A 56,018-nucleotide genomic window follows, 5' to 3' on the forward strand; every position below is an offset into this window, starting at 1 on the left:
CTACGGCGTGGCTGGCGGTGCAGGCGCCGCTGGTGCGGGCGCGGGTGCCGGCGCGGGAGCACCACCGCCTCCGCCGAGGGTGCCGAGGATCGCGATCGCGGCGCGGGCCTGCGGCGAAATGTTGGGTCCCGGTCCGGCGGAGTCCGGTGCCGCGTCGGTGACGTGCCAGGACCGGCAGCCGCTGGTCTTGAACGCCTTGTCGGTCTCATCGATGAGCACGACCTGGGGCTTGGCGGTCATGGCGCTGTCGATGACGTTGTTCTTTGCGTGCGGGTCCACGTTGTTCATCCGGCGCCAGTAGCAGCGCTTGTCGCCGACCGGTCCGGCGGTGGCATAGGTGCCGGGCGCGATGTCCTTGCCGACGATGAACAGTCCGTCACCGTCGATGCTGGTCTTCAGGCCTCCGGCGGGCGCCGCGGGCCCGGGCGGTGCGGGCGTGGGGTCGGCCACGGCAACCGCCGCCGATGCGCCCCAGCTCACCACGGCCAGTGCCGCGGCAGCGGCGATCGACGTCTTTGAGCTCATGAGGTCAAAGTTTAGCTCTTCTAGCTATGTGCGTGGGGCGCATAGTGGCCGAGAAAACAGCGCAGGGCGCGGGCCGTTGCGGCCCACGCCCTGACGATGTGTTGCGCGAAATCAGTGCTGCGGTGCGAAGACGCCGCCGACCAGGCCGACGAGCTGCTGGGTGGTGTACGTGCCGAGCTGACCGGCGCCCTGGTTGTAGTAGGTGCCCGCCGTGCCGGCGGCCTGGTTGTACCACGTGCCGGCCTGGCCCAGGGCCTGCTCGTTCTGGGTGCCGAACGTGCCGATGGCCTGGTTGAGCTGGGTGCCGAACTGGCCGATCTGCTGGATCGGGTTGGTCGGGGTGTTGGTGTCGGCCGATGCCGCGCCCGCGCCGGCGAGCGCGATGACCGCGGCGCCGCCAGCGAGAGCAATCGATCCTGCGATGCGAGTGGTGATGTTAGCCATGATTGGTGTCCCTCCTGGAGCGAAACTCGCTTACAGCAAACATTTGTAGTCCACATTCGGGCATTGCGCAACCAATTGAGCGAACTTTGCTGAAATGTTGATGTAACAGATTTGGATTTGCTGACTGAAAGTACGAGTCGGCCCGCCTGTTGCCTGATGGGGCTGGTGTGGCACGGGGCGGATTCACTCGGCCGATCGCGGAGATTTGGGCGGCAAGTGATGTGAACTGCGCTGATGCCGGTGTCGTTACGTCAATTGAGTAGGCGGCCCGCCGACCGGTGCGCGCGGCTGCGCAGGTGTCCGCGGTGAATTAGCTGGCGGATCCGTCAACATCGGCCGATGGCTATTGGTAGCACCGTCCTGAGCTAGTTCATCGAAGGTCGGCAGTAAATCGTTACGCACCGGCTGAGGTAAATCCTTCAGCGTTCACTGTGACAGCGCCTTCGGGGCGTTGAGTGGTGGTGGGATGCCCTGGCGGAGAGGGCTGCAAACACGTAGGCTATGACTGTCTGACCAAAGGAGTCATAGCTATGGCGGTGGCGTTCACGTCCGACGAGAAGGCGCGCATTGCGGGCACCCTGGTCGATACGGCCGAGCAGCTCTTCGCCGCCCAAGGGCTGAAGAAGACGTCGCTGGATGAACTCGTCCGGCCGGCGGGGATCGCCAAGGGCAGTTTCTACGCGTTCTTCGACTCGAAGGAGTCGCTCTATCTCGAGGTGATGCTGCGGCGGGCGCCCCGGATGGGAGCTCGGCTCAGAGAGGTGCTGGGTCGGTCGGTCGACGAGGAGAACCTCGTCTGCCTCATGCGTGCCATCACTGATGTGCTCGTCGACGATCCGTTCTATCGGAGGCTGCTGACGCATGCCGACGAGCTGACGGCGGTCAGCCGCCGCGTCGGGCCCGAGCAACTCGCGCGCGTCATGCCGCAGATCGTCAGCCCGGTGCTCGATTACCTCGCGGCCGGCCAGCGGGATGGCGTCTTGGTCGACGACATCGCCCCGGACACCCTGCTGGGCGTCATCCGGACCGTCGGTCTGCTGGTGATGAACCGTGACCGGTTCGGCGCCGGCTACGACGACGTGCTCGAGGCGACCATCCGAACTCTGGCGAGGGGAATGCTGCGATGAAGCTCTTGGACAAGTACGCCCGCGCCGCGGGCATGAGCGACGAGGCCTGGCGGCGCCACGCCAACCCATGGAGCGTGTGGACGCGATTCGCCGCCATCCCGCTGATGATGCTCGCGATCTGGAGTCGCGTCTGGATCGGCTGGTGGGCCCTGGTGCCCGTCGGCGTGGTCATCGCGTGGTTGTGGTGGAACCCGCACGCGTTCGCGCCCGTCGACAAGCCGGTCGCCTGGTCCTCCCGCGGCATCTACGGCGAGCGGCTGTGGATGCAGGACCGGTCGCAGATGCCGGCGGGATTCGCTGTCGTCCAAAGAATTTGGGTCGCCGGCGCGGTGACCGGTGCCGTGTTGCTGACGTGGGGGCTCGGCGCGCTGCTCATCTGGCCGACCGTGTTCGGCGCCGTCCTGGTGGTGTACGGGCAGCTCTGGCGGATCGACCGGCTGGGCATCTTCTACGACGAGGTGGCCGCCGGTCGGTGACCGGACTCTGTTATCTCGTTTCGGCATCGTGTGGGGGAGCGCTGCGCGAGAATATGTCGATGCGCGAGTTCAGCGAAGAGCGAGCGATCGACGACGTCGTGGCACGCCTGGCGGCGCGCTATCCGGCCCTTGATCCCGCGCAGATTGCCACCGCGGTTCGGCGTGCGCATGAAGGCTTTGCGTCCTGCACGGTGCGGGACTTTGTGCCACTTCTTGTCGAGCGGCACGTCCGTGAAGAACTGGATGAAGGCCTGCGGGCCGCCGCGGTCTGAGCCCGCGGCGGCGGGCTCCGCTCAGCCCTCGCAGGCGATGCCGTCGTTGTCGCGGTCCTGGGACGCCTTGTAGTCGGGATCGCCCTGCGGAATGTTGTACCGACCGTCGGCATGAGCTGCCGAACAGTTCTTGTATCCGGATGCCTGCGCGACGGGGGCGATGGCCACGCCGGCAGAGGTGATCAGGGCAGCAACGATCAACGCACGCAACATTTCGACCTCGGAGAGTTAGCTCGGTTCGGCAATATGCCGATATTGCGAGCTGGACGTTACAGCCATCATCACTGGCCTGTACGTGGATTCGAGGAAAAACAGCGCGATGGTACGAATATATTGCGGGTTGCTGGGTGCGGGTAAAAGAAAGGCCCGATTCGAAAACCGGGCCTGTCGTGAAACTCTGGTGCGCGATACTGGGATTGAACCAGTGACCTCTTCCGTGTCAGGGAAGCGCTCTCCCGCTGAGCTAATCGCGCCGGGTTGAAACTCTTGGAGGTGGAGACGGGAATCGAACCCGTGTGCACGGCTTTGCAGGCCGTTGCCTCACCACTCGGCCACTCCACCACTGGGGCTGATGCCATTCGCACCTTCGAGCGGATGACGGGATTCGAACCCGCGACCCTCACCTTGGCAAGGTGATGCGCTACCAACTGCGCTACATCCGCGTTTCGCTCCGGTTGAACTTTGTTCGTCCGTTGCGATGCAAGACATTAGTGCACGAATGCGAGCAGATACAAATCGCGTGAAAACCGCTGGTAAACGGCCTGGTTCGCAGAGGTGACGGCGTCTTGGCCGGTGTTTCGGGCGTTGTGTCCCGTGACTCCTGAGGCGGCGTGGTGGTGGGTTCGGTCGGTCCCGGCGGGCGTGGTCCGGCGTCGGCGGGACGCGATTCCCGTTCGGGTCGCGGGACGTGTTAGTGTCTGTCGTCGCACCGATCCGGTCGGTGAGATTCCCCGGTCTCGTAGCTCAGGGGGAGAGCGTCCGCCTCACACGCGGAAGGTCACTGGTTCGATCCCAGTCGGGACCACCACACAATCCCACCGTCACGCATCGTCGGGCATGACGGTTTCCCATTGCCCGAACTGCTGCAGATTCACACTGACGGCCAGCTTGATCGAGGCGGCATTGTCCAGCCGGCATCGGTATTGCGGCTCGAATCCCTGCGTGAGCGCGTAGCGAAACATCTCACGTACCAACGTGTTTGCGTGTCCTCGGCCTCGTGCGGAGTCCAGAGTCAGTACTCCGATGTCGGCCAGCGGAACCACGTCGTCCCACGGGTACATGCTGCCGATGCTGGCGAGGCGCCCGTGTCCGTCGAATGCGCCGAACACGGCCCAGTGGTCGAGCTCGACGTACGCCTCGTCCCAGTCCCGTTCCGGCACAGCCGCTTTGAACGACGCAAAGATGTCGGCGTCGCGATCGGTCAGTGGGCGGACGTTTGCTGATCCGGTGTCGCGGAGAATGTCGTCGGCCGCCGATTCTGAGAGATAAAACACATTGTCGGCGCCGTTCAGCATGACGCCCCGGGTGGCCAGTGTGGCTCTGATGTCGGCCTCGGTCGGATTGCCGAGTGCGGCAATGTCATTGGTCAGCGCGTCGGCGACAGCGGGGCTCACGGCGATCGACACCAGGTCGTCGTCGGCCGTCCGCAGGATCGCGGCGCGATCGTCGTGGGCGCGGTCGGGGTTGACGGTGATCGTCAGATGTTCGTTGGTGTGCAACGTTTTTCCGCTGAATGCGGCGGCCCAGTAGTCGGTGATGACCGGCGAGAAGTCGGACACGGCTGAACTCCCGGGGGCGCTGGCGGGTTGACCTGGACAAGTCGCATCTTTCAGAGCCTTCGCTCGATCGGCAACGCATTTTCTCGGACTGCGGCACCCGCCTGCTAGCCTTAATGAATATAGTTTTCATTATCGTTAACGGGGCGGGGGATGCGTGATGGCAATGCCGGTGTGGATGGCGTCGCCGCCGGAGGTGCATTCGGCACTGCTCAGCAGCGGTCCGGGTCCGGGTCCATTGCTCGCGGCCGCCGCCGAATGGTCCTCGCTCGGCGCGACCTACACGGCAGTCGCCGAGGAGCTTCGGGCCGTCCTCGCGGCTACGCACGCGGGAGCGTGGCAGGGGCCGACCGTCGAGAGATATGTGGCCGCACACGTTCCGTATCTGGAGTGGCTGACCCAGAGCGGCCTGGAAAGCCACGCCCGCGCAGCCCGACATGAGGCCGTCGCCGGCGCCTACAGCGCCGCGTTGGCCACGATGCCCACACTCGCCGAACTGGCCGCCAACCACGCCACGCAGGCAGCACTGGTGGCCACAAACTTCTTTGGTATCAACACGATTCCCATCGCGGTCACCGAAGCCGACTACGTCCGCATGTGGGTACAGGCCGCGACCGCGATGGCGACGTACGAAGCCGTTTCTGAGGTGGCAACGACATCCGCGCCGCACTCCACGCCCGCACCGCAGATCGTGGCGCACGACGACCACGATCACGACCACGACCATGACCATGACCACGACCATGGCCACGGCGATCTGGACCCGACCGATCTGGAATGGTGGTTCGACGTCGGCGCCGAGATGGGCGAGCACCTCGAACTGTTGTGGAACAACTTGCTGACCGACCCCGCCGCGCTGCTGACCAATCTGCCGATGGTGTTGGCGGACGTGACTTTCCATGCCTCTCAACTGGCTTCGGTGCTGGGCCAGTTCGCGCCGGCGTTGATTCAGCCGGCACTTGGCCTGGCGATCGCCAACCTCGGTTGGGTGGCCGGTTTCGCGGGGCTGGCGGGCATCCAGGTGCCCCCGACGGCGATCGGTGCGGAGCCGCTGCCCGCGGCGCAGGAAACGCCCATGCCCGCCATCGCCACGGCCCCGACGCCGAGTCCGGTGTCAACGGCCGCCCCCGCGTCCGGCCCGGCAAGTGCCTCTGCACCGGCGCCGACCGGCACGGTGTCGTCGCCCGCCACACCGGCACCCAGTGCACCGCCGCCAGTGGGCGACCCCGGCTTCCCGTATGCGGTCGGTGACGGTTCGGGAATCGGCGCGAGCGCGTGGCTTCAGCGTCAGACGCGTGTCGACGCCGCCGCGTCGGCGCGGGAGTCCGCGACGGCCCGAGAAGCCTCGGCTGCTGCGGCGGCGGCCCGGCAGGCGCGCCGACGCCAACAAGAAGGTGACGCTGTCGAATATATGGACCTCGACGTCGCCCCGGAATGGGCATCCGGCGCATCGGACAGCGGCGCCGGCCCTATGGGGTTCACCGGAGCCGTATCGAGGGCGGGAACGACCCCGGCCGGATTGACGGCGGTGCCCGGCGACCAGTTCGGCGACGGCGCGCGTGCGCCGATGCTGCCGAGCACCTGGAGTCCCGATCACGCCGACTGACGGTCAGGCTGACACCCAGCCGCCCCACTCCTCACCGCGGAACACCCGACCATCGTCAATATCGAAGTGCCGCAGGAAGATTTGCAGGGCCGGCTGCATCTGGAAATGCAGGTCCGTCATGGCTTGCGCGATCTCGGGCGTCATCGGATCGTGGTCGGGCGGCTTCTGCGCCGGGATCAGGCCCAGCGTCAGCGCCATTTCGATCTGGTAGAAGGTGAAGTCGCCGTACGGCCGTTTGGGGTCGGCGCCGGGGATGTCCTCGTCGTCGTAGGGATCCGACAGCTCCCAGCTCATTCGCGCGAGTAGGGCGCGGTGTCGGTCGGTGAAGTCGAAGTCCGCTTCGTCGGTCAGCTGCGCGACAAACGGCGAATATCCGATATCGGCCGGGGGTCGCCGATATCGATACGTGCCGGTCGCGCACCCGCCGTGGGCAGCTGCAATCCGCAGCAGGTGCAGATCGTCGGGCTCAGGTTCCCAGCCCGGCGGGAAGCACGGCGCACCGGCCTCGGTGCCGTCCCAGCCGACCACAACGCGGCGAAGCCGTTCCGTATGGTCTGTGTTCCAACGGATCTCCATGCGCGTCTAGGCGGATTCGTTCTTCTCGACCTTGTCGGCTGCGGCCAATGCGTTCAGCTGGTTCTGCAGCAGCTGCATCGAGGTGCGCGCGTAGATCATCTGGCTGGTGATCGCCATCTGCGCGCGCCCGCGGCCCAGGAAGGTGACGAACCAGGTGAACAGTGTCGTCACGCGGTTCTTGTATCCCACCAGATAGACCAGGTGCAGCACCAGCCACGACAGCCACGCGAACGGTCCGGCGAATTCCAGCTTCTTCTTGGTCAACGGCACCGGCACTTGGGCGACCGCGTCGAACCGCGACACGGTCGCCATGCTGCCCTTGTCCCAGTACTTGAAGGGCTCGCGGTTGGCCGGGTCGTCCTGGCCGGCCAGGGACCGCTTGATGATGTCGGCGGCGTAGGTGGCGCCCTGGATCGCACCCTGCGCCATGCCCGGCACGCCTGGGACGGCCATGAGATCGCCGATGACGAAGACGTTCGGGTGCCCCTTGACCGTGAGGTCGGGTTCGACCACGACGCGCCCGGCCCGGTCGGTCTCGGTGCCGTCGGACTGCTCGGCGATGAGCTTGCCCAGCGGGCTCGCCTGCACACCGGCCGACCAGACCTTGCAGGCGCAGTCGATGCGGCGCTCGGTGCCGTCCTTGTCCTTGACGGTGATGCCCTTGTAGTCGACGTCGCTGACCATCGCGTTGAGCTGGATCTCGACGCCGAGCTTCTCCAGGCGTTTCTGCGCCTTGGCGCCGAGCTTGGGACCCATCGGGGGCAGTACCGCGGGCGCGGCGTCCAGCAGGATCACGCGGCAGTCCTGCGGCTTGATGCTGCGGAACGCTCCGGCCAGGGTGCGCTCCGCCAACTCGGCGATCTGCCCGGCCAGTTCGACGCCGGTCGGCCCGGCGCCCACGACGACGAACGTCAGCCGGCGGTCGCGTTCCGCCGGGTCGGTGACCACCTCGGCGGCCTCGAACGCCCCCAGGATGCGACCGCGCAGTTCGAGGGCGTCGTCGATGGTCTTCATACCGGGCGCGAACGTCGCGAAGTGGTCGTTGCCGAAGTAGGACTGCTGGGCGCCGGCCGCGACGATAAGGCTGTCGTACGGCGTGACCGTCACTTGCGACATGAGCTTGGAGGTGACGGTCTGTGCCTTCAGGTCGATGTGCTCGACCTCGCCGAGGCGGACCGTGACGTTCTTCTGCTTGCGCAGGACCAGTCGCGTCGTGGGCGCAATCTCGCCTTCGGACAGGATGCCGGTGGCGACCTGGTACAGCAACGGCTGGAAGAGGTGGGTCGTCGTGCGTGAGATCAAGGTGATGTCGACGTCGGCACGTTTGAGGGCCTTGGCGGCCTGCAGGCCACCGAATCCCGATCCGATGACGACGACGCGATGACGCTGGGACGCGATGGTCATGTGGCTCCTTCGGGCACAACGTAGGACCGAACGACAGGGCCAACATACTGGGAGTTGACGAACTATGGGCGGCAACGGGTTGACCTGCGGTGGAACGCCATTGGCCGGAACACGTTTGCGGGCGGGCTGAGCGGGAATCGCAATAACGATGAACCATTGGCACTACGGCAATTACGCCCCACCGCACCCGATCCCGCCGGCACTGCCGAGAGCGGACCGGGGCGACTTCACGGTGGCCGGGCATTGGCTCCTTGCCAGACTCGGGAAACGGGTATTGCGGCCCGGCGGCATGCATTTGACGCGCGCGTTGCTGGACGATGTGGACGTCAGCAATGCCGATGTCGTCGAATTCGCGCCCGGCATGGGGCGTACCGCGGCCGAGATTCTGGCCCGTGCCCCGCGTTCGTACCTGGGTGTGGAACAGGACCGTGATGCCGCCGACACCGCCGCTCTGGTGGCGGGGCAAGACAATGTGCGGGTCGGCGATGCCGCACATACGGGCTTGCCCGACGGCAGCGCGGATGTGGTGATCGGCGAGTGGCTGCTCACCCTGCACGACGCGGACGCCAAAGAGGCGATCGTCGCGGAAGCCGCGCGGTTGCTGCGCCCGGGTGGTCGCTATGCGGTGCACGAATTGGCGATGGCGCCCGACACCCACGCCGAGGCTGCCGACATCGCGGGTCAGTTGGCCGGCGCCGCGCTGACCAAGATCCGGCCGCTGACGGTGGCAGGGTGGGAGCAACTGCTGGCGGATGCGGGGCTGACGGTCGAGCGGGTGCGGATCGCGCGCGCCTCACCGCTGGCGCTGCGACGCCAGATCGCCGACGAAGGTGTCTGGGGCGCAATCCGTTTCGTCGCGAAGCTCGCGGGGCATCCGGAAGCCCGTCGCCGGGTCAGGCAGTTGCGGGTGTCCTATGCACGACATCGCGCGCATCTGGCGGCCGTTGGGCTGGTTGCCTACAAACCGGCCGGCTAGCGGGCAGCCGGCAGCTCGATGCCCATCTGCTGCAAGGCTTTTCGCATGGAGCTGTCGCCGCGGTCCAGGTAGCCGCTCAGCTGGTCGAGCGACGCGTCCGCCGTGCCCGGCGTCATCATCGTGCAGACGCGGGCGAACGACCGGAAGTTGTCGATGCTGTCCTGCAACGACGAGTTGACGTCCGCGTCGGGAGTCGGCAGATTCTTGCTGAGATCGTCCAACGTGCCTTGCAGTTTCGTGCAATCCCGCGACATGGCGACGAAGTCGTGCGCGGTCATGGCTTCCCCGACCGTGCCGAGCGTGCCGCCCAGGCTGGAAACCGAATCGGTGATGGGGCGTTGCCACTTGAGGTCACCTGGCGCGCCGGCCTGTCCCGGCACGGTCTGCGTGCAGGCACTGAGCAGTACGCCTGCCACTGCGAGTGCCGCGATTCGACGCATATAGCCAGCGTAGGCGAGTTGGTGGTCGCATGAGAGTCTGGCTGCATGAGACGCACAGTGTTCGCGGCGGCGTCGGTGCTGGTCGTGGCGGTGGTGGCAGCATGCAGCTCGCCGCAGGAGAAATCCACGCCGAAGGCGCTGACGGTGTGCAGCACCGGCGATTATCGCCCGTTCACCTACCGTGACGCCGCCGGCGAGTGGAGCGGCATGGACATCGATCTGGTCCGGGATTTCGCCCGAGAATCCGGTGTGGACCTGCATCTGGTGCCCACCACCTGGCCGACGCTCATGGCCGACCTGGGGCAGAAATGTGAACTGGCGGTCGGAGGCATCAGCGTCACCGCAGACCGGGCCGCCAAGGCGCTGTTCTCCGACCCGTATCTACGCGACGGTAAAGCTGCGATAGTGCGGTGCGCCGATGCCGCGAAGTACCGCTCGCTATCCGACATCGACCGTGGGGGAGTGCGAGTGGTCGCAAATCCCGGCGGTACCAATGAACAATTCGACCGCGCCAATCTGCAACACGCCACCATCATCGAATATCCGGACAACAACACCATTTTCGATCAGGTCATCGAGGGCAAGGCCGACGTCATGATCACCGACGGCAGCGAAATCCGCTGGCAGGTCACGCAACATCCGCAATTGTGCGGAGTGTCGACAGACCAGCCGTTCACCGTCGCGCAGAAGGCCTACCTGATGCCCAAGGATGCCGTGTCGCTGCAACAGCGAATCAACAAGTGGCTCAGCACTATTCAAGGTGATGGCAGCTACGCGGCGGTCAGCCGCAGGTGGCTGGGTGCGGACATCGGGCCGAAGTAGCCGGCCTAGCGCAGCGCGCCGTTGATGACCGGTTTGTCGATGATGCCCATCTCCACACCCCATTTGGTGGCGATCTCCCGGTATTCACCGGTCTGCATCAGATGTTTGAGCGCCGCCTGCAACGCGGCAGCGAGCGACGAGCCCTTGGCCACCGGCCACCCGTAGGGCTGCGCATCGACGATGCCGCCGGCCGCTTCCAGCTTGCCGCCGCTCAGTTTGATGGCGTAGCCGGTGACGGGCGAGTCGGCGGCCATGGCGTCGACGGTGCCGGCGAGCAGTGCAGCGGTGACGCCGTCCTGGCCGGCGATCGGGACGATCTCGATGGGTGCCACGCCGGCCGCCACGCATGCCGCGCTGCGGGCCGGCAGGTGGTCGGTCTCCTCGACCGAGCCGAGGTGCACGCCCACCCGTAATCCGCACGCCGCGTTGGGATCCACACTCGATCCGGCCCGCCTGGCCCACAGCACGCCGGCCTTGAAGTACGTCACGAAGTCGGCTGACTTCTCCCGCTGTTTGGTGTCGGTGGTCGAGGACGCCCCGACCGAAATGATGCCGTCATGCACCGAAGCGACGATCTTGGAGATGCCGATCTCCCGGAACTCCGGCTCGAGCCCGAGGACCCGGCTCACCGCCGTCATCAGGTCGACGTCGAAGCCCGTGAACTTGCCGTCGGGCGCCTTGAATTCATTTGGCGCATAAGGAATGTTGACTCCGACGACCAGTCGGCCCGAATCCTTGAGATCGGCAGGTAGCTTGGCGGCGATCGACGGCACCGAACCCGACGGCCCGACCTGGTGTTGCCGGGACCAGTAGAGCCATGCCGTTCCCGCGCCGGCGGCCAGCACGATCACCGCGCCGACCGCGACGACGATCTGCCGGGTGCGGCGCTTCGGTTCGTCGGTCTGCACCGCATGGCGTCCCGAGCCCGTGCGCGTGCCGGTGCGGCCCGATACGCGGACCTGCGCGCTCAGTGCGGCGCGGGCGTCCGCGGCGAGTTCACCGGCGTGCTGGTAGCGCTTGCCGGGTTTCTTGGCCATGCCTTTGGCGATCACGTCGTCGAATGCCGCGAGCCGCCGGTCGACGTCAGAGGGCTTCGGCGCGGGCGCGCTGACGTGCCCGGCGATCTGGTGCTCGAGACTGTCGGCCGGGTACGGCCGCCGGCCGGTGAGGCATTCGTACAGCACGCAGGTCAGTGCGTAGATGTCCGAGCGGGGGTCGGCCTGGCCGCCCTCGAACCGCTCGGGCGCCATGTACGCCAAGGTGCCGAGAGTGCTTCCGGCCGTGGTCAATCCGTGCTCACCGGCGGTGCGGGCGAGGCCGAAGTCGATCAGGTAGGCGAAGTCGTGATCGGTCACCAGGATGTTGGAGGGCTTGATGTCCCGGTGGATCAACCCGGTTCCGTGCGCGGCATCCAAGGCTGCGGCGATCTGCTCGATGATTCGGACGGAGAATTCGGGGCTCGGGCGATGCTCGGTGTCGGCCAGGATCTCGGCGAGGGTGCGGCCTTCGATGAGCCGCATGTCCAGATAGAGCTGGCTGTCGATCTCGCCGTAACCATGAATGGGGACGACGTGCGGCTCGTTGAGGCCCGCGGCGGCCTGCGACTCGCGCTTGAACCGCTCCTGGAACACGGGGTCCTTGGCGAGGTGCGGCGGCAGCACCTTGAGCGCGACGGTGCGCTGGGTATTCGTGTCGTAAGCGACGTAGACCTCGCCCATGCCGCCGCGGCCTATCAGTTCGCGCAGCTCGTACTGCCCGAATCGCGTCGGCTCCACCCAGCACTCCTTGGCGTGTCAGTTTCGTGTGAAAGCTACAACACGTGGTCAGCAGTGGCTGGGTGAATCACAGTCAGGTCGTCTGGCAGGGGGTGTGCGGGCTGATCGGCCGGAGGTGTCGCGTTGGCCCCTCTTCGGTCCCGCCGACGCGCGCCATTGCAACAGTGCCTCCGCTGCCTGTCAGAAGTTTGAATCAGTAGAAGCATTGTGATTCGAACATGTGTTCGATACAATTGGGCATGGGAATCGCACCGGATCTCAGCACCAGCCTCGACGCCCTCCGTGGCGTGCAGGTCCCCGACGAGATGTGCCGCGACGATGCCGTCGCGGTTATGCGGGTGCTGCTGCTCATCCGGGGTGTGGTCGATTATCTGGCGGCGACGGTGACCGGGGTGTTGGATCGCCGCGGGGCGGCCGCCGCGCAGGGCCGGACACCGCGGGAGCTGTTGATGGCGTTGGGGTGTGCCCCGTCGGTCGCGCAGCGGCTGGTCCGGGTCGGCGCCGCGTTACCGGCATTACCCACATTGGCGGCCCACGCCGCCGACGGCGCGATCTCCGGGGAACATGTCGATGCGATCGTCAAGGGCATCAACCACATACGCGCCCGCGCACCCGGACCGGTCGACGACGCCGCCCGCTTCGCGCAGGTGACCGATCTGCTGGGGCAGTTCTTCTCCGGCGCCACCCCCGCCGACATCGACAAACGCGCCCGCCGGTTGGGCAACCGGGTCGCCGCCGCCGGAGGCGGGCTGCCGGCTGCCGAGGACCGGTCGATCAACACCGCCGACCACCGCATCACCAGCGACGGGCGCGTGCAGATCCGCGCGGACCTGGATGCCGAAGTCGGGGCCAAGTACATCGCGGCGATCGAACAAGGGTCGGCGCCGCGGCCCGAATCCGACGGCACCCCCGACATCCGCACGGCGGGCAGGCGGCGGGCTGATGCCCTGGAGGCGGTGTTGGACATCGCGGCCCGCGGCGGGGACGTCGCTTCCGCGCCGCGCACGCAGCTACTGGTGACCGTCCCGGCGGACGCCCCGGATTTGGCCACGTTGGAATTCATCGGGTCGATCAGCACCATGACCCTGGAACGAATCTGCTGCGACACCACCGTCACCACGATCATCGTCGACGGCGAACACGTACCCCTCGATATGGGGCGCGAGAAGCGGTTGTTCCCGGCGCACCTGCGCAAAGCGCTGTATCTGCGGGATCAGTGCTGCATCAAATGCGGCGCCCCACCCGGACGCACCCACGCCCACCACATCATCCACTGGACCCACCACGGTGAGACATCACTAGCCAACGGGTGTCTGCTGTGCCCGGCCTGCCACGCCAACGTTCACCACGACGGCTGGGATGTGGTCATGGGACTGGACAAACACCCCTGGCTCATCCCACCCGCGGCCGTCGACCCACACCGAAAACCCATCCCCGCCTACAACCGCCGCACCATGCACCTCGACCACGCAGCTGCCTAGCACGCAAAGCATTGCGCACCTTGACAACTCAACAGTGACAACACATCGCGGGCCTGCCGCTTCAGCGGCGGAGCGGCAGGCCCGCGCACCGGCCGAGCCGCCCGATCGCTCAAACGGCGCGCAGGTAGCGCTGCGCGATCACCCGCTGGGCGACCCGTGAGACCGGAGCTCCAAGCCGGCTCCACCAGAGCGCCGGCCGCGAGAACGCTGTCGCTTCGGCGAAGACTGCGTCGGTGGCCGGGTCGTAGCGCACGCTGAACAGTTCCTCGCCGGATTCCGGGTGACCTGGCAGTGTCCCGTACGCGAATCCGCGCCGGTCGGGTTCGTCGACGACGTACACCACGCGGCATGGGACCTGCACGGGTCCGAGACGGCCCAGCATGTCGGTGCCCGCCGCGGCGGTGACGGTGGTCGCCTCCACCCGCATGCCGACACCCCGCTGCATACCCCACCGCAGGACCGCGCCGGCCGCCTCGTCGAATCGTGCTCGACCCGAACCGATCCGGGCCTCCGCGTGCACGTGGTGGTAGCCCTCCGGCAGTTCGCCGGCGGTCGCCCCGACGTCGGGGTAGGTGAATGCCAGCCCGGCCAGGTCGCTCAGTCGCATAGGGCCACCTTGCCACCGTGATAAGAGAAACAGGTGGATAAGCATGCCGGTGGAGGATTCAACCCGCCCAAACCGACCACCCAGGGCGGCCCGGACTACGGCAGGTTCGTCGAATCCGTCCGCATGGCCGGCGACCACGCGCGCGGCGCTGATGCACCGGACGACGTCATCACCGAGGCCGCGAACCTCATCGAACAAGCCAACGCCCTGCTGGCGCCGTACCGCGCCGACGAGTGGCACTCACCTTCGGGCCGTCGGCTCGACCTGCCCAACCGCGGCAACGTCCTGAACGTGCCGTCGGATCTCAAGGTCACCGATGACGGCCGGATCGCCGGTCCCGTCCGCTTCCGGCGCTTCCACCTCGGCCGCAACGGTGCCGCGCACGGCGGGTCCATCGGGCTGCTGTTCGACTCGGTGCTGGGGCATGCCGCCTACCGCCTGACCGACAGCCCGTTCCAGCGCACCGCCTACCTGCACATCAACTATCGGCAGATCGTCCCGGTCGAAAAAGACCTGCACGCCACCGCGACGCTGGAGCGCGTCGAGGGCCGCAAGATCTTCATCACCGGCGCGCTGCTGGACGGCGACACGGTGCTCGCCGACGCCGAGGCCCTCTTCGTCAGGCTCAAGCCGGGTCAGCCTTGAGGCGGCGCTGGCCCGCGAAGCGATGACCGGTGCCGATAGCATGGTCGCGATCGTCACCTAACCAGTAGGAGTGTCTCGATGACCGCCGTCGCCAGCCCCGCACCAGCAGCCCCGATCCGGGTCGCTGCCGGGACTACCGCCGGCGCCGCGGTCCGCGAGGCCGGGCTACCGCAGCGCGGCGAGGTCGACGCCATCGTCGTCGTCAAGGACGCCGACGGCCGCCTGCGCGACCTGTCCTGGACCCCGGACGTCGACGTGGAGGTCATCCCGGTCGCCGCGAACACCGAGGACGGCCGCAGCGTCATCCGCCACTCGTGCGCCCACGTGCTGGCCCAGGCCGTGCAGGACCTGTTCCCGGAGGCCAAGCTCGGCATCGGCCCGCCGATCACCGACGGCTTCTACTACGACTTCGACGTCGCCGAGCCGTTCACGCCGGAGGATCTGGCCAAGCTCGAGAAGCGCATGCAGAAGATCATCAAGGATGGTCAGCTGTTCGACCGCCGCGTGTACGAGTCCAAGGAGCAGGCCCGCGAAGAGCTGGCCAAGGAGCCGTACAAGCTCGAACTGGTCGACGACAAGTCCGGCGACGCCGACATCATGGAGGTCGGCGGCGACGAGCTGACGGCCTACGACAACCTCAATCCCCGTACCCGCGAACGGGTTTGGGGCGACCTGTGCCGTGGCCCGCACATCCCCACCACCAAGCACATCCCGGCGTTCAAGCTCACCCGCAGCAGCGCCGCGTACTGGCGCGGCGACCAGAAGAACGCCAGCCTGCAGCGCGTCTACGGCACCGCCTGGGAGTCGCAGGAGGCACTCGACAAGCACCTCGAACTCATCGAGGAGGCGCTGCGCCGCGACCACCGCAAACTGGGCGTGGAGCTGGACCTGTTCAGCTTCCCCGACGAGCTGGGCTCGGGCCTGCCGGTGTTCCACCCGAAGGGCGGCATCGTGCGCCGCGAGCTGGAGGACTACTCGCGCCGCAAGCACCAGGAAGCCGGCTACGAGTTCGTCAACACCCCGCACATCACCAAAGAGCAGCTGTACATCACCTCGGGTCACCTGGAGTGGTACGCCGACGGCATGTACCCGCCGATGCACATCGACGCGGAGTTCAACGAAGACGGCACGCTGCGCAAGCCGGGGCAGAACTACTACCTCAAGCCCATGAACTGCCCCATGCACCACCTGATCTTCCGGTCGCGGGGGCGGTCGTACCGCGAGCTGCCACTGCGGCTCTTCGAGTTCGGCAGCGTGTACCGGTACGAGAAGTCGGGCGTCGTCCACGGCCTGACCCGCGTGCGCGGCATGACGCAGGACGACGCGCACATCTACGTCACCCGTGACCAGATGCGCGACGAGCTGACCACGCTGCTGCAGTTCGTGCTGGATCTGCTGAGCGACTACGGCCTGGATGACTACTACCTGGAGCTGTCCACCAAGGACCCGGACAAGTACGTCGGCTCCGACGAGCTGTGGGACGAGGCCACCGAGACCCTGCGCGAGGTCGCCGAGGCCTCCGGACTGGACCTGGTGCCCGACCCGGGCGGCGCGGCGTTCTACGGCCCCAAGATCTCCGTGCAGGTCAAGGACGCGCTGGGCCGCAGCTGGCAGATGTCGACCATCCAGCTGGACTTCAACATGCCCGACCGGTTCGAGCTGGAGTACACCGCGGCCGACGGCAGCCGGCAGCGTCCGGTGCTCATCCACCGCGCGCTGTTCGGGTCCATCGAGCGGTTCTTCGGCGTGCTCACCGAGCACTACGCCGGCGCGTTCCCGGCCTGGCTGGCACCGGTGCAGGTCGTCGGCATCCCGGTCGCCGACGCGCACCTCGACTACCTGTACGACGTTGCGGCGCAACTGAAGTCGCGCGGCATTCGCGTCGAGGTCGACGGCAGCGACGACCGGATGGCGAAGAAGATCGTGAACCACACCAATCAGAAGGTGCCGTTCATGCTGCTCGCCGGTGACAAGGACATCGAATCGGGTGCCGTCTCCTTCCGGTTCGGTGACCGCACCCAGGTCAACGGCGTCCCGGTGGCCGAGGCCGTCGATCTCATCGCCGGGTGGATCGCGCGTCGCGAAAACGCTTTCCCGACGGCAGATTTGGTGAACGAGGCGCGGGGCGCACAGGCGTGACCGAGGATCGGAGCATCGTGGACCCCGGCGTCGGAGACGCCATTGTGGACCGGGGTGTCGGTGACGTCGACTACCTGCAGCGGCTGTGGACGCCGCACCGGATGAGCTACATCGTCGACGCTCCGATGAAGGGCGGCGAGGGCACGTCCGCGGGCTCGAAGCAGCCCTTCATCGACATTCCCACGATGTCCGACGAGGAAGGCCTGATCGTCGCGCGCGGCGAGCAGGTGTACGCGGTGCTCAACCTGTACCCGTACAACCCGGGACACCTCATGGTCGTGCCCTACCGCAAGGTGTCGGAGCTCGAGGACCTGACCGAGGCCGAGAGCAGCGAGCTGATGGCGTTCACCCAGAAGGCAATTCGCGTGATGAAGGCCATCTCGAACCCGCACGCGTTCAACGTCGGGCTCAACCTGGGCACCTCGGCCGGCGGCTCGCTGGCCGACCACCTGCATATGCACGTGGTGCCGCGCTGGGGCGGCGACGCCAACTTCATCACCGTCATCGGCGGTACCAAGGTGATCCCGCAGCTGCTGCGCGACACCCGCAAGCTGCTGGCCGACGAGTGGGCGGCGCAGGACGGGGCAGGGGCGAGCGGAGCGACGGGAAGGACTGAGGACGCCCCGTGAGCGACTTCTACCTCCTGACCCGCGCGGCCTACACCAAGTTGAGCCGCCCGCTGGCCCGGGGAGCGCTGCGCATCGGCCTGACGCCGGACAGCGTCACCGTCCTGGGCACCACCGCGTCGGTCGTCGGCGCGCTGACGCTGTTCCCGACGGGGCACCTCTGGTACGGCGCCCTGGTGGTCTGGTTCTTCGTGCTCGCCGACATGCTCGACGGCGCCATGGCCCGCGAACGCGGCTACGGCACGCGACTCGGTGCGGTGCTCGACGCGACCTGTGACCGCATCGGTGACGGCGCCGTGTTCTGCGGCCTGCTGTGGTGGATCGCGTTCGAGATGCACGACAAGCCGCTGGCCGTCGCCACGTTGATCTGCCTGGTCACCTCGCAGGTCATCTCGTACATCAAGGCCCGTGCCGAAGCCAGCGGACTGAACGCCGACGGCGGCTTCATCGAACGCCCCGAACGGCTGATCATCGTCCTGGTGGGCGCCGGCTTCTCGGACCTGCCGATCCATCCGCTGCCGCTGGCGCTGCCCATCGCGATGTGGCTGCTGGCGGTGGCCAGCATCATCACGCTGGGCCAGCGGGTCGCCTCGGTGCGCCGTTCGCCGGGCGCCGACCAGCCGCTGCCGTCGAGTGCGCCGTCGAAGGAGCAGCCATGAGCGTCCCCACCGGCGGTGTGCCGTCCTTCGGGGGTTTCGACGTCCCGATGGGCGAGCAGCTCAAGGACCTCGGCTATGCCGCGGGTTGGGGGCTGATCCGGACCATGCCGGAGTTCGCCGCCCGCAACATGTTCGACGCCGGTGCGCTGTATGCGGCGCGCGGCGGTGGTCCCGAGCAGCTGCGCAAGAATCTGGCCCGCGTGCTGGGTGTGCGGCCGGCCAAGGTGCCGGGCCGCGTCATCCGCGCCTCGCTGGCGTCGTACGGCCGTTACTGGCGGGAGGCCTTCCGGCTGCCGTCGATGAACCAGCGCACGCTCGGGGAGAGGCTCCGGCACTGCCTGGTGGGTACCGACCACATCGCCCGCGGGCTCGAGAACGGTAACGGCGTCATCCTGGCGCTGCCGCACAGCGGCAACTGGGACATGGCCGGTGTCTCGGTGGTGCACCAGTACGGCAAGTTCACGACGGTGGCCGAGCGTCTCAAACCCGAGTCGCTGTACAACCGGTTCGTCGAGTACCGCGAGTCGCTGGGATTCGAGATTCTGCCGCTGACGGGGGGAGTGCGCCCGCCGTTCGACGTGCTGACCGAGCGGTTGGAGGCCAACCGCATCGTCTGCTTGATGGCCGACCGGGACCTGTCCCGAAATGGCGTGCAGGTCAACCTCTTCGGCGAGCCGACCCGCATGCCCGCCGGCGCTGCCAAGCTCGCGCTGAAGACCGGTGCGACGCTGCTGACCGTGCACTGCTGGAACAAGCCCAACGACTGGCAGTTCGACATCTCCGGGCCGGTCGACACCTCGAGCGGCGACGTTGCGACCATCACGCAGGCTCTGGCCACCCGCTTCGAAGCGGGCATCGCCGCGCACCCCACGGACTGGCACATGCTGCAACCGCAGTGGCTGGCCGACCTGTCCGAGGAACGTCGGGCCCGGTTGGCCGGGAACGACTGATGCGCATCGGCATGGTGTGCCCGTACTCGTTCGACGTACCGGGCGGCGTTCAGGCACACGTGCTGCAACTGGCCGAGGTGATGCGCGGCTACGGCCACACGGTCAGTGTGCTGGCGCCCTCGTCGGCCGAGACGCACGCCGACCTGCCCGACTACGTCGTCTCCGGCGGCAAGGCCGTGCCCATCCCGTACAACGGGTCCGTGGCGCGGCTGCGATTCGGGCCGGCCACCCGCCGGATGGTCAAGCGCTGGATCGTCGAGGGCGACTTCGACGTACTGCACCTGCACGAGCCCAATGCCCCGAGCCTGTCGCTGCTGGCGCTCATGGTGGCCAACGGCCCGATCGTCGCGACGTTCCATACGTCGACCACGAAGTCGTTGACACTCAACGTCTTTCAGGGAATTCTGCGGCCCTGGAACGAGAAGATCATGGGTCGCATCGCGGTGTCCGATCTGGCACGGCGCTGGCAGATGGAAGCCCTTGGCTCGGATGCTGTCGAGATTCCCAACGGCGTCGACGTGTCGGCGTTCGACAACGCGCCGCTGCTGCCCGGCTATCCGCGGCCCGGCCGCACGGTGCTGTTCCTCGGCCGGTTCGACGAGCCGCGCAAAGGCATGCAGGTGCTCGTCGGCGCGCTGCCCAAGCTCGTGGCGGCCTGCCCGGACGTCGAGGTGCTGGTCGTCGGCCGCGGCGACGAGGAGGCACTCAAGGAGACCGTCGGCGAGCATGCGGGGCACCTGCGGTTCCTCGGTCTGGTCGATGATGCCGAGAAGGCGTCGGCGATGCGCAGCGCCGACGTCTACTGCGCCCCGAACACCGGCGGCGAGAGCTTCGGCATCGTGCTGGTCGAGGCCATGGCCGCGGGTACACCCGTGGTGGCCAGCGACCTGGACGCCTTCCGGCGCGTGCTGGACCAGGGTGCGGCGGGCCGGCTGGTGCCGGTCGACGACGCCGAAGCCCTCGGCGAAGCGCTGGTCGAGATGCTGTCGAACGACGCCGCCCGCCGCCGGTACGCCGAGGCGGCCGCCCAGGCGGTGCGGCGATACGACTGGTCGGTGGTCGCGCAGCAGATCATGCTGGTCTACGAGACGGTGGCCGGATCGGGGATCAAGGTCAGGGTGGAGGCCTGATGAGCTGGCTGCTGATCGTCGCACTGGTCTTGCTGGTGCTCACGGTCCTGTTCACCGTCGTGTGGGCCTATCAGACCGCGCATCGGCTCGACCGGCTGCACGTCCGCTACGACCTGTCGTGGCAGGCTCTGGACGGGGCGCTGGCCCGGCGCGCGGTGGTGGCCCGGGCCGTCGCCGCCGACGCGTACGGTTCCCGGCCGGCGGGCCGCCGTCTCGCGGCGCTGGCGGACGAAGCCGAGCGGGCACCGCGCGCGGCCCGCGAGGCCGCCGAGAACGAACTGTCGGGAGCCCTGGCGCAGGTCGATCCGGCATCCATCCCGGTCACCCTGGTCGCCGAGCTCGCCGACGCCGAGGCCCGGGTACTGCTGGCCCGCCGCTTCCACAACGACGCCGTGCGCGACACCCTCGCCCTGCGCGAGCGCACCCTGGTGCGCTGGCTGCACCTGGGTGGAACCGCGGCCATGCCAACGTATTTCGAGATCGTCGAGCGGGCGTCGCGGCACGAGCCCGGCGCGGTGGGACGACGCACGTCGGCCCGCGTGGTGCTGCTGGACCAGGACGGGCAGGTGCTGCTGTTCTGCGGCAGCGACCCGGCCGCCGACCCGCTGATGGCGCCGCGGTGGTGGTTCACCGTCGGGGGAGCGGTCGAACCGGACGAATCGCTGCCCGACGCGGCAGCCCGTGAGGTGGCCGAGGAGACCGGGCTGAAGGTCGACCCGGCCGATCTGATCGGCCCGGTGTGGCGGCGTGAGGCGGTGTTCGAGTTCAACGGGTCTGTGATCCGCAGCGAGGAATTCTTCTTCGTGTACCGCACCTCACGATTCGAGCCGGTGACCACCGGTCACACCACGGTCGAACGGCAGTCGATCCACGCCCACCGCTGGTGCGACGCGGCGGTCATCGCCCGGCTGGCCGCCGATGGTGAGACTGTCTACCCATTGCAGCTCGGCGAATACCTTTCCCTCGCAGGCGAATTGGCGGACGGGAAGGCTCCGGCGGCGATGGCCGGCCCGGCGCCGCAGACCATCCGCTGACCTGCGCGGATAACCGATTTGGTACGGCCACTAGACTTGGCGGGTACCAAATTCTTGAGGGAGATTGCAGTGGATACCGCAGCGGACAACAGCGGTCAGACGGGCACCGCCCGGGTCAAGCGCGGCATGGCCGAGATGCTGAAGGGCGGCGTCATCATGGACGTCGTAACACCCGAGCAGGCGCGCATCGCCGAAGGCTCAGGCGCCGTAGCCGTCATGGCGCTCGAGCGCGTGCCCGCCGATATCCGCGCGCAGGGTGGCGTCTCGCGGATGAGCGACCCGGACATGATCGAGGGCATCATCGACGCCGTCACCATCCCGGTGATGGCCAAGGCCCGCATCGGCCACTTCGTCGAGGCGCAGATTCTGCAGAGCCTCGGCGTGGACTACATCGACGAGTCCGAGGTGCTGACCCCGGCCGACTACACCCACCACATCGACAAGTGGAAGTTCACCGTGCCGTTCGTGTGCGGCGCCACCAACCTGGGTGAGGCCCTGCGTCGCATCAACGAGGGCGCGGCCATGATCCGCTCGAAGGGTGAGGCCGGCACCGGTGACGTCTCCAACGCCACTACGCACATGCGCAAGATCGGCGGCGAGATCCGTCGGCTGACGTCGCTGTCGGAGGACGAACTGTACGTTGCCGCAAAGGAATTGCAGGCGCCGTACGAGCTGGTGGTCGAGGTCGCGCGGGCCGGCAAGCTGCCCGTGACGCTGTTCACCGCCGGTGGCATCGCCACCCCGGCCGACGCCGCGATGATGATGCAGCTGGGCGCCGAAGGCGTGTTCGTCGGTTCGGGCATCTTCAAGTCGGGTGACCCGGCCGCTCGTGCCGCGGCCATCGTCAAGGCCACGACGTTCTACGACGACCCGGACACGCTGGCCAAGGTGTCGCGCGGTCTGGGTGAGGCCATGGTCGGCATCAACGTGGAGGACGTGCCGGAGCCTCATCGGCTCGCAGAGCGTGGCTGGTAAAACCAACAGGTGGCAATCGAGCAGATACTCGACCTCGAACAACTCGAGGTCAACATCTACCGCGGCAGTGTCTTCAGCCCGGAATCGGGTTTTCTGCAGCGCACTTTCGGTGGCCACGTAGCCGGTCAGTCGTTGGTGTCGGCGGTGCGCACCGTGGAGCCGAAGTACCAGGTGCACTCGCTGCACGGGTACTTCCTGCGTCCCGGTGACGCCCGCGCACCGACGGTGTACATGGTGGAGCGCATTCGCGACGGTGGGTCGTTCTGCACCCGCCGCGTGAGTGCCATCCAGCACGGCGAGAACATCTTCTCGATGTCGGCGTCGTTCCAGACCGACCAGTCCGGCATCGAGCACCAGGACGCCATGCCGGTGCCGCCGCCGCCCGACCTGTCGAAGGGCTTCCGGTCCGCCGGGGCGTTCGACGACGCCGGGTTCGCCCAGTTTGCCGAATGGGACGTGCGCATCGTGCCGCGCGACCAGGTCGTCCGGGTGCCCGGCAAGGCGTCGCAGCAGCAGGTCTGGTTCCGGCACCGCGACCCGCTGCCCGACGACCACGTCCTGCACATCTGCGCCCTGGCCTACATGAGCGACCTGACCCTGCTGGGTTCGGCGCAGGTGAATCACCTTGAGGTACGCAAACATATGAACATCGCCTCGCTGGACCACGCCATGTGGTTCATGCGGCCGTTCCGGGCCGACGAATGGCTGCTGTACGACCAGTCGTCGCCGTCGGCGTGCGGCGGCCGCGCGCTGACGCAGGGCAAGATTTTCAACCAGTACGGCGAGATGGTGGCCGCCGTGATGCAGGAGGGGCTGACCCGCTACAACCGCGGCTTCGTCCCACCGGCCGAGTGAGCCCGCACGTCGGTGTCCTGGCCTTGCAGGGGGACACCCGAGAGCATCTGGCTGCCCTGCGCGAAGCGGGCGCCGAGGTGTCCACGGTCCGGCGCCTCACGGAGCTGAATGCCGTTGACGCCCTGGTGATCCCGGGCGGCGAGTCCACCGCGATGAGCCACCTGCTGCGCGAGCTGGAACTCCTCGAGCCGCTGCGCGACCGCCTGGCCGCGGGCATGCCGTGCTACGGATCGTGCGCCGGCATGATCCTGCTCGCCACCGAGATCAACGACGCCGGTGTGCCGGGCCGTGAGGCCCTGCCGCTACGCGGGATCGATATGACGGTGCGGCGCAACGCCTTCGGCCGGCAGGTCGACTCGTTCGAAGACGACCTCGATTTCGTCGGCCTCGACGATCCCGTGCACGCGGTGTTCATCCGGGCGCCCTGGGTCGAGCGCGTCGGGCCCGACGTCGAGGTGCTGGCCCGCGCGGCCGGACACCCCGTCGCCGTCCGTCAGGGCCGCATGCTCGCGACGTCGTTCCACCCCGAGGTCACCGGCGACCGGCGCATCCACAAGCTCTTCGTCGAGTCCCTCTGACCGCGACAACCAGACGCGCAGGCGCTCGTAGATCCGCTCGTCGTTCAGCAGCGTGAAGTGGTGCGCCTCCGGTAGATGCAGGCGATTTTCGCGGTCAAACCCCATGTCGCGCTTGCGGCTTCGGCCTTGCGCGCTGCGCACCTGCACGAGTCCGTCGCCGAGTACCCAGCCGATCGGGTTGGCCGGCGTGCGGGCGATGGTCGCGGTCACGCAGTAGTACGAGACCCCCTCGAGCAGTGGCACGTCGATCGGCGGCTGCTGCGCCCGCAGGGCGTCCGGTTCGCAGTCGCGCCAGTCGCGTTCGTCGAGTGAGCCGAACCGCAAGTCTCTGATCCCGGTGCTGCGCCGGCGCAGCAGGTTGCCGAACGGGCGGGTCTCGGGCAGTGCGCTGAGCGCCGCCGACCCGTAGTGCACGACCTTCTCCAACGGTGCGCCGGTGTGCGGGGTGCCCAGCGTGACGACGGTGCGCACCCGATTCACCCATGACGCGCCGGGCACCGCGCACGCCGATCGGACGACCAACCCGCCCATCGAATGGCCGACCAGGGATATCGACGTGACCGGCACCGGCCAGGCGGCCACCAGCTGGTCCAGCAGTTCGGACAGCAGCACGCCGTTGTCGGAGATGTGCAGGCCGGTGTTGTAGCGAATCTCGACGCCGGTGATGCCGATGTCGGCCCCGAGCCGCTGGGCGTACGTCGGCCGCTTTCCCAGGGCCCAGAAGGCCTCGGTCTCGATCAGGCCGTGGAGGAACACCACGACGTCACCCGTCGCGGCCGGATAAGCGGCGCGCAGGCTGTCGGTGTCGAGGGTGACCGGCCGGCCGTCGACCCGCACCGACATCGTCGTCGCCAGCACGGAACCCTGCTCGTGGAGCTTGTCGCCGATCAAACCCTGCAGCACCGCGAGGACGCGTGCGCCACCGGCCTGATCGGACAGCTTGCCTGCGGTCTGGTCGTGCACGGCTTTGCCGGCGATGGGCGCGGCCGTGGTGGCCACATGGCTGATGGTGGAGTAGACGCCGTCGGTGATGGCGTCGTAGACGACCTTCACGGGCTTGGCGGCCGGGCCGACGCCAAGGCCCACCAGTCGGAAGACCCGCTCGGAGATGGCGCGCTGGACCTTGTGGATGCCGTCGACGGCGGTGCCCAGCTCGTTGAGTCCGAGCTCGGTGAGGGCGGCGGCTTCGCTGGCGAGAGGGTCGTCCATAGGTTGAGTGTACGACTGTTCACTGGAGGGCCTTCTGTGAATCCGCTGATTGTGAGCAGTTTCATCACGTCCGCACGTCATAGCGGCGGCTCGCCCGCTTCACAGCTGGGCCATAGCTGGGGCTGCCTTAATGGTCGGGTGACTACGACATCCGCCGCCGTCCTGGACGCCCCGATGGCCGAGCCGGAGATCACGGCACCCACCAAGACCCGCGAGCGCGCGGCGCTGGCCGTGCTGCTGATCGTGACGGCCGTCGGCTACCTGTGGAACATCACGGTCAACGGCATGGGCAACCAGTTCTATGCCGCCGCCGTGTGGGCCGGCTCCCGGAACTGGGAGGCGCTGTTGTTCGGCTCCATCGACCCGAACAACGTCATCACCGTCGACAAGCCGCCGCTGTCGCAGTGGGTGATGGCGCTGTCCGGGCAGATTTTCGGCTTCAGCAGCGCGAGCATGTTGATCCCCGAGGCGTTGATGGCCGTCGGCTCGGTGTGGCTGCTCTGCGCCGCGGTACGACGGGCCAGTGGTCCGGCGGCCGGGCTGCTCGCCGGTGCGGTGCTCGCGCTGACCCCGGTGTCCGCCATGATGTTCCGCTTCAACAACCCCGACGCGGCCATGGTGCTGCTGATGACACTGGCCGCGTACTTCACGGTCCGTGCGCTCGACAACGGTGCACATGGCGCGGCTCGCCGCGGCGGCGCCAAGTGGATGGCCCTTGCCGGTGTCGCACTGGGTTTCGCGTTCCTGGCCAAGATGCTCGAGGGTCTGATGGTCATGCCGGCGCTCGGTCTGACGTACCTCGTCGCCGCGCCCGTCGCGCTACGCGCCCGGCTGTGGCACCTGCTCGGTGCACTCGCGGCCATGCTGGTCTCCGCCGGCTGGTTCGTGGTGTTGACGATCCTGTGGCCGGCGTCGTCCCGGCCCTACATGGCCGGCTCGACCGACAACAGTTTCATGAATCTGGTGTTGGGCTACAACGGCTTTGGTCGCGTGCTCGGCAAGAACCACATGGGTAAGAGCGACCCCGACAAGCCGTCGACGGTGCACACCCTCACCGGGGAACACGCCGGACACGCCGCCGGTGAGACGATCAAGACCGCCGGGCACCATGGCTTCGGCATGGGTGATCAGACTCAGGGCCTGCCGCGGCTGTTCACCGGTGAATTCGGTTTCGAGATCGGCTGGCTGGTGCCGGCCGCGCTGCTGGCCACCGTGCTCGTACTGATCTCGCGCGGTCGCGCACCGCGCACCGATCGGGTCCGGGCCGGCGCCATCCTGTTCGGCGGCTGGCTCGTCAGTGTCGGCCTGGTGCTGAGCTTCATGAAGACCAACGTGCACCCGTACTACTGCCTCGCGCTGGCTCCGGCCATGGCGGCGATGTTCGCCGTCTTCGTCATCGAGTTCTGGCGCCGCCGGGACTCCCGGTTCCACCGGATCGGCTTGGCCGCAGTGCTTTTGGCCAGCGGGATGTGGGGCTTCGTGATTCTCGGCCGCAACGCCGACTGGCTGCCCGCACTGCGCTGGGTGATCCTGGCTGCCGCCGTCGTCGGCACGGTCGCATTCGTGTGGCCCGGGCGTCAGCGGGTGGCGGCAGCCGCGGTGGCGTTGGCGATGTTCGGCGCTGTCGGGGGTTCGGTGGCCTACTCGCTCGCGACCTTCGGCCAGCCGCACCTCGGCGGCGGGCCTTCCGTCGGCCCCGCGGACAAGGACGACAAACACGGCGGCTGGGGTCAGCGTGACGAGAACCCCCAACTGAACGCGCTGCTCAAGGCCACGAGCACCAAGTGGTCCGCGGCGATCGACCGGTCGTCGCCGGCCGCCGGTCTGGAGCTCGACACCCGCACGCCCGTCATCGCGATCGGTGGCTTCGGCGGGTCCGATCCGGCGCCGACGCTGCAGCAGTTCCAGTCCTACGTGGCGGCCCACGAGGTGGCGTACTACATCGTCTCCGACAACAAGGGGCACTGGGGCGCCGATGCGCACAGCGACATCGCCGACTGGGTGGGCGTCAACTTCGCGCCGATGAAGGTCGGGTCGGACACCGTCTACAACCTGCTGCAGCCGGTCCGGAAGTAGTGATTGACCAGGCCTGTCGGGGCCTCCGATTCGTCCACGTAAACTGATCAGCTGACGTTTGATCAGAAAGAGGGCGTACACGCATGAGCGGCCATTCCAAGTGGGCGACAACCAAGCACAAGAAGGCCGTCATCGACGCCAAGCGCGGCAAGATGTTCGCCAAGCTGATCAAGAACATCGAGGTCGCGGCCCGCGTCTGCGGCGGCGACCCGGCCGGTAACCCGACCCTGTACGACGCCATCCAGAAGGCCAAGAAGAGCTCGGTACCGAACGACAACATCGAGCGGGCCCGCAAGCGCGGCGGCGGCGAGGAAGCCGGCGGCGCCGACTGGCAGACCATCATGTACGAGGGCTACGGCCCCAACGGTGTCGCGGTGCTCATCGAGTGTCTGACCGACAACCGCAACCGCGCCGCCGGTGAGGTCCGCGTCGCGATGACCCGCAACGGCGGCAACATGGCCGACCCGGGTTCGGTCGCCTACCTGTTCTCCCGCAAGGGCATCATCACGCTCGAGAAGAACGGCCAGACCGAGGACGACGTGCTGATGGCCGTCCTCGATGCCGGTGCCGAAGAGGTCAACGACCTCGGTGACTCGTTCGAGGTCATCTGCGAGCCCACCGACCTGGTCGCGGTGCGTACCGCGCTGCAGGACGCCGGCATCGACTACGACTCGGCCGAGTCCGGCTTCCAGTCGTCGGTGTCCGTCGAGGTCGACCTCGAGGGCGCCCGCAAGGTGTTCAAGCTCGTCGACGCCCTCGAGGACAGCGACGACGTCCAGAACGTCTACACCAACGTCGAGATCCCGGACGACGTCGCCGCGCAGCTCGACGAGGAGTAGCCGCTCCGGCGGTAGCCTGCCGAGCATGTCCGAGCCGCCTCCGTTCAGCCCGACTGTCACGCTGCTGACCGTCAGTCGGGTGTGGGACGCCGCATTCGCCGACGCTCTCAAGCCCCTCGGGCTGACGACGCGCAAGTACGGACTGCTCGGGCACATCCGGGGCAGCGCCGGCATCTCGTTCAGTGAACTCGCCCGGCGTTCGCGCATCACCGTGCAGAGTGCGCACGCGGCGGTCGCGGCGTTCGTCGAGGCGGGACTCGTCGACGACAGCACGGCGCACGCCGGTGCTGCTTCTACGTTGCGCGTGACGGCCGCGGGGGAGTCGTTGCTGAACCGCGCGGCTGACGTCGTGGCCCGTCTGGACACCGAGTTCGCGGCACAAAACCCTGAACTGACCGACGCATTACGCGAGTACATGAGACGAGTCATGTCCGCTTCGCCATAACCTTCAGTTAGACTGAAGGTTATGCAAGCGTTGTTGCTGTCCGTCCACGTCGTCGCGGGCATCCTCTTCGTCGGGCCGATCGCCGTGGCCACCAGCCTGTTTCCCCGCTACGCGCCGGCCGGCGGACCGTCGGCGAACGCGGAACGCAACGACGGCGTCGCCCGTGCGCTGCACCGCATCACACGCGTCTACGGGGTGCTGGCGCTCGTTGTGCCCGTCGTCGGCCTCGCCCTCGCCGGTGTCCAGGGGCGCTCGACCGAGGTCTGGATCATCGTGGCCATGGTGCTCACGGCCATCGCCGGCGGACTGCTCGCGTTCCAGATCGCCCCGCGTCAGCGGGCGGCGCTCGCCGCGCCCGACGATGGGCGGCAGTTGCGCACCCTCGGCATGGTGACCGGCATGTTCAACCTGCTGTGGGTGATCGTCGTGGTGCTGATGGTCGTGCACCCGGGCTCCAGGTACGTGTGAGCATCCGACCCGGCGTGTCACATCGGTGTCGCGCAGCGGAAACCCGCAGCCGCACTGCAAGATGTCCCGATGGCAGCGGTGACGGATCCGGACGGGGTGGAGTGGCGCGTGCGCCGGCGCTGGTGGCCGTTCTGGGATGTGTTCGACATCGTCGACATCGCGTTCCTGGATTGGGTGGGCGTGGTGCTGGCTCTTCCGCTGTTGATCCTGTGGCCGTTCTGGCTGCTGGCCAAGCTGTTCGGGGTGCGCTGGAAGATCATCGTGGAACACGGTGGCGCCGAGACGCACCGTGAACTCGTCCGCTGGTGGGGAGCGTCGGAAGCGCGCATCGCCGAACTGACCCAGGAGATTCGGCAGGGCGCGCGGTCGGGGTACTTCCAAATCTGAGCGTGTCCCTGGCGCAACCTGTCGCCACCGCCCGCTAAGCTATCGAACAGCTGTTCGGGACCTAGTGAGGAGTGGGCGTGCGGGTGATGGGCGTCGACCCTGGTCTGACGCGCTGTGGTCTCTCGATGATCGAGGGAGGCACGGGGCGCAAGGTGACCGCGCTCGATGTCGACGTGGTGCGCACCCCGTCCGACGTCGAACTGCAGCGGCGGCTGCTGACCATCAGCGACACCGTCGAGCACTGGATGGACACGCATCGTCCCGACGTCATCGCCATCGAGCGGGTCTTCGCCAACCAGAACGCCAACACCGCCATGGGCACTGCACAGGCCGGCGGCGTCATCGCGCTGGCGGCGGCGCGCCGGGGCATCGACGTGTACTTCCACACGCCCAGTGAGGTGAAGGCCGCGGTCACCGGAAACGGTCGTGCGGACAAGGCTCAGGTCACCACCATGGTCACCAAAATTCTTGGGCTGCAACAGAAACCGACTCCGGCCGACGCGGCTGACGCGCTCGCGCTGGCCATCTGCCACTGCTGGCGGGCGCCCATGATCGCCCGGATGGCCGCGGCGGAGGCCAAGGCCGCGGAGTTCAAGAAGCAGTACGCAGCGAAGGTGAAGGCGGCGCGCGCATGATCGCATCGGTCCGTGGCGAGGTCATCGACATCGCGCTCGATCACGCGGTGATCGAGGCCGCCGGTGTCGGCTACAAGATCATGGCCACCCCCGCGACGCTGTCCACGCTGCGCCGCGGCACCGAGTCACGGCTGATCACCGCCATGATCGTGCGCGAGGATTCGCAGACCCTGTACGGCTTCGCCGACTCCGACGCCCGCGACCTGTTCAACACGCTGCTCGGCGTCTCGGGCGTCGGCCCCAAGATCGCGCTGGCGACCCTCGCGGTCTACGACGCCCCGACCCTGCGGCAGGCGCTGGCCGACGGCGACGTCACCGCTCTCACCCGGGTGCCGGGCATCGGCAAGCGCGGCGCCGAACGCATGGTCCTGGAACTGCGCGACAAGATCGGTGCGACGACGGGTGCCGGAGCGGGCGTCGCCGGTGGCCACTCCATTCGCGGTCCCGTCGTGGAAGCCCTTGTCGGACTTGGCTTTCCGGCCAAGCAGGCCGAAGAGGCCACCGACAAGGTGCTGGCCAACGATCCGGACGCCAACACCGCCACCGCGCTGCGGTCGGCCCTGTCGATGCTGGGTAAGAAGTGAGCCGGTTCGAGGACGAGGGCACCGAGCCCGACGAGCGGGACGTCTCGCCCGCACTCACTGTCGGCGAGGGCGACGTCGACGCCAGCCTGCGGCCCAAATCGCTACGCGAGTTCATCGGCCAGCCCCGGGTCCGCGAGCAGCTGCAGCTGGTGCTCGAAGGCGCCAAGAACCGCGGCGGTACCCCCGACCACATCCTGCTGTCCGGCCCGCCCGGTCTGGGCAAGACGTCGCTGGCCATGATCATCGCCGCCGAGCTGGGGTCGTCGCTGCGTGTCACCTCCGGGCCTGCGCTGGAGCGCGCCGGCGACCTGGCCGCCATGCTCAGCAACCTGGTCGAGGGCGACGTTTTGTTCATCGACGAAATCCATCGCATCGCCCGGCCCGCCGAAGAGATGCTGTACCTCGCCATGGAGGACTTCCGGGTCGACGTGGTGGTCGGTAAGGGACCCGGCGCGACGTCGATTCCGCTGGAGGTCGCGCCGTTCACCCTGGTCGGGGCGACGACAAGGTCGGGCGCACTGACCGGCCCGTTGCGTGACCGGTTCGGGTTCACGGCACACATGGACTTCTACGAACCGCCCGAGCTGGAGCGGGTGCTCGCCCGGTCGGCCGGCATCCTCGGCATCGAACTCGGTGCCGAAGCCGGTGCCGAAGTGGCTCGGCGGTCCCGCGGCACGCCCCGTATCGCGAACCGGCTGCTGCGCCGGGTCCGGGACTATGCCGAGGTCCGTGCCGACGGCGTCATCACCCGCGACGTGGCCAAGGCCGCACTCGCCGTCTATGACGTCGACGAGCTCGGCCTGGACCGGCTGGACCGGGCCGTATTGACCGCGCTGACAAAGAGTTTCGGGGGCGGCCCGGTCGGGGTCTCGACGCTGGCGGTCGCGGTCGGGGAGGAGGCCACCACCGTCGAGGAGGTGTGCGAGCCGTTCCTGGTGCGGGCCGGGATGATCGCCCGGACGCCGCGGGGGCGCGTGGCGACGCCGCAGGCGTGGACGCACCTGGGCCTGCAACCGCCGATAAACGGACTTGGACAGGCCGGGCTGTTTGAATAGGACCCATGCTGACCGCAGGGTTGATCGTTGCCGGCCTCGCCGCGCTGCTGCACGTGTACATCTTCGTGATGGAGTCGCTCACCTGGACTTCGCCGCGGACCCGAGCCACCTTCGGGCTCACCGAGCAACAGGCGGTGGACACCAAGGAGCTGGCGTTCAACCAGGGGTTCTACAACCTGTTCCTGGCGATCGTCACCGCCGTCGGTATCGCGGCGATCATCTTGGGATGTAACGCGGTCGGGCTGGCGCTGATCTTCGCCGGCATCGGGTCGATGGCCGCCGCAGCGCTGGTGCTGTTGCTGTCGTCCCCGGAGAAAGCGCGGGCCGCCATCACGCAGGGCATCTTCCCGGTGCTCGGCATCGTCGCGTTGTTGATCGGATCGCTGGGGTGATTCGTCGCTGCGCGACCGTCGCTGCCGCCGTCGTGTTGGCCTTCACCGGTGGCGGCACGTCCGCCGCGGATCCGCCTCCCGACCCGGTGCAGCTGGCCGACACGCTCGTCGCCGACGAGCAGGCCGTGCGGGATCCGGCGACGCCGGAGCCCGCGTTGATCGACGCTGCGCACCGGCAGCAGGTCGCCTATCGCGAGATCGCCAGGCATCCGGAGTGGGATGCGGTCATCGCGCCGCGCATCCCGCCGGCACTGGCCGCGGCGTACGGCCGCAACGTCGACGCCGGCCGGCAGCTGGCCGGGATGACACCTCCGCGCGACAACCTCCCGCCGTGGACCATCCAGCCGCCGGCGCCCGCCGACGAACTGCTCGGCTACTACCGCGAGGCGCAGGCGGCATCCGGGGTCGACTGGACGTACCTGGCGGCGATCAACCTGATCGAGTCGCGGTTCGGCCGGATCAACGGCGACAGCACGGCCGGGGCACAGGGGCCCATGCAGTTCCTGCCGTCGACGTTCGCCGCGTACGGCTCCGGTGACATCCGTTCGCCGCGCGATTCGATTCTCGCGGCGGGCCGCTATCTGGCGGCCAACGGTTTCGCCACCGACCATGACGGCGCCCTGCACCACTACAACCATTCCGGCGCGTATGTCCGTGCCGTCAACGACTATGCGGCAGTGCTGGCTGCCGATCCCGCCGCGTTCGCGGGCTACTACCAATGGCAGGTCTACTTCCGGACCACATCGGGCGACGTGTTGCTGCCGGTCGGCTATTCGGCCTGAGCCGTCAGTGATGTGACAGCAGGTGCGTGCTCACCTGATCGCCGCCGGCGCGTTTGGCGACATACATGGCGTGGTCGGCCGACGCCAGGAGCTGGTCCATGACCGGCCGGCTGCCGGCCGGCGCGTGGGCGATCCCGAAGCTCGCCGTCATGTACCACGGCTTCGTGGCGATGCTCCGGCGTAGCCGCTCGGTGAAGCGCAGGGCAGTGGCCTGATTGCCACGGATGGCGATGACGAACTCCTCGCCGCCGATCCGAGCCGCGACCGCACCTTTGGGCAGGGCGTTCATGATGGCCCCGGCGACGTCCATCAGAACCCGGTCGCCGACGGCGTGCCCGAGCGTGTCGTTGATGCGTTTGAAGTCGTCCAGGTCCAGGAGGATGACGCTGATCTCGGATTCGGCGTGGGGACCGGCGAGCAGCGGGCGGATGGCCTGTTCGAAACCGCGGCGATTGGGCAATTGCGTCAGTGGGTCCAGGTGGGCCACGGCGGAGTCGTCGCCCAGCAGCATCACCAGCACATGCACGGCGAGCGGGAGCAGCAGCGTGTTGGCGACGAGCCCGACGAACACTGCGGCAGCCAGCTGCGGATCGCCTTGCTCCGCCAGTCGGACCCCGCAGGTCGCGGCGGTCAGGATGGCGGTCACGGCCACCGACGCCAGGTATTTGGACGTGTGGAAGGACGCCACGTACGCGGCGAGCAGCGCGAACACAAAGCCGCCCAGAGCCGCCGCCTTGGGGTCGCGCTGCACCAGACACACGCCGGCGATACAGAACTGCAGCAGGATCACGATCACGGTGGACTGGCGCCGGCGCGGCCAGCGCGTCAGCCACACGATCGAGCACCCGATGGCGACGACACCGGCGACGACCGGCACCGCGACGGAGAAGACGGTCGCCGGGCCGGACGGACTCCAGATCGTCGCGAGGCCGACCGCGCCGCCACTGAGGACGATCAGTCCGACGATGATGCGGGTGTAGGGCTGCAGGCCACGGTTCTCGATGTACGCGGACAGCCATTCATAGTGGTCGGGCCGGTGCCACCATTGCCGAATTCGCTGCCAGGCCAACGTCCCGAACCTCCCTCACACCCGGGAAAAGCTAGCGCATTGTTAACTGGATTGCACGGCGTAGAGGCTTATCCGCACGAAATTCCCATCTTACTTTCGCGAAAATAATTGCTAGTGCGATGTCCCGCTTGATGGGTCGTGGAATCGCACGCGGTGTGGTGGTCGGCGTTGACGCCCTTGATGGCACACTGGTCTCTACCGCGGCACGGCGTACGGCTGGTCCGGCCCGCTTGCCTGTTCACAGACTCAACAGAACGAAAGATTTTCGCTGTCATGGATTTGGTCGTCTTCCTGCCGCTGCTCCTGGTCATGGGTGCCTTCATGTTCTTCGCGTCGCGGCGGCAGCGGAAGCAGATGCAGGCCACGATCGACCTGCACAACTCGCTGAAGGTGGGCGACCGCGTGCACACCACGTCCGGTCTGCAAGGCACCATCGCCCGGATCGACGACGACAACGTGGATCTGGAGATCGCTCCCGGCGTCGTCACCACCTGGATGAAGCTCGCCGTGCGCGACCGCATCGAGCCCGAGACCGAGGCCGCCGCTGAGGACGTGACCTCGGCTGCCGTCGAAGAGGGCGCGCCGAAGACCGAAGGCTGACATTCCCGCTCCAACACGTACCCTTTGCGGGGCTGACGTACCGATCTCAAGGAGACCCTAGAACCGTGGCATCGTCTTCGGCGCCGGTGCACCCATACCGCTATTTGTCGTTGTTCCTGGCGCTGCTGATCGGCGCCTACCTTCTGGTGTTTCTCACCGGCGACAAGCAGGCCAAGCCCAAGCTGGGCATCGACCTGCAGGGCGGTACCCGGGTCACCCTGACTGCACGTACCCCTGACGGCTCGACGCCGACCCGCGAGGCGCTGATCCAGGCCCAGGAGATCATCGGCGCCCGTGTGAACGGCCTCGGTGTCTCGGGTTCCGAGGTTGTGATCGACGGTTCGAACCTGATCATCACGGTGCCCGGCCAGGACGGCAGCGAGGCCCGCAACCTGGGCCAGACCGCGCGGCTGTACATCCGGCCCGTCGTGCACGTCATCCCGGCGCAGGGCGCGCAGCCCGCGAAGCCCGCCGCGCCGGCTGCTCCGGCTCCCGGTGGCATCCCCGGCGGGCCCGGTGGTCTGCCCGGCATGCCCGGTATGCCGCCGCTGATCGCGCCCGCCGAGCCGGAGGCCCCGGTCGTCCCGCCGACGCCGGGCATGCCCGCGCACCCGGCCTCGACCGAGCCGGCACCCGCCCCGGCCCCGCAGCCGCGGCCCTTCCCGGAGGAGCCGACCCCGGCGCCGTCGGACACCTCGGCCACGCCTGCCCCGCCGGCACCTGCCGCTCCGGGTGCACCTGAACCGGGTGCCCCCGCCGCTCCGGCCCCGGGCGCACCGGGCGTCCCCGCACCGGGTGCCCCCGCGCCCGCGCCGGGAGCGCACGGCCCCAAGGCCGAACTGGCCCAGCGCATCGCCGACGAGAAGGCCCTGCGTCAGAGCACGCAGCCGCAGATCCAGCTGCTGGCTCTGCAGTTCCAGGCCACCCGCTGCGACCAGCAGGACGTGCTGGCCGGCAACGACGACCCGAACCTGCCGCTGGTGACCTGCTCCAAGGACCACAAAGAGGTCTACCTGCTGGACAAGTCGATCATCAGCGGTGACGAGATCAAGGACGCGTCGTCCGGTCTGAACCAGCAGCAGGGCGAGTACGTCGTCGACGTCACGTTCAAGGAGAAGGCCGCCGAGGTGTGGGCCGACTTCACTGCCAAGAACATCGGCACCCAGACCGCGTTCGTGCTCGACTCCCAGGTCGTCAGCGCGCCGGCCATCCAGGAGGCGATCCCGGGCGGCCGCACGCAGATCACCGGCCACTTCAACGCCTCGACGGCGAAAGACCTGGCCAACGTGCTGAAGTACGGCTCGCTGCCGCTGTCGTTCGAGTCGTCGGAGGCGGAGACGGTGTCGGCCACGCTGGGCCTGACGTCGCTGCGCGCCGGCTTGTGGGCCGGTCTGATCGGTCTCGGTCTGGTGCTGCTCTACTCGCTGGCCTACTACCGGGTCCTCGGCCTGCTCACCGCGCTGTCGCTGGTCGCGTCGGGCGCCATGGTGTTCGCGATCCTGGTGCTCCTGGGCCGGTACATCAACTACACGCTGGACCTGGCGGGTATCGCGGGTCTGATCATCGGTATCGGTACGACCGCCGACTCGTTCGTGGTGTTCTTCGAACGCATCAAGGACGAGATCCGAGAGGGACGCAGTTTCCGCTCGGCCGTGCCACGTGGTTGGGCACGCGCCCGCAAGACCATCGTCTCGGGTAACGCGGTCACCTTCCTGGCTGCCCTGGTGCTGTACATCCTGGCTGTCGGACAGGTGAAGGGCTTCGCGTTCACCCTGGGCCTGACCACGATCCTCGACATCGTGGTGGTGTTCCTGGTGACGTGGCCGCTGGTCTTCCTGGCGTCGAAGTCGGCGCGGATGGCCAAGCCTGCGTACAACGGTCTCGGCGCCGTGCAGCAGATTGCGCGCGAGCGGCGAGCGGCCAGCCTGACGGGACAGGGGTAACACCGACATGTCGAAGCACTCAACTGACGACACCGACCTGGAGCTGACCGAATCGGCTGCGGCCGAAGAGGATTCGGCCACCGAGATCGAGGAAACCACCGCCACCGAGCCGGGCGGCAGCCTGCCGCAGCACGGATTCTTCGTCCGCCTCTACACCGGTACCGGTGCATTCGAGGTCATCGGCAAGCGTCGTATGTGGTACGCGATCAGCGGCGTGATCATGCTGGTCATGATCGCCAGCATCCTGATCCGCGGTTTCAACTTCGGTATCGATTTCGAGGGCGGAACCAAGATCGCGATGCCGGTGGCGGGTGTGTCCACCACTGCCACTCCGCAGGCTGTCGAGGACGTCTTCAACAAGACGCTCGGCCATGCCCCCGAGTCGGTGGTGCGCGTCGGCAACGGCGACTCGGCCACCCTGCAAATCCGCACGGAGACCCTGTCGACGGCGGACACCGAGAAGGTGCGCAACGCCCTCTTCGACGCATTCCAGCCGAAGGGCGAGGACGGCAAGGCGTCCAAGGCCGTCATCAGCGATTCGGCGGTGTCGTCGACCTGGGGTGATCAGATCACCAAGAAGGCGCTGATCGCGCTGGTGGTGTTCATCGTCATCGTCTCGATCTACATCACCATCCGCTACGAGCGCTACATGGCGCTGGCAGCGCTGGCCTCGCTGGCCTTCGACCTGCTCAGCACGGCGGGTGTGTACTCGCTCGTCGGGTTCGAGGTCACGCCGGCCACCGTGATCGGTCTGTTGACCATCCTCGGCTTCTCGCTCTACGACACCGTGATCGTGTTCGACAAGGTCGAGGAGAACACCCACGGCTTCGAGCACACCACCCGCCGGACGTTCGCCGAGCAGGCCAACCTGGCGGTCAACCAGACCTTCATGCGGTCCATCAACACCAGCCTCATCTCGGCGCTGCCGATCATCTCGCTGATGGTGGTCGCGGTGTGGCTGCTGGGCGTGGGCACGCTCAAGGACCTGGCGCTGGTCCAGCTGGTCGGTGTCATCGTCGGTACCTACTCGTCGATCTTCTTCGCCACCCCGCTGCTGGTGTCGATGCGCGAGCGCACCGACCTGGTGAAGAACCACACCCGCCGGGTGCTCAACCGCCGCAAGTCGTCGATCGAGCGCGGCGTCACCGGTGGCGACGAGGTCACCGTCGGTGCGGTGAACGCACCGGAAAAGCCGGCGCCGGGGGCCAAGCCGTTGCGGCCCACCGGTAAGCCGTCGGGTAAGCGCACCCGGGGCTAGCCCTCGATGCCCGCCCGGTTCCGCCGAACCGCCTTGGCCGGTGCGGTGATGTTGGTGGCCGGTTTCGGCCTGTCCGGTTGTGACAGTTCGGCTGACGCCGTCGACTACATCGTCGACGGCGCGCTGCCCACCTACAACACCGCGTCGGTCGTCGGCGCGGCTTCCGGTGCGCCGCAAGCATTTTCGCGGGTACAGACGGGGTTCAACTATCGCGGGCCCGACGGGCAGGTGGTCGCCGATCGTGACTTCGGCACCGTTTCGGTGATGGGCCGGGCGCCACTGACGCTCGACTACAAGATCAACGACAGCGCCGTCTACTCCGACGGCAAGCCGGTCACGTGTGACGACATGGTGCTGGCCTGGGCGGCGCAGTCGGGGCAGTTCCCGGCGTTCGACGCGGCCAGCCGCGCCGGCTACAGCGACATCGCGGTCGTCGACTGCACCCCGGGGCAGAAGCGCGCCAGGGTGACGTTCGTCCGCGACCGCGACATCACCGACTACGGCCAGCTGTTCGCGGCGACGTCGATGCTGCCGGCGCACGTCCTGGACGACGCGCTCGGTCTCGGCGACGGCGGCGTGACGAAGGCGCTGCAGAGCGGTGACGCGCCGACCATCGACAAGATCGCCGACGCCTGGAACACCACCTGGGATCTGAAGCCCGACACGGACCTCAAGAAGTTCCCCTCGGCCGGCCCCTACAAGCTCGCGTCGGTGGCCAAGGACGGCTCGATCACGTTGGCGGCCAACGACAAATGGTGGGGCGCCAAGCCGGTGATCGGCAAGATCACGGTGGCGCCGCGGGGCGCCGACATCGCGAGCCGGATCAAGTCCGGCAAGGCCGAGGTCGTCGACATCGCCGCCGGCGTGGTCGGCAAGGACGATGTGCCGTCGAGCTACGTGCGCAGGGACAGCGCGTCCGATGACATTCAGCAGCTGATCTTCGCGGCCCAGGGTGTGCTGGCCGATCCGGCCGCGCGCCGCGCCGTCGCGCTGTGTACGCCGCGGGACGCGATCGCCGCCGCGGTCGGCGTCTACGTCAGCAATGCCCGGCTGAATACGGCGTCGGATGATTCCCTCGCGGTGGCCGAAAACGTCGACGCCAGTGGGCAGTTCGCCGCCGCCGACGTGGATGGGGCGCGCGCCGCGGCGGGCGGCCAGCCCCTGACGGTGCGGCTGGGGTATCGCGGGCCGGATGCCCGGCTGGCCTCGGTGGTCGCCGCGATCACCAAGTCGTGCGCCGCCGCAGGCATCACCGTGCAGGAGATCGCGTCGCCGACGGTCGGTGCACAAAGCTTGCGCGCCAACGACATCGACGTGCTCCTGTCCGGTGGCGGGGGAGCCGCGGGCAGTGGCTCCAGCGGTTCGTCGGTGGTGGATTCGTACGCCCTGCACAGCGGCAACGGCAACGACCTGTCGGGCTACGCCAACGAACGCGTCGACGGCGTCATCGCCGCCCTGGCCGTGACCACCGACCCCAAGGAACAGGCGCGCCTGCTCGGTGAGGGAGCCGGGGTGCTGTGGGGCGACCTGCCGACGCTGCCGCTGTACCGCCAGCAGCGGACGCTGCTGGTGACGAAAGACCTGACGCTCGTGCGCGCCAACCCCACGCGGTGGGGCGCCGGCTGGAACATGGACCGCTGGGGGAGCAAGTGACCGATCTCAACGCCCTCTTCACCGAATTGGTCCGTGAGGTGCCGGACTTCCCGGAGCCGGGCATCCAGTTCAAGGACCTGACGCCGTTGCTCGCCGACGGCCGCGGGCTTGCCGCGGTGACGGCCGTACTGGCCGAGGCCGCCGACGGTGTGGACCTGGTTGCCGGTATCGACGCACGCGGGTTCCTGCTGGGTGCCGCGGTCGCGACCCGGTTGGGTACCGGAGTTCTCGCGGTCCGCAAGGGCGGGAAGTTGCCGCCGCCGGTGCACAGCCAGTCCTACGCGCTGGAGTACGGCACCGCCACGCTGGAGATTCCCGCCGATGGGATCGATCTGACCGGCCGGCGCGTTGTCGTGATAGACGACGTGCTCGCCACCGGTGGAACGGTTGCTGCGACGGTCCGGCTGCTGCAGGCGGCAGGTGCGACGGTGACCGCGGCCGCGGTGGTGCTTGAACTGAACGGCCTCGGTGGACGCGCTGTGCTGGAACCGTTGCCGGTCACCAGCCTGTACGTCGTCTGAGGAGCTATTCTCGACAAACCAGGTGTAGGAGGTGTGCGGCGTTGGCTGACGACAAGGTGACGCAGGTCCAGTCGGCGCCGCCCGAGCCGCCGCAGGCGGCGTCACTGGAAGCGGCCAAGGGCACCGTCAGCGCGTCCCGCCGTGTCCGTGCCCGGCTCGCCCGCCGCATGACCGCCCAGCGCAGCCTGGTCAATCCCGTCCTCGAGCCGCTCGTCGCGGTGCACCGCGAGTACTACCCCAAGGCCGACCTGGCGATCCTGCAGCGTGCCTACGAGATTGCCGAGGAGCGGCACGCGCCGCAGTTGCGCAAGTCCGGTGATCCGTACATCACCCATCCGCTGGCTGTCGCCAACATCCTCGCCGAGCTCGGCATGGACACCACGACGCTCGTCGCCGCGCTGCTGCACGACACCGTCGAGGACACGGGCTACACGCTCGAGGCGCTCACTGCCGAGTTCGGCACCGAGGTCGGTCATCTGGTCGACGGCGTCACCAAGCTGGACAAAGTGGTGCTGGGCTCGGCGGCCGAGGCCGAGACCATCCGCAAGATGATCATCGCCATGGCGCGCGATCCGCGCGTGCTGGTGATCAAAGTCGCCGACCGGCTGCACAATATGCGCACCATGCGGTTCCTGCCGCCGGAGAAGCAGGCCCGGAAGGCGCGCGAGACGCTCGAAGTGATTGCGCCTCTTGCCCATCGGCTCGGTATGGCGACCGTCAAGTGGGAGCTCGAGGACCTGTCCTTCGCGATCCTGCACCCCAAACGGTACGAGGAGATCGTGCGGCTGGTCGCCGACCGGGCGCCGTCGCGTGACACTTACCTGGCCAAGGTGCGTGCCGAGATCGCCAATTCGCTGCAGGCCATGAAGATCAACGCGACCGTTGAAGGGCGGCCCAAGCACTACTGGTCCATCTACCAGAAGATGATCGTCAAGGGCCGCGACTTCGACGACATCCACGACCTGGTCGGTGTCCGCATTCTCTGCGACGAGATCCGCGACTGTTACGCCGCGGTCGGCGTCGTGCACTCGCTGTGGCAGCCGATGGCCGGGCGGTTCAAGGACTACATCGCGCAGCCGCGTTTCGGTGTCTACCAGTCGTTGCACACGACGGTCGTCGGCCCGGAGGGCAAGCCGCTGGAAGTGCAGATCCGCACCATCGACATGCACCGCACCGCCGAGTACGGCATCGCCGCGCACTGGCGGTACAAGGAAGCCAAGGGCCGCAACGGGTTACCCGCGGGCGGACATGCCACCGAGATCGACGACATGGCGTGGATGCGCCAGCTGCTCGACTGGCAGCGTGAGGCGGCCGACCCGGGCGAGTTCCTCGAGTCGCTGCGTTACGACCTTGCCGTGCAGGAGATCTTCGTGTTCACGCCCAAGGGTGACGTGATCACGCTGCCGGCCGGTTCCACACCCGTCGACTTCGCGTATGCCGTGCACACCGAGGTCGGACACCGCTGTATCGGCGCCCGCGTCAACGGCCGCCTGGTGGCGCTGGAGCGCAAGCTCGAAAACGGTGAAGTGGTCGAGGTTTTCACCTCCAAGGCGCAGAACGCCGGTCCGTCGCGCGACTGGCAGACGTTCGTGGTGTCGCCGCGCGCCAAGGCCAAGATCCGGCAGTGGTTCGCCAAAGAGCGGCGTGAAGAGGCGCTGGAGACCGGCAAGGACGCCATCGCCCGCGAGGTGCGCCGCGGCGGAATGCCGTTGCAGCGGTTGATGAACGCCGAACTGATGGCCGCGCTCGCGCGCGAACTGCGCTACGCGGACGTCTCGGCGCTGTACACCGCCGTCGGTGAGGGACATGTCTCGGCCCGGCACGTCGTGCAGCGGTTGGTGGCCACGCTCGGTGGTGACGACGACGCTGCCGACGAGATCGCCGAACGGTCGACGCCGGCCACCATGCCGGTGCGGCGCCGTACGAATGACGATGTGGGCGTGGCGGTTCCAGGTGCGCCCGGGGTGCTGTGCAAGCTCGCCAAGTGTTGCACGCCGGTGCCCGGCGACAACATCATGGGGTTCGTGACCCGCGGCGGTGGCGTCAGCGTGCACCGGACCGACTGCACTAACGCCGCGTCGCTGCAGCAGCAGGCCGAGCGCATCATCGACGTGAAGTGGGCGCCGTCGCCGTCGTCGGTGTTCCTGGTGGCCATTCAGGTCGAGGCGCTGGACCGGCACCGTCTGCTGTCCGACGTCACCCGCGTGCTGGCGGACGAGAAGGTCAACATCCTGTCGGCATCGGTCACCACGTCCAACGATCGAGTTGCGATCAGCCGCTTCACTTTTGAAATGGGCGACCCGAAGCACCTCGGACACGTGCTGAACGTGGTGCGCAACGTCGAAGGCGTGTACGACGTCTACCGCGTGACTTCGGCCGCCTAGCGCGCTTTTCCGCTGTCGCTCGTGACTTGAGCAAACTCGTACCCAGCGCTGCGCAAGATTGGTGCAGGACTGGGGTTGGTGGTGCGGGTAATCTCAGATGCGGGACTGTCCAGATGTGGGGGTGGACGCGTTGAGCGGTGAGTTGAAGATCGACCTGGAGACCTTGTCGTGGTCGGCGGCTTCGGTGCCGCCCCTGGGTTGGGTGCATCTTCCTGCACACGGTGATCCGGTCAGCTTGATGCTCTCGTCGTATATCCCAGGATTGGTCGACGGCGCCAACGAGAAGGTCGCCGCTGCGCAGGCGGAAGATCAGGCCTTTGCGGGCAAGGTCTCGTCGGCCAAGAGCGCTTATCAGAACGCTGACGATGCCGGCGGGCAGACGATCCAGAAGGCCGCCGGCGACAGCCTCAATCCCGCATCCGCCGCGGGCAAAGTTGGCGGCGGTGCCGACGGTGGAATGGGCCAGTTTGGCCAGATGATGGGCATGGCGATGCAGGCCTTCCAGGCGCCCGCGCAGGCCATGCAGGCACTCGGCTCGGTTCCGCAGACCGCGATGCAGGCGGCACAGCAGATCGGACAGCAGGTCCAGCAGCTCGCCGGACAGGCCGGTAAAGACGGGGCCAAGCCGGCAGACGCAGGTACCGGGGGAGTCGGTGGTGCTGCCGGTCAACAGCTCAAGCCGGAGGAGCGCAAGCCGGGCGACGAGAAGGCCCGCGAGGAGAAGCGGGACGAGAAGCCTGAGGAAAACAAGGACCGCGAGGCCGACAAGAAGCACGCCGCTGCCGGGCCCAGCAGCGGCCCGGCCGCGCCGGTGCCGCCTTCCAAGCCTGCGCCGCGGTCGGGGCGCCACGCCGCAAACCCTGCGGTCGATGTGTAATTTTCGGTCTTGACTGTTTTGCGTTGAGTTTCTGAGGGAGGGCGATCTGTGACGCAACCGCCGACGTGGGGTGCGCCCCCGCCGCAGCAGCCGGGTGGCCGGCCGGGCCAGCCAGGACCGGGTGGGCAGTGGGGCCCGCAGCAGCCGTGGCCGGCTCCGGTTCCGCCGAAGAAGGGCGGCGCCGCCAAGTGGGCCATCGGGGCGGTATCGTTGGTGGCGGTCATCGCGGTGACGGCCGTAGTCGCAGTGTCGTGCACGAAGAACAGCGGTGACGGCAAGGGCGGCGGCACCAAGACCTCAGCTGCGCCGTCCGATGTCGCGAGTGCCAATGACACCGGTCCGGTCGGGATCATCACCGAGGACCCCTCGTGTGCGCCGTGGACACCGATTCAGGCAACGTTCGCCGCGGCTGGACGCAACGGTTGGGCACAGAGAGATCAGTCCTTGCCCGCGTCTGCCTGGACACCGGAGGTGCGCGCGCAGTATGAAGCGGTTGCAAAAGTCATGCGCACGGTTGCGGATCAAGCAGTACCGTTGGCAAAAATGACTACACACCGCGTTATGCGGGAGTTATACGGTCAGTTCATCGTGTATGCGCGCGCTTACGCGGATAGCATTTCCAAACTGGACGCATATCGTCCGGTAGATGACAATCTGGCACAGGCGACCTCTACTGCTGGAAACGTTATCGGGCATATTTGTAGCGCTGTGTTTTCAGGGGCTGCCGCCGCACGAGCCTCGTTGATTCCTGCGCTGGCTCCGCCCAAGTCGATTGCGCCGGTCGGAGTCCCGTCTAATCCGCAAAGAATGTTTGAATCCCCTGACCCGGTATGTCGGGACCTCGGCCCTACTCTCGACCAATTATTGCAGAACCCGGATTTTAAGAAATGGTTGAATACCGATCCGAAAATACCGGCGGGCAATTGGTCGCCGGAGCAGGAATCTCTCACCACTATGGTCGTGGCGGTCATGAGTTCGACCGCCAGTGCACTCGAGGAGCTGGCGCAGCGGAGTCCTAACGCGATTGTCCAGGATTTGATCCTGTTGGGGGTCCAGTATAGGCGTACATATATTGAGGCTTTGCCGACTTACCAACCGAACGATTCGAGTATCTACCTCGCGGGTCAAATGTCGCCTGGAATTGTTCTGGCTGCTTGCGATGCCATTACCGGTTAGGAGTGAAAATCACATGCTCTCGTACGTATTTGACGACCGGCGTTTGTCTGCTAGTGAATCTTTGATTTTTCTCATGATGACTCCTGCGGTGTATTCAACCGAATGGTGATTTAGGATGGCACCAATTGAGCGCTATCAAGGCGGTAAGTACGGCGAGGCCACCGTCGTTCCACCGGCATTCCCGGACATCGATGAGAATGCGCTCAATGACATTGCCGTGAGACTCATGGCGTTGGGCGACCACCTCGATGGGGAGCTGATTCCACACCATGCGCACCAGCGGATGCAGTTATCCGACTGGGAGGGGGAGGCCGGTCGGCTTGCGCAAGCTGCAGCCACCGGCGTTCTAGGCTCGTATGGGGACGCATGCAAAGCCGCATACGACGCTGCGAGAAAAGTCTTCCGCGCCGAGTCTGCGGTAGTGCAGACCAAGAACGAGGTGAATCGAACTGCCGAGCTTATTCAGCAGGCGTGTCTACAGTTCGAGCAAGCGTCTAAGAACATGCTGGCGGCTGCACATGCGGCGAATCAATCTGGTGATACAGCCGCGGCAAATGCGTTTTTCAACTCGGCGGCTCTGTTCACCAAAATGATTGAGACGATGAAGGCCCTGGGTCTAGCCGAAAACACCGCCGCGGTGGCTAAGTGTGCAACTGCCCTGGCCCAGGAATTGAGCGTTCCGGCCGGTACACCCGGCGCGGACGGCAGGGTGCCTGGGCCGGTATCTCCTCCACCAGTGGGTAGTCCTGGCTCCCCCGGCACTCCTCAGGTCGGGCAGCCACCGGGGCCACCTTCGACCGGAGGTGGCGGTGGGCAGGGCGCCGGAGGAATGAAGGACGCCGCCGGGGGAGGTCCGTCGCCCTCGCAATTGGCCAATGCCGGTACATCCGACCCGCCCCGTGGTGGTGGAGGAGCGAAGGACGGCGCCGGGGACGGTCCTTCGCCCTCACAATTGGCGGCCAACGCGGGCACGTCTGATCCGGCCCGCGGTGGTGGAGGAACGAAGGATGCTGCGCCCGCGAAGCCCGCGACTCCTCAAGTGAACGTACCGCAGACGCCCGCAAACCCTGACGCATCGGGCGCACCGGCACCTGCTGCTGGCATCAACACGGCAATGGGATCACCGGGATCGCGTCCGATGCCGCCAGGGGCAACTCCGACCGGCGCGCCATCAACTTCGTCGGTTGGCACGTCGACGTCTGGCAGCCCGTCGTCAAGCGCCCCGACCGGCCAGGGCACAGGCCAGGGCACAGGCCAAGGCACAGGCCAAGGAACTGGCCAAGGCGCCGGCCAGCCAACCGGTCAGCAAGCCCAAGGCCCGCAGGCTCCGAAGAACCCGTTCGGCCAACTGCCGACTCAACCGTTGTCCGCGGCGGCGAATGCTGTTCCACTCACGACGCCCGAACCCGCCACCCAGACGGGCGCAGCGTCGGGCACTCCGGCCGCTGCAAGTGGGGCGGCGACAGGCACCGGCGGCGCGGGTGCGGCACCAGTGACTCAGGCAGCCGGCGCGGCAAGTGCCGCCGCGCCGACCGGCACACCCGCCGGCGCCGCACCGGCCGCCCCGCTGGGCCCGGCACCGACGCCGTCGCCGGCCGCGCCGGTCGCGCAACCCGGCGCAGGTGCCGGTGGTCCGGGTGGTCCGGGCGTCGCGCCGATGTCGACCAACCAGCAGCAGAACGCCGCTGCCGCGGCGCCGATCCCGGTGACGGCGGCGCGCGCCGAACGTGACGCGATGGCTGCCGCGGCGCGGGCCGGTCTGGTGCGCAAGTCCGCGGGTGACGCGGATGTGCAGTTCGCCGAGCGAATCGCGGCGGCATTGCACGCGCCGCCGTCGATCCCGGCTATGGCGTGGAACTTCGTGTGGGCGGTGGGCGTGACGACCGACGGCGAGATCATCGCCGCGAATTCCTATGGGGTGTCGTTCATTCCGGACGGCATGTGCCTACCGTCGCAGGTGATCTTCGTCAGCGCTGACGAGCGCATCCCGGCCGGCCAGCGCGGCCGGTGGGTCCGCGAGCCGTTCGTCGCCCTGCAGGCGTGGTGCACCTTCCATGAGAAGACGCTCAAGGTGATCATCGGCACCGAGCAGGAAGTGCAGCCGTTCGCCGGCAGCCTGCAGACGAGAGTCATTCCGCCCGAGGACATTCCGACGGACGGCCTGATGAAGGGCCGCACCCGCTTGGAGGTCATCGCTCCCGAGGCCGCCGCGAAGCTCGCGGGGTGGCCGGACGCGCAGCTGCATGAAGCGTTGCCGCCGCAGCCGGTTCAGCTGGTCCCGCCGGACCCCGCGGCCATCGGCAAGGCATGGATGGAATCGATCCGCCCGCTGATGCAGACGACGGGCGAGACGTATCGGACGGCACACCTCGAGAAGCTGGCTGCCTACGGCCGCCTGCAGGAGTCGGCGGCGCTGTACCGCGCGTACACCGCGCCGTACGCGGCCGACCTGCGGGCAGCGATCACCGATTGGGTGTGGTGGCAACAGTTCTCGACGATCCAGGGTGACGCCCAGCTGGTGGAACTGGGCGCCTAACCGCGCGGCAGCATCGCGAGCTGCCGGCTCTGGACGACCACCTGGCCGGTGGAGTCCAGGATGACGTGGTCCTCCTCGAACCACGTCTCGCCGACCACGGTCGAACTGGCCTGCACCCGCAGCCATCCCGGCGCCGGCCGCCGTCGCACGTACGTGGTGAGCTGCACGGTGGGCGTCCAGCCGAAGTGTCCCTGATTCATGGTGACCGGGGGAGTGATGTCGCCTGCCATCAGCGCGAACAGCAGGGCGGTGTCGGGATTGGCCTCGTCGTCGGCGAAGGGCCGCAACCACATTCGGTTGACGGGGTCGCCCTCCTCGCCGGACAGGAACGGCGTCGCTGCGTCGAGCAGGAACTCGCACCCCTGTGCCACGTGGACGATCGCACCGACCGCATGGCCACCGGTCACCGGTACAGCATCCGCAGGTGGTTCCACCGGCAGGTAGGACACCTCGAGCGATTCCTGATGGCGCGGCGGCTTGGCGTCCAGCGGTCCGAGCGTCACCGCGCAGCTGACCGCTGCGCGACCGTTCTGCGACAGCTGGACATCGACCAGGGCGACCTGGCGCCCATGCTTGCGGACCGTTGTCGTCAGCTGCACCTCGCCGGGGTCCGGCGCATTCAGGTAGTTGGCGCTCACGGCGACAGGTGCCAGGTCGGATTCTGCACCGATGGCCTGCTGCGCGGCCGCGGCACACACCGCCATCATGCAGCCCCCATGCACCTTCGGGCCGATCGTCCACACCGGGTCGATGGTGGCGGTGAAGGTGCCGTCACCGACCGCGGTGACGGTGGTGAGGTCCGTGAAGGGGTGCGCTGTCATTTCATCTCCAACGGTGACGCGATGGTTGCTGATTCCGGAATGGGCAAAGCTCACGACCGATTCAGCCGGATCTCGATGTCACCTGCGGAAACGGTGGCAGCATTTGGATCATCAGTGACGATCACGCCAACCCGGTTGCCCGACTCCCGGTCGACGAAGCACAACGGACCGCGTCCGCCCTTCTGCAGATGCTTGTCGCCCCACTGACTCATCGCCAGGTACACCGGCAGGAGGTCTTCGCCGGCCTCGGTCAGCCGGTATTCGTCCCGCGCGCGCTTGCCGGGCTCCTGATAGGGCACCCGCACCATCAGTTGTGCGGCCTCGAGTTGTTTGAGCGCGCGTGACACCGCGGGTGCGGACGTTCCGATCCGCTCGACGAAGTCTTCGAATCGCGTTGTACCGAAAAGGCTTTCGCGGACAGCGAGAAAAACGGTCTTGGTGCTGAGCAGGTCCAGCAGCTTGGCCACCGAGCAGCCGTCCTTGATCGACCACTGGCGGTCGCGCAGTCTTTCCTCGAACTCCATCACACCCTCTTTTTGGATAACGCTTGCGTTACTCAGATATCCGTGCTTCCATCTTAGTAACGTCATCGTTATTCAGCAAGGGAGCTTCAGATGGTCGCAGTGGCAGGCAAGGTGGTCGTGGTGACCGGCGGACGGCGGGGTCTGGGCGCCGCACTCGTCGACGAACTTCTGGCCAGGGGAGCGCGCAAGGTCTATTCGACGGGCCGGTCGCCGTTCACCGATGAGCGCCCCGAAGTGGTCCCGGTCGAGCTCGAAGTGCGTTCGGAGGCATCGGTTTCCGCGTTCGCCGAGCTCGCGCCGGATGCCGAGATCATCTTCAACAACGCGGGCATCCTGTTGCCCGGTTCGCTGCTGACCGGCGGTTTCGACGATATCGAGGCGACCTTCGATATCAACGTCTTCGGGCCGCTGCGAGTGGCTCGGGCCTTCGCTCCGATTCTGGCGGCCAACGGCGGTGGCGCCCTGATCAACATGCATTCGGTGTTGTCCTGGGTGGCCGGAAGCGCGGCGTACGGCGCCTCGAAGGCCGCGATCTGGTCGGTCACCAACTCGCTGCGCGGCGAGCTGGCGGCACAAGGCACGCAGGTGGTCGGGGTGCACGCCGGGCTGATCGAGACCGACATGGTCGCCGATATCCCGGGTCCGAAGACGACGGCGGTGGACATCGCGACCCGCATCATCGACGGACTTGAAGCGGGTGCGGTCGAGGTCCTGGCCGATGAAGTGTCGGTGGGTGTCAAGTCGGCGTTGTCGGGTCCGGTGGAGAACCTGACCTTCGCGATGGCGGTCTGACGGCATGCCGCTGTGGACCATTCACCACACGCCGGACTTCTTCACCGCCGAGGACAAACGTGCGCTGGCGCGCAGCATCACCGATCATTACGAGAAAGCGGGGCTTCCGCGGTTCTACGTCGTGGTCATCTTCAACGAAACCCGTTCGGGTGACCTGTATGTCGGTGGTGAGCAGACCGACGTCGGGCTGCGGGTGGTCATCGACCACATCGCCCGCCGCGCCGCGGACAAGGACCATCGCCACCGCATTGCCCACTGGATCAAGTCGATCCTCGGTCCGTATTTGGAAGCGCAGGACAACCCGCACTGGGAGTTTCACGTCGATGAGACCAGTGAGGACCTCTGGATGATCAACGGCTTGATCCCGCCGCCCATGGGCTCGGACGCCGAAAAGCGTTGGGTCGCAGACAACGCGGTGTCCGTCTATTGATCGTCAGGACCCCAGCGGCAGCATCGCCATTTGGCGACTCTGTACGACCACCTGGCCGTTGGCATCGACGATGAGGTGGTCCTCCTCGAACCAGGTGTCGCCGATGACGGTGGAGCTGGCCATGACTCGCAGCCATCCGGGTGCGGGCCGGCGCCGCAGGTAGGTGGTCAGCTGGACCGTCGGCGTCCATCCGAAGTGTCCGCGGTTCATCGTGACCGGCGGTGTGATGTCACCGGCCATCAGCGCGAAGAGCAAGGTCGCATCTGGATCGGCTTCGTCGGAGGCAAAGGGACGCAACCATATCCGGGTGACAGGCTCGCCTTCGGCGCCGGTCAGGAACGGTGTTGCCGCGTCCAGACGCATGTCGCAGCCCTGCGCGACGTGGACGACGTGCCCCAGCGGATGGTCGGCGGTCACCGGTACCGCATCAGCCGGCGGCTCGACCGTCATGGAGCAGACTTCCAGCGGCACCTGATGGCGCGGCGGCTTCGCATCCAGTTGTCCCAGGGTGACCGAGCACGTGACGGCGACCCGGCCGCGTTGTGACAGCTCGACCTCGACCAGGTTCACCTGTCGGCCGCGTTTGCGGATCGTGGTGCTGAGCCGGACCTCGCCCGGATCGGGCGCGTTGAGGTAGTTGGCGCTCAACGCAATCGGGGCCAGGTCGGCGGCGTCGGGAACACTCTGGCGAGCGGCGGCGGCGCACAGCGCCATCATGCAGCCCCCGTGCACCTTGGGGCCGATGGTCCACCTGCCGTCGATGTTGGCGGTGAACACACCGGAGTCGATCGCGGTGACAGTGGTCAGATCGGTGAAGGGACGCAGCTTCATGCCATCTCCAATTCCGGTGTTGTGCTGGTGGTTTCAGCGGCACGGGCGGGACGGCTCCGGACCTTCAGTGGCCACCAGAACCAGCGTCCGAGCAGTGCCGCGATCGACGGGGTGATCAGGGAGCGCACCACGAAGGTGTCGAACAGCAGGCCGAGTCCGATCGTGGTGCCGATCTGGCCGACCGACCGCAGATCGCTCGCGATCATCGAGATCATGGTGAACGCGAACACCAGGCCGGCGGCGGTGACGACGCCACCGGTGGCGCCGGTGGCACGGATCAGTCCGGTGCGCAGGCCGGCGCTGATCTCCTCCTTGAAGCGGGACACCACCAGCAGGTTGTAGTCGGAGCCGACGGCCAGCAGGACGATGACCGACATGGCGATCACCAGCCACTGCAACTCGATGCCCAGGAAGTACTGCCAGATCAGCACCGACAGACCGAACGACGCGGCCAGCGACAGCACCACGGTGCCGACGATGACGATCGACGCGACCAGGGCCCGGGTGATCAGCAGCATCACCACGAAGATCAGGATGATGGCGGCGAGGGCGGCGATCAGCAGGTCGTAGTGCGCGCCCTGCTGGATGTCCTTGTAGGTCGCGGCGGTACCGCCCAGATAGAACTTCGCGCCGGCCAGCGGCGTGCCCTTGACGGCCTCCTTGGCGGCCTGCAGTTCGGCATCGACGTGCGAAATGCCCTCCAGGGTTGCGGGATCAACGTCATGAGTGACGATGAAGCGGGCCGCCTTGCCGTCGGGGGAGAGCATCAGTTCCATGCCGCGCTGAAAGTCGGGGCTGCTGAACGCTTCTGGCGGCAGGTAGAACATGTCGTCGTTCTTCGCGTCGTCGAACGTCTGACCCATGGCCGCAGCGGTGTCGGTCATGCGTTCCATCTGGGTGACCATGCCGTCGAAAGTGCTGCGCATGGTCTGCATCAGGTTGCGGACGTCCGTGGACAGGCTGATCAGGGGTGGCAGCTGGGCGGCGATCTGCGGCGTCACCACGTCGAGCTTGCCCATGGCGTCCGACAGTGCCCTGGTGTTGTCGGCCAGCCGGTCGAAGCCGTCGGTGGCGTCGAACACCGAGCGCATCGCGTGACAGACCGGAATGTCGAAGCAGTGCGGCTCCCAGTAGAAGTAGTTCCGCAGCGGCCGGAAGAAGTCGTCGAAATCGGCGATCTGGTCCCGCAACTCGGCGGTGGTCGCCGACATGTCCTGCGCGGCAACATCTCCGGCATGCGTGGCATCGGCCAGCTGCACGCTGAGGTCGTGCATGTGCCGCATGATGCCGATCATCGAGGTGAGGTGGTCGGTCATGGTCTGCACGTCGCCGAGGCGGGCCTTCAGGAACTGCAGGTTCTCGTTCATCGAGACGGCCTGCGCGCTGATCTGGAACGGCACCGAGCCGTGTTCCATCGGTGGGCCGAGCGGGCGCGTGATGCTCTGCACCCGGGCGATACCCGGAACCCGGAAGATGTTCTTCGCGATCCGGTCCAGCACCAGCATGTCCCGGGAGTTCCGCAGGTCGTGATCGGCCTCGACCATCAACATGTCGGGGTTCATCCGCGCGGAGGTGAAATGCTCTTCGGCCGCGGCATAGCCGATGTTGGACGGCACGTCTTTCGGTACGTAGAAGCGGTTGTCGTAGTTGGTGCGGTATCCGGGCAATGCCAGCACGCCGACCAGCGCGGCGGCGGTGGCCGCGACCAGGATGGGCCCGGGCCACCGGACCACGGCGGTGCCGACCCGGCGCCAGCCGCGGGTCTTGTTGGCACGCTTGGGGTCCAGCAGCCCGAAGTGGGTGCTGACCACCATCACGGCGGGTGCGAAGGTCAGCGCCATGACCAGGATGACGGTCATCGCGGTCGCACACGGCAGCGCGAGGGTGTTGAAGTAGTTCAGCCGGGTGAACAGCAGGCACATCATGGCGCCGGCGATGGTCAGGCCGGAGCCGAGGATCACGTGGTAGACGCTGGAAAACGTTGAGTAATAGGCGGTTTCCCGGTCCTCGCCGGCATTGCGGGCCTCGTGATAGCGGCCGACCAGGAATATCCAGTAGTCGGTGCCGGCGGCGATCGCGAGCGCGGTCAGCACGCTGACGGCGAAGGTCGACAGACTGATCAACTGGGCATTACCGAGGACGGCGACCAGCCCGCGGGCCATGCTCATCTCGGTCAGTACGACCAGGAGCGCGATGAATGTCGTTGCGATGGAGCGGTATACGACCAGCAGCATCAACGCGATGACGACGAGCGTCACGACCGTCATCTTGACCATGCTCTTGTCGCCGGCCTCGTTGGTGTCGGCGACCAGGGCGGCCTGGCCGGTGACGAACGCCTTGACCCCGGCCGGCGGATGGCTGCGGTCGACGATGTGCCGCACCGCATCCACGGATTCGACACCCTCGGTGGACCCTTGGTCACCGCGCAGGTTCACCTGGACGTAGGCCGCCTTGTGGTCCTCGCTCTCGGATCCGGCCGAGGTGATGCGGTCGCCCCAGAAGTCCTGCACGTGCTCGATGTGTGCGGTGTCCTGCTGGAGCTGGTGCACCAGGTCGCCGTAGTACTGCCGTGCGGTGTTGCCGAGCGCCTGATCCGACTCGATGATGATCATCAGCACGCTGTCGGAATCGAATTCGCCGAATGTGGTGCCGATGTGTTTGGTCGCGATGACCGATGGAGCGTCCTGCGGGGAGAGCGACACGGCGTTGTTCGCGCCGACGACCTCGAGTTTGGGCACCAGCAGGTTGGTGGCCGCGGTGGCTGCCAGCCAGATCAGGATGATCGGCACCGACAGGATGCGGATCAGCCGGGGATAGCGGCCCCGGCTGCTGTGCTGGCCGCTCATGCTGCCTTCACCAGGCAGAACGTGGTCGCCGAAGCGCCGTCGGATGACTGATGGTCACGCAGCTCGCCATTGACCGTGATGCGGCAGGTCAGTCGGCTGCTGTCGCCCTGTGCGACGAGGTTGGCGAACACGCTCGGCACCGTGGTGGTCAGGGTTTTCGACCAGGGCAGTGAGGTGAAGCGCTCGCGTTGCGGCTGGGCCCGCTCGTCGACGTAGCTGATCATCCCGCTGGTGTCGGAGGGTCCGTCCACTTCGTACGTCACGTACTTCGGGATGGTCGAAACGATGTTGTCCGTGCGGGTTTCGGCGGAATGCTGGCTGCCGAACACGCCGTGGAAGCGGTCGATGACGAAACCGCCGACCGTGACGACCCCGACAACCGTCAGCAGCACCCAGCCGCGCCGCGCGGTCTTGAGCAACCAGTTCATGACGAGCACCATACGACTGTATATATACGCATGTATAGTTACGGGCGGTGGCGACCATCACACCTCGTCACGACGACGATTAGGGTGAAGGCATGGCGGGCTCGACACGGCAGCGGAATGTGCGAGGGCAGGGCGCGCTGCTGCGCGACGAAATCCTGGCCGCCGCGATCCGGGTCGTCGACTCATCGGAGTCCACGAACGAGGTGTCGTTGCGGAGCATCGCGCGTGAAGCCGGCATCTCGAACATGTCGGTGTACGCCCATTTCGACAGTCGCGAGGACGTGCTGGCCGCAGTGGCGGAGCTGAGCTGGGATCAGGTGAACCAGGACATCGCCGAGCAGGTGCAGAGCGGCAAGACGCGGCGAGAGCGCCTACTGCTCGGCTGCCGTGCGTATGTCGCGTTCGCCCAACGCTTTCCGTTGCGATACGTCCTGATGGTCAAGGTCGACGAGATCACCCCGTCGGCGCGCCAGGCGCTCGAGGTCGTGACGCGCGGCCTGTTGGCCGCCGGCGGCATGGACCCAGACTCCGAGCCGGGGCCCGACGCGAAGCGGGTGGCCGCGGCGCTGTCGGTCGCGCTGCACGGCGTTGCGATGCTGCACCGCACCGACACGCCGCATCTGTGGATGAGCGATTTCAGCACCTGCGAAATCATCCAGACCATGGTCGACGCGGCCATCCTGCAGCTCGAGCAGGCGGCCGCGGCGCCGCGGCCGTAGCAGCTACTTCTTCTTGGCCTCGCGCCAACCCCGTTCGAACGGCAGCCGCCAGGCGTTGGGCGCGATCAGTTGGTGGATGGCGTTGGGGCCCCAGGTACCGGGCTGGTAGTTCTTGACCGGCGGCGGATCCGCCAGCAGCGCAGCCGAATTCGCCCACAGGGACTCGATGCCCTCGGCAGTGGTGAACAGTGTGTGGTCGCCGCGCATGGCGTCGAGGATCAACCGCTCGTAGGCCTCCAGTACCTGGTCGGCGCCGTCGGCCTCGGTGGCCGAGAACTGCATCGAAAGCTTCTCGAGCTTCATGCCCGGCCCGGGCCGCTTGCCGTAGAACGACAGTGACACCTTCGAGTTGTCGGCCAGGTCGAAGGTCAGGTGGTCGGGTCCCTGGGAACCGACGCCCGAACCCGACGGGAACATGGTGCGCGGCGCCTCCTTGAAGGCGATCGAGATGATGCGCATGCCCTCGGCCATCTTCTTGCCGGTGCGTAGGTAGATCGGCACGCCGGCCCAGCGCCAGTTGTCGATGCCGACCTTCAAGGCGATGAATGTCTCCGTATCGGAATCCCTTGCCACGCCCTCGAGTTCGCGGTAGCCGGTGAACTGCCCACGGACGACGTCGGACACCTTCACCGGCAGCATGGACCGGAAGACCTTGTTCTTCTCCTCGCTGATGGCGCGCGGTTCCAGCGCCGTCGGCGGCTCCATCACCACGAACGCCATCACCTGGAACAGGTGGGTGACCACCATGTCCTTGTAGGCGCCGGTGCTCTCGTAGAAGTTGGCGCGGGCATCCAGCCCGAGCATCTCGGGAATGTCGATCTGGATGTGGTCGATGAAGTTGCGATTCCAGATCGGCTCGAACAGGCCGTTGGCGAACCGGAACGCCAGGATGTTCTGCGCGGCTTCCTTGCCCAGAAAGTGGTCGATCCGGAAAATCTGTGCCTCGTCGAACGTTTCGTGAACGAAGTTGTTGAGTTCGACGGCGCTGGCCAGGTCGGTCCCGAACGGCTTCTCCATGACGACGCGGGAGCGCTCGACCAGGCCGGCCTCGTCCAGGGTCGCGATGACGGCGCGCGCAGCTTTGGGTGGTACCGAAAGATAGTGCAGGCGGCGCACATTCGGGCCCAGTTTCTTCTCCGCGGCGGCCACCGCAGCCGCCAGACCAGACGGCCCGGCGCTCTGCGGGACGTAGGTGAGCGTCGCGGCGAACCGTTCCCACTGTTCGTCGGTCAGGTGGTGGCTGCCGAATTCGTCGATCGCGGCCTTGGCCAGCGCGCGGAACTCGTCGATCGTCAGGTCCTCCAACGAGGTGCCGACGATCTGGATGTCGGGTGCCAGTTCGGACTGGTCCAGATAGGCCAGACCTGGCAGCAGTTTGCGTTTGGCGAGGTCGCCGGTCGCGCCGAACAGCACGATCACGTGTGGATCGACGGCGACATCGTCGTGGCGGTTCGGCCGCGAGCCGGGCGCCGGGTACGAGATGGTCTGCGGTTTGGTGTTCGCCACGATCCGCATGATTCCACCGCTGCCGGGTCCGCGCAGGGCCTAACACGAAGAAGGCCCGGTCACCGTGGTGACCGGGCCTTCTTCGTGAACTGTCAGTCGAGCTGGATGTACTTCACCGTGACCGGCTGCGCGGGCTTGCCGTCGCCGCCGCCGCCCTCGATGCCGTTCTGGGCGATCTTGTCCAGGGTGGCCAGGCCGGTCGCGTCGACGGTGCCGAACGCGGTGTAGCCCGGAGGCAGCTGCGAATCCTGGTAGACCAGGAAGAACTGGCTGCCGTTGGTGTTCGGGCCGGCGTTGGCCATCGCGAGCGTGCCGCGCGGGTAGACGACCGGCTG

The 56,018-nt window shown here is 67.2% G+C and carries 56 protein-coding genes, 4 tRNA genes and 1 pseudogene (1 of these 61 cut by a window edge); 40 read left to right on the plus strand and 21 right to left on the minus strand.

The genetic code is table 11. From position 1 onward, the window contains the following. Together ACZ5IQ_RS13395 and ACZ5IQ_RS13400 are read right to left on the minus strand one after the other, a co-directional pair. Positions 1-525 (minus strand): hypothetical protein, encoded by a 525-nt coding sequence (locus ACZ5IQ_RS13395; protein WP_061001720.1) that lies wholly within the window; start codon positions 523-525, stop codon positions 1-3. 111 nt (positions 526-636) lie between these two features. Next, positions 637-969 (minus strand): hypothetical protein, encoded by a 333-nt coding sequence (locus ACZ5IQ_RS13400; protein ID WP_061001721.1) that lies wholly within the window; start codon positions 967-969, stop codon positions 637-639. Positions 970-1,499: 530 nt separating this feature from the next. On the opposite strand from ACZ5IQ_RS13400, the gene ACZ5IQ_RS13405 reads away from it, so the two are divergent. From ACZ5IQ_RS13405 to ACZ5IQ_RS13415, 3 genes are read left to right on the plus strand one after another with little or no spacing between them, the layout of a single operon-like run. Beyond that, positions 1,500-2,096, plus strand: a complete 597-nt coding sequence (locus ACZ5IQ_RS13405; protein ID WP_135356915.1) for a TetR/AcrR family transcriptional regulator — start codon at positions 1,500-1,502, stop codon at positions 2,094-2,096. After that, the gene (locus tag ACZ5IQ_RS13410) at positions 2,093-2,572 is read left to right on the plus strand and encodes a DUF6653 family protein (RefSeq protein ID WP_135356916.1); all 480 of its coding nucleotides are present in this window, start codon (positions 2,093-2,095) and stop codon (positions 2,570-2,572) included. Before ACZ5IQ_RS13405 ends, ACZ5IQ_RS13410 begins: the two co-directional genes overlap by 4 nt. Positions 2,573-2,631: 59 nt before the next feature. Then, the gene (locus tag ACZ5IQ_RS13415) at positions 2,632-2,844 is read left to right on the plus strand and encodes a three-helix bundle dimerization domain-containing protein (protein WP_135356917.1); all 213 of its coding nucleotides are present in this window, start codon (positions 2,632-2,634) and stop codon (positions 2,842-2,844) included. Between the two features lie 21 nt (positions 2,845-2,865). Here the strand turns inward: ACZ5IQ_RS13415 and ACZ5IQ_RS13420 are convergent, their stop codons facing one another. From ACZ5IQ_RS13420 to ACZ5IQ_RS13435, 4 genes are all read right to left on the minus strand, one after another. Next, entirely contained in the window at positions 2,866-3,057 is a 192-nt protein-coding gene (locus tag ACZ5IQ_RS13420; protein WP_135356918.1) for an excalibur calcium-binding domain-containing protein, read from the minus strand. A gap of 185 nt (positions 3,058-3,242) precedes the next feature. Further along, positions 3,243-3,317, minus strand: a tRNA-Val gene (locus tag ACZ5IQ_RS13425). Between the two features lie 14 nt (positions 3,318-3,331). Then, a tRNA-Cys gene (locus tag ACZ5IQ_RS13430) sits at positions 3,332-3,405 on the minus strand. 28 nt (positions 3,406-3,433) lie between these two features. Further along, a tRNA-Gly gene (locus tag ACZ5IQ_RS13435) sits at positions 3,434-3,506 on the minus strand. A 290-nt stretch (positions 3,507-3,796) separates the two neighbouring features. Here ACZ5IQ_RS13435 and ACZ5IQ_RS13440 point away from each other — a divergent pair. Further along, positions 3,797-3,871: transfer RNA gene (locus ACZ5IQ_RS13440), tRNA-Val, on the plus strand. Between the two features lie 13 nt (positions 3,872-3,884). Here the strand turns inward: ACZ5IQ_RS13440 and ACZ5IQ_RS13445 are convergent. After that, positions 3,885-4,622, minus strand: a complete 738-nt coding sequence (locus tag ACZ5IQ_RS13445; protein WP_135356919.1) for a GNAT family N-acetyltransferase — start codon at positions 4,620-4,622, stop codon at positions 3,885-3,887. A gap of 154 nt (positions 4,623-4,776) precedes the next feature. Here ACZ5IQ_RS13445 and ACZ5IQ_RS13450 point away from each other — a divergent pair, with 154 nt between their 5' ends. After that, complete coding sequence (locus tag ACZ5IQ_RS13450; protein ID WP_406802369.1) at positions 4,777-6,225, plus strand: PPE family protein; 1,449 nt, start codon at positions 4,777-4,779, stop codon at positions 6,223-6,225. Positions 6,226-6,228: 3 nt separating this feature from the next. Here the strand turns inward: ACZ5IQ_RS13450 and ACZ5IQ_RS13455 are convergent, their stop codons facing one another. Beyond that, on the minus strand, positions 6,229-6,801 hold the full coding sequence (locus ACZ5IQ_RS13455; protein WP_406802368.1) for a hypothetical protein: 573 nt from the start codon (positions 6,799-6,801) through the stop codon (positions 6,229-6,231). Between the two features lie 6 nt (positions 6,802-6,807). Beyond that, positions 6,808-8,205 (minus strand): NAD(P)/FAD-dependent oxidoreductase, encoded by a 1,398-nt coding sequence (locus ACZ5IQ_RS13460; RefSeq protein ID WP_135356921.1) that lies wholly within the window; start codon positions 8,203-8,205, stop codon positions 6,808-6,810. Between the two features lie 148 nt (positions 8,206-8,353). Here ACZ5IQ_RS13460 and ACZ5IQ_RS13465 point away from each other — a divergent pair, with 148 nt between their 5' ends. Next, positions 8,354-9,181, plus strand: coding sequence for a class I SAM-dependent methyltransferase (locus tag ACZ5IQ_RS13465; protein WP_135356922.1), 828 nt, complete (start codon positions 8,354-8,356; stop codon positions 9,179-9,181). On the opposite strand, the gene ACZ5IQ_RS13470 is transcribed toward ACZ5IQ_RS13465, so the two are convergent. After that, the gene (locus ACZ5IQ_RS13470; protein ID WP_135356923.1) at positions 9,178-9,621 is read right to left on the minus strand and encodes a hypothetical protein; all 444 of its coding nucleotides are present in this window, start codon (positions 9,619-9,621) and stop codon (positions 9,178-9,180) included. The two genes, ACZ5IQ_RS13465 and ACZ5IQ_RS13470, sit on opposite strands and share 4 nt — an antisense overlap. Positions 9,622-9,666: 45 nt before the next feature. On the opposite strand from ACZ5IQ_RS13470, the gene ACZ5IQ_RS13475 reads away from it, so the two are divergent. Beyond that, positions 9,667-10,443, plus strand: a complete 777-nt coding sequence (locus tag ACZ5IQ_RS13475) for a transporter substrate-binding domain-containing protein (protein WP_135356924.1) — start codon at positions 9,667-9,669, stop codon at positions 10,441-10,443. A 5-nt stretch (positions 10,444-10,448) separates the two neighbouring features. On the opposite strand, the gene stpK7 is transcribed toward ACZ5IQ_RS13475, so the two are convergent. Next, entirely contained in the window at positions 10,449-12,218 is a 1,770-nt protein-coding gene (gene stpK7, locus ACZ5IQ_RS13480) for a serine/threonine protein kinase StpK7 (protein ID WP_135356925.1), read from the minus strand. A gap of 239 nt (positions 12,219-12,457) precedes the next feature. On the opposite strand from stpK7, the gene ACZ5IQ_RS13485 reads away from it, so the two are divergent. Next, on the plus strand, positions 12,458-13,699 hold the full coding sequence (locus tag ACZ5IQ_RS13485) for an HNH endonuclease (RefSeq protein WP_135356926.1): 1,242 nt from the start codon (positions 12,458-12,460) through the stop codon (positions 13,697-13,699). Positions 13,700-13,808: 109 nt separating this feature from the next. On the opposite strand, the gene ACZ5IQ_RS13490 is transcribed toward ACZ5IQ_RS13485, so the two are convergent. Further along, positions 13,809-14,306, minus strand: a complete 498-nt coding sequence (locus ACZ5IQ_RS13490; RefSeq protein WP_135356927.1) for a DUF1990 family protein — start codon at positions 14,304-14,306, stop codon at positions 13,809-13,811. A gap of 33 nt (positions 14,307-14,339) precedes the next feature. Here ACZ5IQ_RS13490 and ACZ5IQ_RS13495 point away from each other — a divergent pair, with 33 nt between their 5' ends. The 10 genes from ACZ5IQ_RS13495 (at position 14,340) to pdxT (ending at position 23,897) form a co-directional block, all read left to right on the plus strand. Next, positions 14,340-14,951, plus strand: a complete 612-nt coding sequence (locus ACZ5IQ_RS13495; RefSeq protein ID WP_135356928.1) for a PaaI family thioesterase — start codon at positions 14,340-14,342, stop codon at positions 14,949-14,951. A gap of 78 nt (positions 14,952-15,029) precedes the next feature. Beyond that, a complete protein-coding gene (thrS, locus tag ACZ5IQ_RS13500; protein ID WP_135356929.1) occupies positions 15,030-17,090 on the plus strand; it encodes a threonine--tRNA ligase in 2,061 nt (686 codons plus the stop codon). Then, positions 17,087-17,719: an ATP adenylyltransferase gene (locus tag ACZ5IQ_RS13505; RefSeq protein ID WP_244602313.1), complete on the plus strand. Its 633-nt coding sequence runs from the start codon at positions 17,087-17,089 to the stop codon at positions 17,717-17,719. The genes thrS and ACZ5IQ_RS13505 overlap by 4 nt, the downstream gene beginning before the upstream one ends. Then, positions 17,716-18,375: a phosphatidylinositol phosphate synthase gene (pgsA, locus tag ACZ5IQ_RS13510; protein WP_135356930.1), complete on the plus strand. Its 660-nt coding sequence runs from the start codon at positions 17,716-17,718 to the stop codon at positions 18,373-18,375. The genes ACZ5IQ_RS13505 and pgsA overlap by 4 nt, the downstream gene beginning before the upstream one ends. Next, complete coding sequence (locus ACZ5IQ_RS13515) at positions 18,372-19,325, plus strand: phosphatidylinositol mannoside acyltransferase (RefSeq protein WP_135356931.1); 954 nt, start codon at positions 18,372-18,374, stop codon at positions 19,323-19,325. The genes pgsA and ACZ5IQ_RS13515 overlap by 4 nt, the downstream gene beginning before the upstream one ends. Continuing rightward, complete coding sequence (locus ACZ5IQ_RS13520) at positions 19,325-20,455, plus strand: glycosyltransferase family 4 protein (RefSeq protein WP_135356932.1); 1,131 nt, start codon at positions 19,325-19,327, stop codon at positions 20,453-20,455. The genes ACZ5IQ_RS13515 and ACZ5IQ_RS13520 overlap by 1 nt, the downstream gene beginning before the upstream one ends. Then, a complete protein-coding gene (locus ACZ5IQ_RS13525) occupies positions 20,455-21,489 on the plus strand; it encodes an NUDIX hydrolase (protein ID WP_209841214.1) in 1,035 nt (344 codons plus the stop codon). Before ACZ5IQ_RS13520 ends, ACZ5IQ_RS13525 begins: the two co-directional genes overlap by 1 nt. A 69-nt stretch (positions 21,490-21,558) precedes the next feature. Then, a complete protein-coding gene (gene pdxS / locus ACZ5IQ_RS13530; protein ID WP_020101778.1) occupies positions 21,559-22,464 on the plus strand; it encodes a pyridoxal 5'-phosphate synthase lyase subunit PdxS in 906 nt (301 codons plus the stop codon). A 9-nt stretch (positions 22,465-22,473) separates the two neighbouring features. After that, positions 22,474-23,319, plus strand: a complete 846-nt coding sequence (tesB, locus tag ACZ5IQ_RS13535; protein WP_135356934.1) for an acyl-CoA thioesterase II — start codon at positions 22,474-22,476, stop codon at positions 23,317-23,319. Further along, positions 23,316-23,897, plus strand: coding sequence for a pyridoxal 5'-phosphate synthase glutaminase subunit PdxT (gene pdxT, locus ACZ5IQ_RS13540; protein ID WP_135356935.1), 582 nt, complete (start codon positions 23,316-23,318; stop codon positions 23,895-23,897). The genes tesB and pdxT overlap by 4 nt, the downstream gene beginning before the upstream one ends. A 357-nt stretch (positions 23,898-24,254) precedes the next feature. Here the strand turns inward: pdxT and ACZ5IQ_RS13545 are convergent. Beyond that, positions 24,255-25,187: pseudogene (locus tag ACZ5IQ_RS13545) on the minus strand (esterase/lipase family protein); the annotation flags it as partial. Between the two features lie 57 nt (positions 25,188-25,244). Here ACZ5IQ_RS13545 and ACZ5IQ_RS13550 point away from each other — a divergent pair. The 10 genes from ACZ5IQ_RS13550 to ACZ5IQ_RS13595 all read left to right on the plus strand — a co-directional run bounded on the left by ACZ5IQ_RS13550 (position 25,245) and on the right by ACZ5IQ_RS13595 (position 32,769). Next, positions 25,245-27,182 carry an ArnT family glycosyltransferase gene (locus ACZ5IQ_RS13550; RefSeq protein WP_406775779.1) on the plus strand — a complete coding sequence of 646 codons (1,938 nt, stop codon included), beginning with the start codon at positions 25,245-25,247 and terminating at the stop codon, positions 27,180-27,182. 83 nt (positions 27,183-27,265) lie between these two features. Continuing rightward, the gene (locus ACZ5IQ_RS13555; RefSeq protein ID WP_464481352.1) at positions 27,266-28,021 is read left to right on the plus strand and encodes a YebC/PmpR family DNA-binding transcriptional regulator; all 756 of its coding nucleotides are present in this window, start codon (positions 27,266-27,268) and stop codon (positions 28,019-28,021) included. A gap of 25 nt (positions 28,022-28,046) precedes the next feature. Beyond that, positions 28,047-28,466 (plus strand): MarR family winged helix-turn-helix transcriptional regulator, encoded by a 420-nt coding sequence (locus ACZ5IQ_RS13560; protein ID WP_318984449.1) that lies wholly within the window; start codon positions 28,047-28,049, stop codon positions 28,464-28,466. Between the two features lie 21 nt (positions 28,467-28,487). After that, positions 28,488-28,934, plus strand: a complete 447-nt coding sequence (locus ACZ5IQ_RS13565) for a hypothetical protein (RefSeq protein ID WP_318984450.1) — start codon at positions 28,488-28,490, stop codon at positions 28,932-28,934. 69 nt (positions 28,935-29,003) lie between these two features. Continuing rightward, complete coding sequence (locus tag ACZ5IQ_RS13570) at positions 29,004-29,321, plus strand: hypothetical protein (RefSeq protein ID WP_318984451.1); 318 nt, start codon at positions 29,004-29,006, stop codon at positions 29,319-29,321. Between the two features lie 77 nt (positions 29,322-29,398). Beyond that, positions 29,399-29,956 carry a crossover junction endodeoxyribonuclease RuvC gene (gene ruvC, locus ACZ5IQ_RS13575; RefSeq protein WP_212811631.1) on the plus strand — a complete coding sequence of 186 codons (558 nt, stop codon included), beginning with the start codon at positions 29,399-29,401 and terminating at the stop codon, positions 29,954-29,956. After that, a complete protein-coding gene (gene ruvA / locus ACZ5IQ_RS13580) occupies positions 29,953-30,540 on the plus strand; it encodes a Holliday junction branch migration protein RuvA (RefSeq protein WP_318984452.1) in 588 nt (195 codons plus the stop codon). The genes ruvC and ruvA overlap by 4 nt, the downstream gene beginning before the upstream one ends. Further along, positions 30,537-31,595: a Holliday junction branch migration DNA helicase RuvB gene (gene ruvB, locus ACZ5IQ_RS13585; RefSeq protein ID WP_212811629.1), complete on the plus strand. Its 1,059-nt coding sequence runs from the start codon at positions 30,537-30,539 to the stop codon at positions 31,593-31,595. Before ruvA ends, ruvB begins: the two co-directional genes overlap by 4 nt. Before the next feature lie 5 nt (positions 31,596-31,600). Next, positions 31,601-31,987 carry a DUF1304 domain-containing protein gene (locus tag ACZ5IQ_RS13590; protein WP_318984453.1) on the plus strand — a complete coding sequence of 129 codons (387 nt, stop codon included), beginning with the start codon at positions 31,601-31,603 and terminating at the stop codon, positions 31,985-31,987. A 32-nt stretch (positions 31,988-32,019) separates the two neighbouring features. Beyond that, a complete protein-coding gene (locus ACZ5IQ_RS13595) occupies positions 32,020-32,769 on the plus strand; it encodes a lytic transglycosylase domain-containing protein (protein WP_318984619.1) in 750 nt (249 codons plus the stop codon). A gap of 4 nt (positions 32,770-32,773) precedes the next feature. On the opposite strand, the gene ACZ5IQ_RS13600 is transcribed toward ACZ5IQ_RS13595, so the two are convergent. Continuing rightward, positions 32,774-33,838, minus strand: a complete 1,065-nt coding sequence (locus ACZ5IQ_RS13600) for a GGDEF domain-containing protein (protein ID WP_318984454.1) — start codon at positions 33,836-33,838, stop codon at positions 32,774-32,776. A 273-nt stretch (positions 33,839-34,111) separates the two neighbouring features. Between ACZ5IQ_RS13600 and yajC the strand changes: the two genes are divergently transcribed. The 9 genes from yajC (at position 34,112) to ACZ5IQ_RS13645 (ending at position 46,786) form a co-directional block, all read left to right on the plus strand. Next, positions 34,112-34,438 carry a preprotein translocase subunit YajC gene (yajC, locus tag ACZ5IQ_RS13605; RefSeq protein WP_212811626.1) on the plus strand — a complete coding sequence of 109 codons (327 nt, stop codon included), beginning with the start codon at positions 34,112-34,114 and terminating at the stop codon, positions 34,436-34,438. 65 nt (positions 34,439-34,503) lie between these two features. Then, positions 34,504-36,381 carry a protein translocase subunit SecD gene (gene secD / locus ACZ5IQ_RS13610; protein WP_212811625.1) on the plus strand — a complete coding sequence of 626 codons (1,878 nt, stop codon included), beginning with the start codon at positions 34,504-34,506 and terminating at the stop codon, positions 36,379-36,381. A gap of 7 nt (positions 36,382-36,388) precedes the next feature. Further along, entirely contained in the window at positions 36,389-37,639 is a 1,251-nt protein-coding gene (gene secF / locus ACZ5IQ_RS13615; RefSeq protein ID WP_212811624.1) for a protein translocase subunit SecF, read from the plus strand. Between the two features lie 6 nt (positions 37,640-37,645). After that, on the plus strand, positions 37,646-39,292 hold the full coding sequence (locus ACZ5IQ_RS13620) for an ABC transporter substrate-binding protein (protein ID WP_212811623.1): 1,647 nt from the start codon (positions 37,646-37,648) through the stop codon (positions 39,290-39,292). Continuing rightward, positions 39,289-39,813 carry an adenine phosphoribosyltransferase gene (locus ACZ5IQ_RS13625; protein ID WP_212811622.1) on the plus strand — a complete coding sequence of 175 codons (525 nt, stop codon included), beginning with the start codon at positions 39,289-39,291 and terminating at the stop codon, positions 39,811-39,813. The genes ACZ5IQ_RS13620 and ACZ5IQ_RS13625 overlap by 4 nt, the downstream gene beginning before the upstream one ends. A gap of 41 nt (positions 39,814-39,854) precedes the next feature. After that, the gene (locus ACZ5IQ_RS13630) at positions 39,855-42,197 is read left to right on the plus strand and encodes a RelA/SpoT family protein (RefSeq protein WP_212811621.1); all 2,343 of its coding nucleotides are present in this window, start codon (positions 39,855-39,857) and stop codon (positions 42,195-42,197) included. A 121-nt stretch (positions 42,198-42,318) separates the two neighbouring features. Continuing rightward, positions 42,319-43,074 (plus strand): hypothetical protein, encoded by a 756-nt coding sequence (locus ACZ5IQ_RS13635; RefSeq protein ID WP_212811620.1) that lies wholly within the window; start codon positions 42,319-42,321, stop codon positions 43,072-43,074. A 48-nt stretch (positions 43,075-43,122) separates the two neighbouring features. Beyond that, on the plus strand, positions 43,123-44,250 hold the full coding sequence (locus ACZ5IQ_RS13640; protein WP_464481353.1) for a Vmc-like lipoprotein signal peptide domain-containing protein: 1,128 nt from the start codon (positions 43,123-43,125) through the stop codon (positions 44,248-44,250). 1,492 nt (positions 44,251-45,742) lie between these two features. Further along, positions 45,743-46,786 carry a secretion protein EccK gene (locus ACZ5IQ_RS13645; RefSeq protein WP_212811618.1) on the plus strand — a complete coding sequence of 348 codons (1,044 nt, stop codon included), beginning with the start codon at positions 45,743-45,745 and terminating at the stop codon, positions 46,784-46,786. Here ACZ5IQ_RS13645 and ACZ5IQ_RS13650 read toward each other — a convergent pair. Both ACZ5IQ_RS13650 and ACZ5IQ_RS13655 read right to left on the minus strand, forming a co-directional pair. Beyond that, positions 46,783-47,607, minus strand: coding sequence for a thioesterase family protein (locus ACZ5IQ_RS13650; RefSeq protein WP_212811617.1), 825 nt, complete (start codon positions 47,605-47,607; stop codon positions 46,783-46,785). The genes ACZ5IQ_RS13645 and ACZ5IQ_RS13650 overlap by 4 nt on opposite strands. 50 nt (positions 47,608-47,657) lie before the next feature. Then, positions 47,658-48,131 carry a winged helix-turn-helix transcriptional regulator gene (locus tag ACZ5IQ_RS13655; protein WP_064858996.1) on the minus strand — a complete coding sequence of 158 codons (474 nt, stop codon included), beginning with the start codon at positions 48,129-48,131 and terminating at the stop codon, positions 47,658-47,660. Positions 48,132-48,221: 90 nt separating this feature from the next. Here ACZ5IQ_RS13655 and ACZ5IQ_RS13660 point away from each other — a divergent pair, with 90 nt between their 5' ends. Continuing rightward, positions 48,222-48,923 carry an SDR family oxidoreductase gene (locus tag ACZ5IQ_RS13660; RefSeq protein ID WP_212811616.1) on the plus strand — a complete coding sequence of 234 codons (702 nt, stop codon included), beginning with the start codon at positions 48,222-48,224 and terminating at the stop codon, positions 48,921-48,923. A gap of 4 nt (positions 48,924-48,927) precedes the next feature. Beyond that, the gene (locus tag ACZ5IQ_RS13665) at positions 48,928-49,353 is read left to right on the plus strand and encodes a tautomerase family protein (protein WP_212811615.1); all 426 of its coding nucleotides are present in this window, start codon (positions 48,928-48,930) and stop codon (positions 49,351-49,353) included. 3 nt (positions 49,354-49,356) lie between these two features. On the opposite strand, the gene ACZ5IQ_RS13670 is transcribed toward ACZ5IQ_RS13665, so the two are convergent. Genes ACZ5IQ_RS13670 through ACZ5IQ_RS13680 form a run of 3 tightly spaced genes read right to left on the minus strand, consistent with a single transcriptional unit; the run spans position 49,357 to position 53,458 of the window. Then, a complete protein-coding gene (locus ACZ5IQ_RS13670; protein WP_212811614.1) occupies positions 49,357-50,184 on the minus strand; it encodes a thioesterase family protein in 828 nt (275 codons plus the stop codon). Next, positions 50,181-53,030: an MMPL/RND family transporter gene (locus tag ACZ5IQ_RS13675; protein WP_212811613.1), complete on the minus strand. Its 2,850-nt coding sequence runs from the start codon at positions 53,028-53,030 to the stop codon at positions 50,181-50,183. The genes ACZ5IQ_RS13670 and ACZ5IQ_RS13675 overlap by 4 nt, the downstream gene beginning before the upstream one ends. Beyond that, a complete protein-coding gene (locus ACZ5IQ_RS13680; RefSeq protein WP_244872570.1) occupies positions 53,027-53,458 on the minus strand; it encodes an MmpS family transport accessory protein in 432 nt (143 codons plus the stop codon). Before ACZ5IQ_RS13680 ends, ACZ5IQ_RS13675 begins: the two co-directional genes overlap by 4 nt. 92 nt (positions 53,459-53,550) lie before the next feature. Between ACZ5IQ_RS13680 and ACZ5IQ_RS13685 the strand changes: the two genes are divergently transcribed. Next, entirely contained in the window at positions 53,551-54,177 is a 627-nt protein-coding gene (locus ACZ5IQ_RS13685) for a TetR/AcrR family transcriptional regulator (protein ID WP_244872569.1), read from the plus strand. A 3-nt stretch (positions 54,178-54,180) separates the two neighbouring features. Here the strand turns inward: ACZ5IQ_RS13685 and zwf are convergent, their stop codons facing one another. Beyond that, a complete protein-coding gene (gene zwf / locus ACZ5IQ_RS13690) occupies positions 54,181-55,683 on the minus strand; it encodes a glucose-6-phosphate dehydrogenase (RefSeq protein WP_064859023.1) in 1,503 nt (500 codons plus the stop codon). A 92-nt stretch (positions 55,684-55,775) separates the two neighbouring features. Beyond that, positions 55,776-56,018 carry the 3' end of a peptidylprolyl isomerase gene (locus ACZ5IQ_RS13695; RefSeq protein ID WP_064859001.1) on the minus strand. The gene runs 639 nt beyond the window's last position, so the window shows 243 of its 882 coding nt (coding positions 640-882); its start codon lies beyond the right edge, outside the window; the stop codon is at positions 55,776-55,778.

The organism is Mycobacterium toneyamaense (assembly GCF_055384815.1).

Coding starts and splice junctions, on each gene's coding strand:
- ACZ5IQ_RS13395 (WP_061001720.1), bottom strand. CDS start 525: ATGAGCTCAAAGACGTCGATCGCCGCTGCCGCGGCACTGGCCGTGGTG.
- ACZ5IQ_RS13400 (WP_061001721.1), bottom strand. CDS start 969: ATGGCTAACATCACCACTCGCATCGCAGGATCGATTGCTCTCGCTGGC.
- ACZ5IQ_RS13405 (WP_135356915.1), top strand. CDS start 1,500: ATGGCGGTGGCGTTCACGTCCGACGAGAAGGCGCGCATTGCGGGCACC.
- ACZ5IQ_RS13410 (WP_135356916.1), top strand. CDS start 2,093: ATGAAGCTCTTGGACAAGTACGCCCGCGCCGCGGGCATGAGCGACGAG.
- ACZ5IQ_RS13415 (WP_135356917.1), top strand. CDS start 2,632: ATGCGCGAGTTCAGCGAAGAGCGAGCGATCGACGACGTCGTGGCACGC.
- ACZ5IQ_RS13420 (WP_135356918.1), bottom strand. CDS start 3,057: ATGTTGCGTGCGTTGATCGTTGCTGCCCTGATCACCTCTGCCGGCGTG.
- ACZ5IQ_RS13455 (WP_406802368.1), bottom strand. CDS start 6,801: ATGGAGATCCGTTGGAACACAGACCATACGGAACGGCTTCGCCGCGTT.
- ACZ5IQ_RS13460 (WP_135356921.1), bottom strand. CDS start 8,205: ATGACCATCGCGTCCCAGCGTCATCGCGTCGTCGTCATCGGATCGGGA.
- ACZ5IQ_RS13465 (WP_135356922.1), top strand. CDS start 8,354: ATGAACCATTGGCACTACGGCAATTACGCCCCACCGCACCCGATCCCG.
- ACZ5IQ_RS13470 (WP_135356923.1), bottom strand. CDS start 9,621: ATGCGTCGAATCGCGGCACTCGCAGTGGCAGGCGTACTGCTCAGTGCC.
- ACZ5IQ_RS13475 (WP_135356924.1), top strand. CDS start 9,667: ATGAGACGCACAGTGTTCGCGGCGGCGTCGGTGCTGGTCGTGGCGGTG.
- ACZ5IQ_RS13485 (WP_135356926.1), top strand. CDS start 12,458: ATGGGAATCGCACCGGATCTCAGCACCAGCCTCGACGCCCTCCGTGGC.
- ACZ5IQ_RS13490 (WP_135356927.1), bottom strand. CDS start 14,306: ATGCGACTGAGCGACCTGGCCGGGCTGGCATTCACCTACCCCGACGTC.
- thrS (WP_135356929.1), top strand. CDS start 15,030: ATGACCGCCGTCGCCAGCCCCGCACCAGCAGCCCCGATCCGGGTCGCT.
- ACZ5IQ_RS13515 (WP_135356931.1), top strand. CDS start 18,372: ATGAGCGTCCCCACCGGCGGTGTGCCGTCCTTCGGGGGTTTCGACGTC.
- ACZ5IQ_RS13520 (WP_135356932.1), top strand. CDS start 19,325: ATGCGCATCGGCATGGTGTGCCCGTACTCGTTCGACGTACCGGGCGGC.
- ACZ5IQ_RS13525 (WP_209841214.1), top strand. CDS start 20,455: ATGAGCTGGCTGCTGATCGTCGCACTGGTCTTGCTGGTGCTCACGGTC.
- ACZ5IQ_RS13555 (WP_464481352.1), top strand. CDS start 27,266: ATGAGCGGCCATTCCAAGTGGGCGACAACCAAGCACAAGAAGGCCGTC.
- ACZ5IQ_RS13560 (WP_318984449.1), top strand. CDS start 28,047: ATGTCCGAGCCGCCTCCGTTCAGCCCGACTGTCACGCTGCTGACCGTC.
- ACZ5IQ_RS13565 (WP_318984450.1), top strand. CDS start 28,488: ATGCAAGCGTTGTTGCTGTCCGTCCACGTCGTCGCGGGCATCCTCTTC.
- ACZ5IQ_RS13570 (WP_318984451.1), top strand. CDS start 29,004: ATGGCAGCGGTGACGGATCCGGACGGGGTGGAGTGGCGCGTGCGCCGG.
- ruvA (WP_318984452.1), top strand. CDS start 29,953: ATGATCGCATCGGTCCGTGGCGAGGTCATCGACATCGCGCTCGATCAC.
- ACZ5IQ_RS13590 (WP_318984453.1), top strand. CDS start 31,601: ATGCTGACCGCAGGGTTGATCGTTGCCGGCCTCGCCGCGCTGCTGCAC.
- yajC (WP_212811626.1), top strand. CDS start 34,112: ATGGATTTGGTCGTCTTCCTGCCGCTGCTCCTGGTCATGGGTGCCTTC.
- secF (WP_212811624.1), top strand. CDS start 36,389: ATGTCGAAGCACTCAACTGACGACACCGACCTGGAGCTGACCGAATCG.
- ACZ5IQ_RS13620 (WP_212811623.1), top strand. CDS start 37,646: ATGCCCGCCCGGTTCCGCCGAACCGCCTTGGCCGGTGCGGTGATGTTG.
- ACZ5IQ_RS13650 (WP_212811617.1), bottom strand. CDS start 47,607: ATGACAGCGCACCCCTTCACGGACCTCACCACCGTCACCGCGGTCGGT.
- ACZ5IQ_RS13655 (WP_064858996.1), bottom strand. CDS start 48,131: ATGGAGTTCGAGGAAAGACTGCGCGACCGCCAGTGGTCGATCAAGGAC.
- ACZ5IQ_RS13660 (WP_212811616.1), top strand. CDS start 48,222: ATGGTCGCAGTGGCAGGCAAGGTGGTCGTGGTGACCGGCGGACGGCGG.
- ACZ5IQ_RS13665 (WP_212811615.1), top strand. CDS start 48,928: ATGCCGCTGTGGACCATTCACCACACGCCGGACTTCTTCACCGCCGAG.
- ACZ5IQ_RS13670 (WP_212811614.1), bottom strand. CDS start 50,184: ATGAAGCTGCGTCCCTTCACCGATCTGACCACTGTCACCGCGATCGAC.
- ACZ5IQ_RS13675 (WP_212811613.1), bottom strand. CDS start 53,030: ATGAGCGGCCAGCACAGCAGCCGGGGCCGCTATCCCCGGCTGATCCGC.
- ACZ5IQ_RS13680 (WP_244872570.1), bottom strand. CDS start 53,458: ATGAACTGGTTGCTCAAGACCGCGCGGCGCGGCTGGGTGCTGCTGACG.
- ACZ5IQ_RS13685 (WP_244872569.1), top strand. CDS start 53,551: ATGGCGGGCTCGACACGGCAGCGGAATGTGCGAGGGCAGGGCGCGCTG.